56 protein-coding genes and 2 tRNA genes (1 of these 58 running past the window's edge) are annotated in these 57,671 nt (G+C 51.5%); 47 read left to right on the plus strand and 11 right to left on the minus strand.

All coding sequences use genetic code 11. The features are described from left to right. Window positions 1-108: 108 nt before the first annotated feature. The 22 genes from H7A51_00005 (at window position 109) to truA (ending at window position 26,084) form a co-directional block, all read left to right on the plus strand. Window positions 109-1,158, plus strand: coding sequence for an N-acetylneuraminate synthase family protein (locus H7A51_00005; GenBank protein ID MCP5534599.1), 1,050 nt, complete (start codon window positions 109-111; stop codon window positions 1,156-1,158). A 12-nt stretch (window positions 1,159-1,170) separates the two neighbouring features. Next, complete coding sequence (gene neuC / locus H7A51_00010; GenBank protein MCP5534600.1) at window positions 1,171-2,283, plus strand: UDP-N-acetylglucosamine 2-epimerase (hydrolyzing); 1,113 nt, start codon at window positions 1,171-1,173, stop codon at window positions 2,281-2,283. Next, entirely contained in the window at window positions 2,276-3,037 is a 762-nt protein-coding gene (locus H7A51_00015; protein ID MCP5534601.1) for an AAC(3) family N-acetyltransferase, read from the plus strand. The genes neuC and H7A51_00015 overlap by 8 nt, the downstream gene beginning before the upstream one ends. 18 nt (window positions 3,038-3,055) lie before the next feature. Continuing rightward, a complete protein-coding gene (locus tag H7A51_00020) occupies window positions 3,056-4,303 on the plus strand; it encodes a hypothetical protein (protein ID MCP5534602.1) in 1,248 nt (415 codons plus the stop codon). Beyond that, window positions 4,300-5,406, plus strand: coding sequence for a glycosyltransferase family 4 protein (locus tag H7A51_00025; GenBank protein ID MCP5534603.1), 1,107 nt, complete (start codon window positions 4,300-4,302; stop codon window positions 5,404-5,406). Before H7A51_00020 ends, H7A51_00025 begins: the two co-directional genes overlap by 4 nt. A 175-nt stretch (window positions 5,407-5,581) precedes the next feature. Then, window positions 5,582-6,298, plus strand: coding sequence for an SGNH/GDSL hydrolase family protein (locus H7A51_00030; protein MCP5534604.1), 717 nt, complete (start codon window positions 5,582-5,584; stop codon window positions 6,296-6,298). Between the two features lie 65 nt (window positions 6,299-6,363). Continuing rightward, window positions 6,364-7,872, plus strand: coding sequence for an oligosaccharide flippase family protein (locus tag H7A51_00035; GenBank protein ID MCP5534605.1), 1,509 nt, complete (start codon window positions 6,364-6,366; stop codon window positions 7,870-7,872). 18 nt (window positions 7,873-7,890) lie between these two features. Beyond that, window positions 7,891-8,562: a sulfotransferase family 2 domain-containing protein gene (locus H7A51_00040; GenBank protein MCP5534606.1), complete on the plus strand. Its 672-nt coding sequence runs from the start codon at window positions 7,891-7,893 to the stop codon at window positions 8,560-8,562. 470 nt (window positions 8,563-9,032) lie between these two features. Further along, window positions 9,033-9,941, plus strand: a complete 909-nt coding sequence (locus H7A51_00045; protein ID MCP5534607.1) for a polysaccharide deacetylase family protein — start codon at window positions 9,033-9,035, stop codon at window positions 9,939-9,941. Next, window positions 9,938-11,116 (plus strand): glycosyltransferase, encoded by a 1,179-nt coding sequence (locus H7A51_00050; GenBank protein ID MCP5534608.1) that lies wholly within the window; start codon window positions 9,938-9,940, stop codon window positions 11,114-11,116. The genes H7A51_00045 and H7A51_00050 overlap by 4 nt, the downstream gene beginning before the upstream one ends. A 70-nt stretch (window positions 11,117-11,186) precedes the next feature. Beyond that, entirely contained in the window at window positions 11,187-12,215 is a 1,029-nt protein-coding gene (locus tag H7A51_00055; GenBank protein MCP5534609.1) for a hypothetical protein, read from the plus strand. Beyond that, a complete protein-coding gene (locus tag H7A51_00060; protein ID MCP5534610.1) occupies window positions 12,212-13,264 on the plus strand; it encodes a glycosyltransferase family 4 protein in 1,053 nt (350 codons plus the stop codon). Before H7A51_00055 ends, H7A51_00060 begins: the two co-directional genes overlap by 4 nt. 97 nt (window positions 13,265-13,361) lie before the next feature. Then, window positions 13,362-14,462: a glycosyltransferase gene (locus H7A51_00065; protein ID MCP5534611.1), complete on the plus strand. Its 1,101-nt coding sequence runs from the start codon at window positions 13,362-13,364 to the stop codon at window positions 14,460-14,462. Beyond that, complete coding sequence (locus tag H7A51_00070) at window positions 14,459-15,970, plus strand: O-antigen ligase family protein (protein ID MCP5534612.1); 1,512 nt, start codon at window positions 14,459-14,461, stop codon at window positions 15,968-15,970. Before H7A51_00065 ends, H7A51_00070 begins: the two co-directional genes overlap by 4 nt. Window position 15,971: 1 nt before the next feature. Continuing rightward, the gene (locus tag H7A51_00075) at window positions 15,972-16,529 is read left to right on the plus strand and encodes a putative colanic acid biosynthesis acetyltransferase (protein ID MCP5534613.1); all 558 of its coding nucleotides are present in this window, start codon (window positions 15,972-15,974) and stop codon (window positions 16,527-16,529) included. 12 nt (window positions 16,530-16,541) lie between these two features. Further along, entirely contained in the window at window positions 16,542-17,354 is an 813-nt protein-coding gene (locus tag H7A51_00080; GenBank protein MCP5534614.1) for a glycosyltransferase family 2 protein, read from the plus strand. A gap of 114 nt (window positions 17,355-17,468) precedes the next feature. Beyond that, window positions 17,469-18,380 (plus strand): glycosyltransferase, encoded by a 912-nt coding sequence (locus H7A51_00085; GenBank protein ID MCP5534615.1) that lies wholly within the window; start codon window positions 17,469-17,471, stop codon window positions 18,378-18,380. Window positions 18,381-18,449: 69 nt separating this feature from the next. Continuing rightward, the gene (locus tag H7A51_00090) at window positions 18,450-19,979 is read left to right on the plus strand and encodes a hypothetical protein (protein MCP5534616.1); all 1,530 of its coding nucleotides are present in this window, start codon (window positions 18,450-18,452) and stop codon (window positions 19,977-19,979) included. A gap of 38 nt (window positions 19,980-20,017) precedes the next feature. Beyond that, window positions 20,018-21,691, plus strand: a complete 1,674-nt coding sequence (gene xrtU / locus H7A51_00095) for an exosortase U (protein ID MCP5534617.1) — start codon at window positions 20,018-20,020, stop codon at window positions 21,689-21,691. Between the two features lie 135 nt (window positions 21,692-21,826). Then, the gene (locus H7A51_00100; protein MCP5534618.1) at window positions 21,827-23,521 is read left to right on the plus strand and encodes a hypothetical protein; all 1,695 of its coding nucleotides are present in this window, start codon (window positions 21,827-21,829) and stop codon (window positions 23,519-23,521) included. A gap of 107 nt (window positions 23,522-23,628) precedes the next feature. After that, the gene (locus H7A51_00105; GenBank protein ID MCP5534619.1) at window positions 23,629-25,158 is read left to right on the plus strand and encodes a sugar transferase; all 1,530 of its coding nucleotides are present in this window, start codon (window positions 23,629-23,631) and stop codon (window positions 25,156-25,158) included. 167 nt (window positions 25,159-25,325) lie between these two features. Beyond that, window positions 25,326-26,084 carry a tRNA pseudouridine(38-40) synthase TruA gene (gene truA, locus H7A51_00110; protein MCP5534620.1) on the plus strand — a complete coding sequence of 253 codons (759 nt, stop codon included), beginning with the start codon at window positions 25,326-25,328 and terminating at the stop codon, window positions 26,082-26,084. 110 nt (window positions 26,085-26,194) lie between these two features. Here the strand turns inward: truA and H7A51_00115 are convergent, their stop codons facing one another. The 3 genes from H7A51_00115 to H7A51_00125 all read right to left on the minus strand — a co-directional run bounded on the left by H7A51_00115 (window position 26,195) and on the right by H7A51_00125 (window position 29,300). Further along, window positions 26,195-27,361: a pyridoxal phosphate-dependent aminotransferase gene (locus tag H7A51_00115; protein MCP5534621.1), complete on the minus strand. Its 1,167-nt coding sequence runs from the start codon at window positions 27,359-27,361 to the stop codon at window positions 26,195-26,197. 188 nt (window positions 27,362-27,549) lie between these two features. Then, window positions 27,550-28,401: a 50S ribosomal protein L11 methyltransferase gene (locus H7A51_00120; protein ID MCP5534622.1), complete on the minus strand. Its 852-nt coding sequence runs from the start codon at window positions 28,399-28,401 to the stop codon at window positions 27,550-27,552. An 80-nt stretch (window positions 28,402-28,481) separates the two neighbouring features. Next, the gene (locus H7A51_00125; GenBank protein ID MCP5534623.1) at window positions 28,482-29,300 is read right to left on the minus strand and encodes an ion transporter; all 819 of its coding nucleotides are present in this window, start codon (window positions 29,298-29,300) and stop codon (window positions 28,482-28,484) included. Window positions 29,301-29,579: 279 nt separating this feature from the next. Here H7A51_00125 and rplM point away from each other — a divergent pair, with 279 nt between their 5' ends. From rplM to H7A51_00180, 11 genes are all read left to right on the plus strand, one after another. Next, window positions 29,580-30,011: a 50S ribosomal protein L13 gene (gene rplM, locus H7A51_00130; protein MCP5534624.1), complete on the plus strand. Its 432-nt coding sequence runs from the start codon at window positions 29,580-29,582 to the stop codon at window positions 30,009-30,011. 38 nt (window positions 30,012-30,049) lie between these two features. Continuing rightward, window positions 30,050-30,445 carry a 30S ribosomal protein S9 gene (rpsI, locus tag H7A51_00135; GenBank protein ID MCP5534625.1) on the plus strand — a complete coding sequence of 132 codons (396 nt, stop codon included), beginning with the start codon at window positions 30,050-30,052 and terminating at the stop codon, window positions 30,443-30,445. A gap of 36 nt (window positions 30,446-30,481) precedes the next feature. After that, window positions 30,482-30,637: a small basic protein gene (locus H7A51_00140; GenBank protein ID MCP5534626.1), complete on the plus strand. Its 156-nt coding sequence runs from the start codon at window positions 30,482-30,484 to the stop codon at window positions 30,635-30,637. A 264-nt stretch (window positions 30,638-30,901) separates the two neighbouring features. Next, the gene (locus H7A51_00145) at window positions 30,902-31,786 is read left to right on the plus strand and encodes an rRNA pseudouridine synthase (protein MCP5534627.1); all 885 of its coding nucleotides are present in this window, start codon (window positions 30,902-30,904) and stop codon (window positions 31,784-31,786) included. Between the two features lie 63 nt (window positions 31,787-31,849). Continuing rightward, window positions 31,850-33,802 carry an acetate--CoA ligase gene (gene acs / locus H7A51_00150; GenBank protein MCP5534628.1) on the plus strand — a complete coding sequence of 651 codons (1,953 nt, stop codon included), beginning with the start codon at window positions 31,850-31,852 and terminating at the stop codon, window positions 33,800-33,802. Window positions 33,803-33,848: 46 nt separating this feature from the next. Continuing rightward, the gene (locus H7A51_00155) at window positions 33,849-34,724 is read left to right on the plus strand and encodes a hypothetical protein (GenBank protein MCP5534629.1); all 876 of its coding nucleotides are present in this window, start codon (window positions 33,849-33,851) and stop codon (window positions 34,722-34,724) included. 58 nt (window positions 34,725-34,782) lie between these two features. Then, window positions 34,783-36,276 (plus strand): NAD(P)H-hydrate dehydratase, encoded by a 1,494-nt coding sequence (locus H7A51_00160; GenBank protein ID MCP5534630.1) that lies wholly within the window; start codon window positions 34,783-34,785, stop codon window positions 36,274-36,276. A gap of 50 nt (window positions 36,277-36,326) precedes the next feature. Beyond that, window positions 36,327-36,614, plus strand: coding sequence for an ATP-dependent Clp protease adapter ClpS (gene clpS, locus H7A51_00165; protein ID MCP5534631.1), 288 nt, complete (start codon window positions 36,327-36,329; stop codon window positions 36,612-36,614). Further along, the gene (locus H7A51_00170) at window positions 36,611-37,078 is read left to right on the plus strand and encodes a hypothetical protein (GenBank protein MCP5534632.1); all 468 of its coding nucleotides are present in this window, start codon (window positions 36,611-36,613) and stop codon (window positions 37,076-37,078) included. The genes clpS and H7A51_00170 overlap by 4 nt, the downstream gene beginning before the upstream one ends. A 225-nt stretch (window positions 37,079-37,303) precedes the next feature. Continuing rightward, window positions 37,304-37,483: a hypothetical protein gene (locus tag H7A51_00175; protein ID MCP5534633.1), complete on the plus strand. Its 180-nt coding sequence runs from the start codon at window positions 37,304-37,306 to the stop codon at window positions 37,481-37,483. Beyond that, on the plus strand, window positions 37,443-37,916 hold the full coding sequence (locus H7A51_00180) for a hypothetical protein (GenBank protein MCP5534634.1): 474 nt from the start codon (window positions 37,443-37,445) through the stop codon (window positions 37,914-37,916). The genes H7A51_00175 and H7A51_00180 overlap by 41 nt, the downstream gene beginning before the upstream one ends. 52 nt (window positions 37,917-37,968) lie before the next feature. Here H7A51_00180 and H7A51_00185 read toward each other — a convergent pair whose 3' ends face one another. Continuing rightward, window positions 37,969-39,324: a Gfo/Idh/MocA family oxidoreductase gene (locus H7A51_00185; protein MCP5534635.1), complete on the minus strand. Its 1,356-nt coding sequence runs from the start codon at window positions 39,322-39,324 to the stop codon at window positions 37,969-37,971. A 145-nt stretch (window positions 39,325-39,469) separates the two neighbouring features. On the opposite strand from H7A51_00185, the gene H7A51_00190 reads away from it, so the two are divergent. Then, entirely contained in the window at window positions 39,470-39,748 is a 279-nt protein-coding gene (locus H7A51_00190; protein ID MCP5534636.1) for a hypothetical protein, read from the plus strand. A 30-nt stretch (window positions 39,749-39,778) separates the two neighbouring features. Here the strand turns inward: H7A51_00190 and H7A51_00195 are convergent, their stop codons facing one another. From H7A51_00195 to H7A51_00215, 5 genes are all read right to left on the minus strand, one after another. Further along, the gene (locus tag H7A51_00195) at window positions 39,779-40,297 is read right to left on the minus strand and encodes a hypothetical protein (GenBank protein MCP5534637.1); all 519 of its coding nucleotides are present in this window, start codon (window positions 40,295-40,297) and stop codon (window positions 39,779-39,781) included. Beyond that, window positions 40,294-41,097, minus strand: a complete 804-nt coding sequence (locus H7A51_00200) for an archaeosortase/exosortase family protein (GenBank protein ID MCP5534638.1) — start codon at window positions 41,095-41,097, stop codon at window positions 40,294-40,296. The genes H7A51_00195 and H7A51_00200 overlap by 4 nt, the downstream gene beginning before the upstream one ends. Window positions 41,098-41,136: 39 nt before the next feature. Then, window positions 41,137-43,143: a VWA domain-containing protein gene (locus H7A51_00205; protein MCP5534639.1), complete on the minus strand. Its 2,007-nt coding sequence runs from the start codon at window positions 43,141-43,143 to the stop codon at window positions 41,137-41,139. Between the two features lie 142 nt (window positions 43,144-43,285). Next, window positions 43,286-43,558, minus strand: coding sequence for a hypothetical protein (locus tag H7A51_00210; protein MCP5534640.1), 273 nt, complete (start codon window positions 43,556-43,558; stop codon window positions 43,286-43,288). A 30-nt stretch (window positions 43,559-43,588) separates the two neighbouring features. After that, window positions 43,589-43,987, minus strand: a complete 399-nt coding sequence (locus H7A51_00215; protein ID MCP5534641.1) for a hypothetical protein — start codon at window positions 43,985-43,987, stop codon at window positions 43,589-43,591. A gap of 114 nt (window positions 43,988-44,101) precedes the next feature. Between H7A51_00215 and hemL the strand changes: the two genes are divergently transcribed. The 11 genes from hemL (at window position 44,102) to H7A51_00270 (ending at window position 53,538) form a co-directional block, all read left to right on the plus strand. Continuing rightward, window positions 44,102-45,385, plus strand: coding sequence for a glutamate-1-semialdehyde 2,1-aminomutase (gene hemL, locus H7A51_00220; GenBank protein MCP5534642.1), 1,284 nt, complete (start codon window positions 44,102-44,104; stop codon window positions 45,383-45,385). A gap of 115 nt (window positions 45,386-45,500) precedes the next feature. After that, window positions 45,501-45,583, plus strand: a tRNA-Leu gene (locus H7A51_00225). A 35-nt stretch (window positions 45,584-45,618) separates the two neighbouring features. Continuing rightward, complete coding sequence (locus H7A51_00230; GenBank protein ID MCP5534643.1) at window positions 45,619-45,819, plus strand: DUF2267 domain-containing protein; 201 nt, start codon at window positions 45,619-45,621, stop codon at window positions 45,817-45,819. A gap of 161 nt (window positions 45,820-45,980) precedes the next feature. Beyond that, window positions 45,981-46,268: a hypothetical protein gene (locus H7A51_00235; protein ID MCP5534644.1), complete on the plus strand. Its 288-nt coding sequence runs from the start codon at window positions 45,981-45,983 to the stop codon at window positions 46,266-46,268. Window positions 46,269-46,322: 54 nt separating this feature from the next. After that, a complete protein-coding gene (locus H7A51_00240; protein MCP5534645.1) occupies window positions 46,323-47,516 on the plus strand; it encodes a thioredoxin domain-containing protein in 1,194 nt (397 codons plus the stop codon). Between the two features lie 92 nt (window positions 47,517-47,608). Next, window positions 47,609-48,364 (plus strand): Nif3-like dinuclear metal center hexameric protein, encoded by a 756-nt coding sequence (locus H7A51_00245; GenBank protein MCP5534646.1) that lies wholly within the window; start codon window positions 47,609-47,611, stop codon window positions 48,362-48,364. Window positions 48,365-48,572: 208 nt separating this feature from the next. Further along, window positions 48,573-48,643 (plus strand) — tRNA-Gly (locus H7A51_00250). A gap of 45 nt (window positions 48,644-48,688) precedes the next feature. After that, entirely contained in the window at window positions 48,689-49,285 is a 597-nt protein-coding gene (locus H7A51_00255) for a hypothetical protein (GenBank protein MCP5534647.1), read from the plus strand. A gap of 44 nt (window positions 49,286-49,329) precedes the next feature. Further along, window positions 49,330-50,526 carry an outer membrane beta-barrel protein gene (locus H7A51_00260; protein ID MCP5534648.1) on the plus strand — a complete coding sequence of 399 codons (1,197 nt, stop codon included), beginning with the start codon at window positions 49,330-49,332 and terminating at the stop codon, window positions 50,524-50,526. Window positions 50,527-50,691: 165 nt separating this feature from the next. Continuing rightward, complete coding sequence (locus H7A51_00265) at window positions 50,692-52,848, plus strand: polysaccharide biosynthesis tyrosine autokinase (GenBank protein MCP5534649.1); 2,157 nt, start codon at window positions 50,692-50,694, stop codon at window positions 52,846-52,848. 105 nt (window positions 52,849-52,953) lie between these two features. Further along, on the plus strand, window positions 52,954-53,538 hold the full coding sequence (locus H7A51_00270; GenBank protein MCP5534650.1) for a polysaccharide biosynthesis/export family protein: 585 nt from the start codon (window positions 52,954-52,956) through the stop codon (window positions 53,536-53,538). Between the two features lie 632 nt (window positions 53,539-54,170). Here the strand turns inward: H7A51_00270 and H7A51_00275 are convergent. Then, complete coding sequence (locus tag H7A51_00275) at window positions 54,171-55,343, minus strand: IS256 family transposase (GenBank protein ID MCP5534651.1); 1,173 nt, start codon at window positions 55,341-55,343, stop codon at window positions 54,171-54,173. Between the two features lie 196 nt (window positions 55,344-55,539). Between H7A51_00275 and H7A51_00280 the strand changes: the two genes are divergently transcribed. Together H7A51_00280 and H7A51_00285 are read left to right on the plus strand one after the other, a co-directional pair. Continuing rightward, window positions 55,540-55,959, plus strand: a complete 420-nt coding sequence (locus H7A51_00280) for a septal ring lytic transglycosylase RlpA family protein (protein MCP5534652.1) — start codon at window positions 55,540-55,542, stop codon at window positions 55,957-55,959. A 57-nt stretch (window positions 55,960-56,016) separates the two neighbouring features. Beyond that, the gene (locus H7A51_00285; protein ID MCP5534653.1) at window positions 56,017-57,204 is read left to right on the plus strand and encodes an aminotransferase class V-fold PLP-dependent enzyme; all 1,188 of its coding nucleotides are present in this window, start codon (window positions 56,017-56,019) and stop codon (window positions 57,202-57,204) included. A 74-nt stretch (window positions 57,205-57,278) separates the two neighbouring features. Here H7A51_00285 and H7A51_00290 read toward each other — a convergent pair whose 3' ends face one another. Beyond that, window positions 57,279-57,671, minus strand: partial view of a homoserine dehydrogenase gene (locus H7A51_00290; protein ID MCP5534654.1) — the final stretch only. 915 nt of this gene lie beyond the right edge of the window; only the last 393 of its 1,308 coding nucleotides appear in the window; its start codon lies beyond the right edge, outside the window — the gene reads right to left on this strand; the stop codon is at window positions 57,279-57,281.

Below are 57,671 nucleotides of genomic sequence, written 5' to 3' on the forward strand. Positions count from 1 at the left end.
GAAATGCCGTCTGAACAGAGTTTGGATATCGATACGCAAGAGGATTTTGATCGGTGTGAGCAACTTTTGCGTGAAATGAGCGGGAAGTGAATTTTTAAATAGTAAAAGATGATTATTGGAAATAGAACAATAGGTTTGTTAGAGCCGCCACTTATCATAGCAGAAATAGGTATAAACCATGGAGGGGATCTGAAAGTTGCCAAATCTATGGTGCTTCACGCTGCTAAATCTGGCTGCGAGGTAATAAAGCATCAGACACATTTTGTGGAAGATGAAATGACAGATGAGGCCAAAACTGTATTTCCTCCCAATTCTGATAAATCAATTTGGGATGTAATGGCGGAGTGTGCATTAACACCTGATGAAGAGGTTCAACTGAAAGAATATACTGAGAGGATGGGGATGATCTATTTATCTACACCGTTCTCGCGATCTGCTGCTGATTTTCTAAATGAAATTGGTGTAACAGCCTTCAAGATAGGTTCCGGAGAATGCAATCATTTGCCATTGGTCCGTCATATTGCCGGTTTTGGAAAGCCGGTGATATTAAGTACTGGTATGCAAAATTTAGAAGACATTAGGCCATCTGTCGCAATCCTAGAAAGTGCAGGAGTCGATTATGCATTGATGGAATGCACAAACCTATACCCCTCTCCACCAGAGATTGTTAGTCTCCAAGGAGTCACTGAACTACGGAAGGCTTTTCCTAAGGCTGTTGTTGGGTTTTCTGATCATAGTATTGGACCGGAGATTGCTTTGGCATCAGTGGCTTTGGGTGCATCTATAATTGAAAGACACTACACGGATACTCGATACCGAACGGGACCTGACATCATTTGTTCTATGGATCCCGCAGAACTTCGACATCTTATCGATCGCTCTAAGGAGATACATACAGCCTTGATGAATCCTAAGCAGCGCACAGAGCCGGAAGGAGATGTGTATAACTTCGCTAGAGGCTCTGTTGTGGCGGATTGTAATTTGAGTGCGGGGCAAGAAATAGGGGAAATGGACATATGGGCTCGGCGACCAGGAAACGGTGAAATATCCGTAGAACACTTTGATAGATTGGTTGGGGCACGGATATTACGTGACGTTAGGCGCAACGAACAATTGAAGTGGGCAGATATTGATCTGAATTTCCGTGACGTGGAGTAAGACACGATGAATATGAAAAGGCTACTGTTCATAACAGGCACCAGAGCTGATTACGGTAAGCTAGAGCCATTAGCCATGGCTGCGCAGGTTGCTGGCTTTAAGATTAGTTTTTTTATAACGGGGATGCATATGATGTGCCGTTATGGAGAAACAAGGGTTGAGGTTCGCCGCTTCCCCGAGGCTGAATTTTTTGAATTTGTTAATCAACGTGAGGGAGATCCCTTGGATTTTGTGCTGGCTAAGACTGTAATGGGGTTTTCTGATTTTGTGCATGAGCACAAGCCTGATCTTGTTATCGTACATGGAGATCGTGTCGAAGCTCTGGCTACCTCGATTGTTTGTGCAATGAAGTATATTCCAAGTGCTCATATTGAAGGTGGTGAAGTTTCAGGAACTATAGATGAAAGCTTAAGGCATTGTAATACTAAATTATGTACAACTCATTTTGTATGTTCGGAAGCGGCTTACCATAGAGTAATTAATTTAGGTGAGGCGGAAGACCGGGTGTTTTGCATAGGTTCTCCAGAACTGGATACTCATGCTAAACCATCGGGAGTTAGTATTGAGGAAGTGGCACAGCGGTATGAAGTGCCAACTCAAAACTACGGAGTAGTCATATTTCATCCCGTAACATCTGAGGTCAAAATGATAGGCAAACAAGCTGAGGCGTTATTTGATCGTTTGGTCACTTGTGGTAGGAATTTTGTCGTAATTATGCCTAACAATGACCCGGGTACTGAGAAAATTATTGAGGTGCTGGACAAATTACCTAAAGATCGCTTTCGAATTATTGCCTCAATGCGCTTCAACTATTTTTCAGAGTTGCTTAGGAATGCTTCAGCAATGATTGGTAATAGTAGTGTGGGCGTAAGAGAAGCCCCGTTTTTGGGTGTTCCAAGTCTTGATATTGGAACACGGCAAAATGAACGGGCGACTTCGCCTTCCATAGTATCGGCATCTGCTTATGATTCATCTATTATAGATGATTTTCTTTCAACTCGGTGGGGAGAACGCTGTGAACGGTCTCTTGAGTTTGGTGTGGGGCAAGCTGCCGCAAAGTTTGTAGAAGTCTTGATGAGGCCGGACTATTGGTCTTTTTCGCAACAAAAAAAGTTCAATGGGTAAGATAAATGCAATTACTAACAAGCAAGTTTTCGACTGCTTGGATTCGTTGTTGGTTGAGGGTGATGACGTATTTGTGCACTCATCATTGAGCGGTGTTGGTGATTTGGAAGATGGGGCAGAGGGAATAATAGAATCCATGTTAGATATAGTGTCGCCTAACGAGGGTACCTTGGTTTTTCCTACTGCGACCACAACGTTTGCCAAGACGGGGTTCTTTGATGTGAGCCTGACTCCCAGTGAAACGGGTGCGATGACAGAACTATTTAGGTTAAAATATGCGCAAAAACGCTCTTGCGTTCCAATGTATAGTTTCGCGGCTACAGGTAAGAATTATCTGGATTACACATCAGTTTACGACGGGTTTTTAGAGGAATATTCGCCATTGTTGAGTTTGATAAAAAACAGAGGAAAAATTTTGCTTTTTGGTGTAGATTATAACAAGTGCAGTATATATCATCTATCAGAGGAGCGGAAGATGGTAGATTACAACTTCTACAAAACCTTTTCAGGGATTGTCGTGGACGAACAAGGGGAGAGCAGAGAAGGCTCTCAAAGATACTATGTTAGAAAAAGGTTAAACACTATCAAGGAAGTAAATTGGGTGGGCGGTATACTTGAGAGTCGAGGAAAAGTCCAGGTTGGTCGTCTGGGAGCGAAAGTAATCAAATCATTCCTAGCCAAAGATTTTGATGACCTATGTATGGAAGTGCTGAGCGATAATGCCAAAGCATTCATTAAGTGCAGTGAAGGTTGATTAATTAAGACTAATGTAATGCTTGAAAAAGTCCTAAAAGAAATGCCTGATAGCTACAGGTGGATCTTCGCGGGGACAGACCTTCTGAAGGATATATATCTGGCAGAAAGAACACCGATTTTTGGTCCTCGCGGACGTCTAGTTCGTAGAATTGTCAGCTGCTTACCTTTTCATTGGTTACGCTTTCTGTTTATTGTTAGTATAGCCAGTATTGATGTAACATGTCTTCGGATCAAAGCGGGGAGACAAAAGGAGGAATTACCCAGGGGATGCCGGATATTTGTAGGCTTTGGAGCAGGCCCAGAAAAAGGCATGTGGAAAGCGTATGAGACTGAATCTGAAACAGTAGCAATACGCCTTGACGAGACTGAATTTAGCAGTTGGGGTAAGTATAAAAATTTATCAATAGTTAAGCTCTGGTCGAGCGTATGGGCATTGGCTAGTGCAGAGTTTAGGGCACTGAGCAGTGCAAACGAAAAAGCCTTAAGAGACAGGTGGCTTGATACATTCACGTGTCTTGGGTTGGGGTTATCGAGGTATGTATTCTATCGTGAGTGGTGGTTGTCTCTTCGTGACAGCGAGCTTTCAGAGGTTGTTTTCATCTCTGCGGATAAGGCTGCACACGCCTGCATAGACGCTGGTATACGTAGAGTAAAATACAGGCAGCATGGCCTACTAAGAAAGAGTATTGTGATGCCTAAGTTTGAACATGCACGGTTTTTAACAGCTATCGAAGCTGCTTGGTTCGCAAATTTTCTACCTCGAAGCCAGATTGAGGTGTTGGAGGGGCAAACAGGACAGATGCATCACGACAAGGTAATGCTCTTTACCTCGGTGTTCGATACCGATACATTTTCGCGGGAATGCGACTTGCCGAGGGTGCGAGCTATTGTGGAATGGGCACAAACGATGGGCCTTCGAATTCTAGTACGAAAGCATCCGCGTGAGGAGGGAGGATTCTGGGAAACACATTTTCCTCAGTTGGAAGTGGATGCTTCTCCAGACAACTTTGAACAGGTAGTTAGACGGGTGTGTCCAATGTTCGTTGTTTCATGGTTTTCGACCTGTTTAGTGGATGCACTGAAAATGAACGTTGTTCCTGTCAGTGTGATGTCGCCGGGGCATGAATTGTTACAGGATATTGTTTTCAATGTGGAAACTAATTGTTTGCTTTGGCCTAAGGCGCGTGAGGTGATGGAGATACTGACAGAGGGCAGAGTGAGCGTGGAGTCGGTGGTGTTGAGTCTGAGTGCAGATAGACAATGATAAACAAGAGGACTATTTATGTTTCTCGGTTGGTGGATGCTGAGAACACAAATGCCCAGGTGCTGAATACACGGGCTATGCTTTCGCGTTTCAGTTCAGATAGAATCACATGGTGCGCTCCTCACTATCACGTTGCTGACGAGGAGGTATCACGGCGGGGTAATGTTAGGCTCCACAAGTTGGTAAACAATGGCTTTTGGCGCTGCCATTCAGCGTTACTATACCAAGGTTCCTATGATGCAGTGTTCTATCCAGGAGGGGAGTGGTTTGATAGCTTGGGGCTTCTTCTGAGGAAGTTATTGAGGCGTCGTATACCAGTTATCGCGACTCTTGAGGGGCTTGTGGGTAACTTTGCCCGAGAGTATGAGTATTCAGACTGGGCGGGACACCATGTTTATTGTCAACGCGTGGGTAGAAAGACACTTGCCCGTCTTGACAGGCTCTATCATCAAGCGGATCATGTCATAGCAATTAGCCCCTTTCTGGCCGAGATGGGTCGACGTCGTTACGGCAATAAATTTAGCGTGTTACCGCTAGGCATCGACACAAGTGTTTTTCACGCTGAAGACAAGTGCGGGAAGAATAGGCGTTCAATTGTAGTCTCTGCGGGCAACCTTGGTGCTGGGAAACGACCAGAAATTTTCATTGAGCTCGCGAGGCGGCATCCCACTACTGATTTTGTTTGGTACGGTGGCGGGGACCCTGAATTATCTGCATTTCGTGAGAAAACCGTTATGGAAGGATTGAGTAACCTTAGCTTTCCAGGTAGTGTGCAGCCTTTGGAATTAGCCAAGGCTTTTCGTGCTGCCGATCTTTTTGTAATGCCCTCAATGACGGAAGGTGTTCCCAAGGTTACACAGGAAGCAGCAGCCTGTGGTTTGGCGATTGTAATGTTCGGACACTTTGAGGCACCGTCTGTCGCGAACGGGGTAAACGGGTTTGTCGTGTGGGATGACGAGGAGTTTTACAGTCATGTAAGTCAACTCATACAGGATAGCCGTCTCAGGCTCAAAATGGGGTCGAAGGCTATCGAGATGAGCAAGGATTATTCATGGGATGAGATAGCACCCAGATGGGAAAAGTGTATCCTTAGCTCACTATGAGCTGATGTCTCCACGGTATAAGTTTGAAGTGGTCTCGTTTTTCTTGCCAGAAAAAAAATGAGTTTTGTTGATGTTTTGCTGGTTCTGTTGGGGGCTTGGTTTCGGGTTTGTTCTCCGTAGCAGGAGAGGTGGAATCGAGGGGCTGGTGCGAAAATGTCGAGCAATTGATAGATTGATGAAGCAACTTTTACTCAGGTTTATTCGCGCGTGCAATCGGCGTTTTGCTGGTAGGACTGTGGTCGTGATTGGGGATTCACATTGTGAGGTCTTTGGTCATGATTATTTTCGCATTAAGTTTCCGTTCACTCGGTTTGATGTGCGTGCTATTCATGGGGCCACCGCTTCGGGTTTGGAAAACCCAAATTCAAAGACTCGTGCAGGCAACTATTTTGAAGAAGCCGCTTTATCAGCGGCCTTTCGCGGCACGCCTGTCATACTGATGCTGGGCGAAGTTGATACTGGTTTCGTGATTTGGTATAGAGCTAATAAATATGCTGCAAGCGTTGATCTTATGATGGAAACTGCAGTGAAAAATTATACCAAGTTAATTAAACATGTATCCGAAAGATGCAGCGCTATAGTAATTAGCACGCCTTTGCCAACTATATCAGATGATAATGATTGGGGAGATATATCCAATCAGCGCAAAGCTGTTACTGCAAGCCAAGTGGACAGAACGGCCTTGACCATCCGGTTTAATTCAGAGATCGAGAAGCATTGTAGTATTCTCAATGTGCCATATATTAATCTTGACCGTGAAAGTATTGGAGTTGATGGCCTCATATCAAAGGCATTGACACACTCAGACCCCAGCAATCACCACTATAATCCTTTGGCTCATGCCAAGGTTATCACGCCTCACCTGAGACGAGCTCTAAGACGATATCAATAGCATATAGTCATGGTGCATCCAAATCCAAAGCGGAGTGTGTATTGGCGAATGCTCCTAGCCAAATCATGAGTATTGCAAAGAAAGTGGCGGGACAGTCAAGCTGGTTCCTAATAGGAAATGTGTTTACATTGCTTGTCGGTTTTTTGTTCCAGGTATATCTCGCCCGGCAGTTGCAGGCTGATGGTCTTGGGGTGTTCGGGCTTCTAGAGGTAGGTGCAGCGGCACTAACAGGGCTTCTTGGTTTCGGTATAGCACAGGTAATGCTGCGCTTTGTACCGGAGCACGTTAGTCTGGGGCAATACGTGGAGCTACATGCACTAATCCGAGGTGGCTTCCTGATACTCCTCGTGACCGGCATGGTCGCGGTAGTTCTCATATTTTTAGCCCTACCAATGCTTCTTCAGCAGTGGCCCCAGTTGGCGGGACATGAATCCGAGGTAATGGTAGCTTCTTTCATTATCCCGCTGGGTCTACTGCTCTTTGCAAGTACCCAGGCATTGAGAGGCTTTCATGATGTACGCTTTATCGTAATAGGATCCAGTATCATTCAGCTCATAGTGAAAATTGTTTTGGCCGTGGCGGCGTTATCACTAGGTATGCTGGTATTGGGTTATGTGTGGGCGGTTGTGGTCTCGATGGGTGTGGCCCTTCTTTGGATGCAGGTAGGTGTTTGGCGTCACCTGAAACTACATCCCGCTGATGGACCAGGAAGGCTCCGACTGATCCCCGCTTGGCGAAGTTATGGCAGAGTTATGTATGGCAACAGCCTGCTCGGATTCTGGACCGATCCTCTGGACCGGACTCTGCTCGTTGTTTTTGCCGGGCCTGCGTCTGTCGGAGTTTTAATGGTCGCTCAGCGGCTATACATGTTGCCAGGTGTTTTTTTTCAAATGTTTCTCTCCATCGTCGCCCCCATGATGGCATCTGCTGGCTCTAGCAAGGAGCACGATGAAATCCAGAGAATCTACCATCTCACCACAGACTGGGTTGTTAGGTTGTCATTCCCGTTGATTTCTTTCCTGGCGGTGTATGCAGAACCTGTACTAGGCCTATTCGGCTCGCAATTTGCTGAGCAAGGCACCCTGCTACTGAGGATACTACTACTCGCACAACTCATAAATCTGGTATCGGGACCCATCGGGACTGTGTTGAATATGTGCGGAGAAGAACGGAGAATGCTCAAGATCAATGCCGCAGCGCTTTTTCTCAAAGCGGCCCTCATTTGTGCATTGGTACCGATAATTGCCTTGCCGGGGCTTGGGATTGCCGTTCTGGGAATCATGTTAGTTTCAAATGTATCAGCTCTTCTCGTCGCACATAAAGCATTCGGAGTCCCCTGGTGGAATAGTCGATGTAAACATTGGCTCATACCAGCATTAGTGACAGTGGTAACGACCTGGGCTGGATGCCCACATTTGAGGTTTACCCAATGGGGGCTGGCTGGGGGGCTCCTATTATCGTATCTTGTTTTTCATGGGAGCCATCTTCTCGTCCATGGGTTCAACGAAGATGACCAAGAAGTAATCTCAGTAATCCGTAGCAAGCTGGGTAGCATTTTTGCTTCCAGAGGATAAAACCTTTATCAATCAGAAATGAATTCAGAATACAGTCTAACCAAGGTTTTACGCATGCGCCTCGCCGACTTCCGACACCGTGGAGTTTTCAGTGGTTACCCTGACCAGAACAGGTGTATTTTTATCCATATTCCAAAGGCTGCGGGGACGAGTGTTACTCGAACACTCTTTCGCGCCGATTCACGTCATCTCAATTATATGGATTATCAGCGAGCTAACCCCCGGAAGTTTAAAAAATACTTTAAATTTACATTCGTACGCAATCCATGGGACCGCCTATTCTCCGCCTATTCGTTCCTGGCCAGGGGCGGAATGAACGATTTGGACCATGCATGGGCTGGGAAGAACCTGTCTAATTACCCTGACTTCGAGAGCTTCGTCCACGGGTGGGTGAACGAGAAAAATATCTGGTCATGGGTTCATTTTAAGCCTCAACACTGGTGGCTCTGCGATGGGCGACATAGGATACAGGTGGACTTTGTGGGACGGTTTGAGCAAATGGATAAGGATGTATCGTTTGTGCAGCAACGCCTTGGATTGCCAATACAACCTTTGCCTAAAATCAATGTGACCGAGAAAGCAAAACACGCTACTAATCACTATACTCCAGAAACGCAGCAAATTGTGGCCCAAGTATATCAAACGGACATAAAACTATTTGGATATAGTGAGACAGACTGTTTATATTAGCCAGTAAGTGATGACAGACATTTACAAAAGCGATAATGAAAGCATCTTCAAGCGCGTTGTTGGTCAGTTAGGGCAACCAATTGCCTTTTGATCACAAATTTGAGGCTATTCGTGGGTAGCTGTTTCGATGGGCACGGCTCCTATTTGAAAATGGACATCAGGATGGGATGTCCTCATGCCGAATCCCGGATTACCATTGGAAATGAATTGTGCACTAGCCCCTTGGCGCGTATTGTAAACTGTCAATCATGGATTGTGTTTCGAGCCGGGAAGGGTAGAGGCACGTTCACCAAGCAGATTACTCTGGAGGACGAGCTTGGCTCGGAGCCGATGTGATTGTATTTTAGGGGGGCAGTATTAGTGTAGGTCGCGTCATTGCTGCGGACACCGTGGTCACGAGAGCCGACCTAGCTAGGGTATTGGCTGGAGGAATACAGTGCAAAATTATCAGAGAAATAAACAGTAGGGGGATGCAAATGATATGTAACTATAGTGAAGTTAGAGAGCGAAAACCTCCAACTCTACGTGAGGTAGCACGTGGTCTTGCGTTGGCTGCCTTGGGTTGTAAAGAGAGAATCTTGTATGGGGGGCGGTCATTAGCCCGCCCACGCGTACAATTTCTTTACATTCACCATATCTTTGACGATGAGGTTGAACATTTTGACAAACTACTGGCTGAGTTGGCCAAGACACACGTATTCATTTCGCATGCCGAGGCTGTGCGGCGTGTGATTTGCGGTTGTAATGATGAGCCATGTATCGCATTTAGCTCGGATGATGGATTGAAAAATAACCTGCAGGCAGCCAATATCTTAAACCGTTACGGGGCAAAGGCTTGTTTCTATATCAACCCGCATTCGATAGGTATGAAGGAGCCTGCCTCAGTTGCCAGATTTTGTCGTGATCGACTCGAGATGCCGCCTATAGAATTTATGCAGTGGTCAGATGTAGAGCATCTTTTGAGCCAAGGTCATGAAATAGGTTCGCATACTATGAGTCATACTAATGTAGCTGAGATGCCACTATCCGCTTTTATGGAAGACCTCTGCACATCTCGCGATATCTTACTTTACCGCTGTGGAAAGGCAACCCATTTTGCATATCCTTACGGTCAATTTCACCATTTCAACAAGGATGCCATGCATCTGGTTTTTCAGGCCGGTTACGGGTCTTGTGCATCGGCAGAGCGGGGGTGTCATTTTTGTGAGGTGCCCGTGGCAGAAGACAAGCTTCTGATACGGCGTGATCACGTGGTGGCGGCATGGCCCCTTGCCCATACGATGTATTTCATTCGGAGGAACTCGCGATGTATGGATAGCGGAGAGGATCACTCTGGTGGCGATTTGTTTCCTAATTATCTCAAGTCACATAGAATGTGAATTTACTTATTGTTAGTGGCTATTGGCCAACGCAGTCGAACCCGATCAGCGGTCTATTTGTGGTTCAGCAGTTATCCGCGCTAGTTCGTCAAAATTGTGAGGCGACCGTGATTATAGCGACGACCAAGGGCAAGAGGGAATCACCTCACCTGTCCCTGAAGCAACTAAGGCTGCCATCAGAGAGTATTCAATTGGTGGAGGTTTCTCTTTTACGTCTTCCTGAAATATTATCGAGTTGGCCAGGAGGCATCTGGCTGAACACATTAAGTGTAGGTATGAAGCTTAATAGGACAATACGTCAATTGGCAGCTGAAGGAAAGGTGTTTAAAGGGTGTCTTCTCCATGGGATCCGTTATATGGGGTTGTCCGTGCCATTATGGGGACGGTGGATTAAAGGGAAAACCGTGATGGTGCTTCATGGGGTCGATCCATTCATTGAGAAAGCTGGGAACTTGCCGCGAATTACCTCAATGATGAAACCTGTGGCCTGTGTCTGCCACCGGTTTGTGTTGGTAGGGCAGCCTTTGTTAAGGCACGCTCATTTATTGGGCTTGTCTGAAAATCAATTGAAGATTGTTGCAAATGGCACGGATTTACCAGAACTGGAGAAAATTTTTGACCACCAGCGTAGTCTCAATGAGACACGAAGGGTTGTGAGCATTTCTAATCTTGTGGCCTTAAAAGGAATCGATCTTAATTTAAAAGCGTTGGCTCGTCTGAGCGAAAAACATCCTGAGCTAAAGTGGGAATATCGTGTCATTGGTGATGGCGAAGAACGACAAAAGCTCGAGTTGCTGGCGCGTGAGTTGGGCGTTGCGTCTCAGGTCACTTTCTTAGGGCGCATTTCCTATCAAGACACGATGCATGAGCTGGCACGTTCAGATGTATTTTCATTGCCGAGCTGGGGGGAGGCATTCGGAATTGTATATTTGGAAGCGATGGCTCGTGCCCGCCCAGTAGTTGGGTGCTTTGACAACGGGGCAGCAGATATCATTTGTACAGGAAATGATGGCCTACTAATCCCACCACATAATGAATTTCAGTTAACATGCGCACTAGAAACACTACTCTATAATCCAGAGTTATGCCGTCGTATAGGTCGTGAGGGAAGAAAAACTGCGGAAAAATTCAGTTGGGAGGTAAATGCTCATGAAATACTAGCACTACTGGATTGACCTGACCACGGCAGCATTCATTTCCGCTCACCAATTTTCAATTATTTCATCCTAAAAAGGACAGCACTTAATGGCGCATCAAATAATACTCAAGAATTCTGTCGATCTATCCAAGTATAGAGACGTTTGGAATGATCTTTACACATCTGTAGCACAGAAAGTTACTATTTTTCAATCATACGAATTCATATGCAGCGCAGTTGATGGCACTAGCGAATTGTTTGTTATCGTTGGTGTAGAAAGAAATGCGATAGAATACATATTTCCATTCGAACTAAACAAGGGCACTCTTAGATTCATTGGTGACAACCACTCTGACTATTGCATGCCACTCATATCAAATTGCATCGCTAACAAATACGCTCTCTTTAAAAGGATATTCAAGATCATCCTGGCTGAGGGACATATTCGGAGACTGGCTCTGTATAATCTCCCTCATGATGCCGACATTCTTAATTATTCAAAAACCATATTAGGTAATAAAGCATACGTGTACTCCTACACCGAGGTTTCGCACCTCCTCCTTGAAGGCAAAGATGCTCTGAGCGCAATTAGGCATTTGAATAGCTCTTCAAAAAGTGAGTTGAAAAGGGTTATCAAGTACCATCAAAAAACTGAGCACAGGGTAGTAACCAACTCCGCAGCCTTCCCAAGAACTGAAATTATATCTCTGAAAGAAGCCATGATAAAAAATGGGTTAAGAGACAAAAGATTTTTTGATGGCTCTTTAGAGAAAACTTGCAAAACAATGTTTGATGGGGGGCACTTGGTTGTCAGCCTCCTAGAAAAGGACTGCGAGGTACAAAGTGCCAGCCTAGTCCTCAAGTATGGTAACACCCGGTTGATGTGGGTAGATCTCTACAATGATATTAAAATGATCAACTTGTACAACTATGTGAAATACATCGACTATGAATTAGCCTTGAATCAAGGTGTCAATATCGATTTTGGTAGGGGGGGCTATGATTACAAGGTGAAGAACTTCCAGCCGAATATGCTTAATCTTTACAATTTGGAATTTAGCAAGCGATTTATGGACAGCCCTAGAAATTACTACATGACTACGAGAAGATTCATCAAATCCATAATAAAAAAATGAAGCTGTTAATCTATTTTGTCGAGCCTGCTAAATATAGTCTTAGAATTCTAGAAGAAGCCTTCACAAAAACTGATTCTGTGGAGTTCTATTTTAGGAAAAACACTTCAGAGGCTGCCTTAAATAAAAGTGGAAATGTGCATTTGCCCACAGCTCGCTTCAGAAAATCGTTGAGGGCGCATTTTCTGTCGGATGTAATCATTAGCAACGGATTTATGGATAGGTTTTTTCTAACGCACTTTTTTTTATCGCTGCTCTGCTTTAAGAAAGTTCCAATTTGCATCGACTCTGATGGCTTTTATAACGCTGCGCACGAATCGCAGAGTGCGATTAAAAGAACACTGGTAAAGTTTATATTTTCTAGAGAGTTTGTTTTTGGATTTGCGGCTGGGTATAAAAAGCACAGAGAGTATTTTACCAAACGAGGAATGATGGCTGACCGGGTGTACACACTGCCTATACAAAGTCTTGATTACTCTCATGCATGCTCTAAAGACGAATCCATTTTTACTATTGCCTATGTTGGTCGGTTGATAGCCCGGAAAAGAACTGAGGATGTTATTGAAGCGTTTAAGAATAATTTTAATGATGGAAGAAAGTGCCGATTGCTGATCATTGGGGATGGTCCGGAAAAACAAAACTTGCTACAAAAGTCAAGGGGCTCCGAGAATATTCGATTTACGGGGAAGGTGGATCATGAAGAGGTTAAAAAAATCTATAGTAGAATTAATGTTTTGGTCTTAGCCTCGCATGCAGAACCGTGGGGATTAGTAGTCAATGAAGCGATGTCGGCGGCCATACCAGTGATAGCTTCTGATGAAGTAGGGGCAGCTTTTGACCTCATCGAAAACAGGAACACAGGAATGATATACCCCGTTGGAAATGTAAAGGCACTTGGATTGTGTATGTTGGAATACTATACAAACAACGAGCTCTACCGGAAACATTCAGATAACGCACAAACGTTGTTACAGACGGATTGGAGTATTGACACTTACCGTGAGCGGTTTCTTGGTGCGATTGAATCCATTAGGCGTCAAATGTCTTCTTGATTTAATCTGATAGACCTGACGGAGGGAGGCTGGCACTAGGGGCACTTTGTCTTATGAGGGTAATTTTTTTGATGCCGGTAGTATCTCATATTCATCTATGCATATAGTACACACAATAGCTACATTGGGTAAATCTGCTGGCGGGCCTTCATACATGGTCGCACAGATGTGCAATTATCTAGCGAGTCTAGGGCACCGTGTTACGATACTGACAAACGATGCAGAGCGAGGCGTAGATGACATGTGTGACCTTGATGGCAGGGTTGTCAGGATAAATGCACGAGGTAGTCAAATTGACGTGGCATTGGCGAAACTCGTATTGGAGCAACATGTAGACATTTTGCATACGCATGGTTTATGGCTTCCTGTAAATCGAGCCACAACTAGAGCGGCTAGGCGTGTACGCTGTAATCTTATTTGGTCGCTACATGGTATGCTCAGACCGTGGGCAATGAATCATAAATGCTGGAAAAAAAAATTAGCATGGTGGCTTTTCCAGCGTAGACATCTCACATCGGCATCAATGATACACACAACATCTGAGGATGAAGCGGAAGAATTTAGAAAATTACATCTGCAGGTTCCACAAACAACAATTCCGATAGGCATAGGGTTGCCGTCTTTGAGAGACTACGAAATCAAAGAGTGTGATAAGAACTATATTTTGTTTCTTGGCCGTCTGCACCCTGTAAAAGGGTTGATGAACCTTGTGGAAGCGATTAGCGAGTTAAGACCGGAAGGGTGGCACTGCTTGATAGCAGGTCCGGATGAGGGAGGGTATCGGGCTGTCCTTGAGGCTAGGATCAGGGATTTGGGTTTGGGTGAGTGGTTCAGCTTCCTTGGGAGGGTCTCAGGGATAAATAAGGAGAAGCTTATCCTCAAAAGTACATTCGTTATTCTTCCTAGCTTTACAGAAAATTTCGGCGTCGTCGTGCCAGAGGCTCTTTCCTATCACAGGCCTGTGTTAGCAACTAGAGCAACCCCTTGGTCTACCCTGCCAAAGCTAGGTTGTGGGTGGTCGATTGATGTCGGAGCGAAGCCACTGGCTATGCAACTGAAAGCCATTTTTGAAATGGATCGTGAAACATTCGAGACTATGGGGAAGAAAGGGCGGCTTTATGTTGAAACGGCGTTTTGCTGGAAAGCAATAGCGAAACGATTTGCAGAAATTTATCAAATAGAATTAGCCAATAAATGACTTTAAATAGACCTATAGCCAGTAAACTCAACGTTACTAGGCGTAAGCCCGGAGAGCGCCATAACAAGGCTGGATTTACCCTTGCAGACTTAGCAAGAAACTGCCTTCTGATTTTAGGATTGATGATGCTAAACCGTTTGGGGTCGGCAGGGACCATTGTTTTTTTAGTAGTCCTAATGATATGGATGAGCAAAGGGCCATTAGCCGTGTTGCAGGTATTAAGCATATTTTTTCTAGCTATGATAGCCAATAAGGCTTTTGTTCCTAATAACAGTGTATTAACGCAAGGCAGATTTTTGTTATTAGTTGTCGCAATCTGGCAAGTATTTGTAGCGATGCAGAACCGAGGTTACGCTATGTTTACCCGCAAGCATGTTGTCGCGCTAGTTTGGTTTTGCCTAGCATGCGCCGTATTAACTACTATCAGTCGTTACTATGTCGTAATCTCGCTGTTGAAAATTATTTCATTCTTGCTTTTCACCACTGTCTTGCTGATTCTGGCAGATATATTGAAAAATCGTAAAGGAGAGGTGACTTTGTGGTTCTTTTCTATCATTGCGACGAGTGTCTTTTTGGGTATAGTTTCCATGGGAACAGGAGTGAGCATGAATATGGATAGGCTGGCAAAGACGAAGTCTGCAGAGAGCTTTTTTAACGGGCCATTTGATCACTCACAGACTTTGGGCACAACGGCCGCATTGATGATTGTGTATCTTCTAGGGCTTACGCTATTTACACGCCATGCGATACGATGGCTAAGCATCCCGTTGATTCTGGTTTTGGGTTATTTTATGTATCTGGCTACTTCTAGGACATCCCTTCTTGCGTTGGGGATTGGGATTCTTGTTATGCTGCTCATGGTTATGAGATATCGCCCATCTGGCGGGATTAAGCTAAAACTGAACTTTTCAAAATCTCAGATAATCACCACGAGCGTGGTTATTTGTTGTCTGGTATTTGTAATGGATTTTACGTCAGGTGGAGGGGTTTCCGCGACGGCTATGGAGTTCCTTGTGAAGTATGACCCCAACGTGTCTGGGAAACATGATACAATTACTAAGGAGTTATTTAAATCCCGTGAAGGGCAGATAGAAATGATGATGTTGAATATCAGAAAACAGCCGATAGTGGGACTGGGCTTTGGCACTTCAACGAGTGAGGAATTTATTTCAGAAGCTACGTTACTTAGTGCTCCGACGGAAAAAGGTTTCCTATTCCTTGCAATTGTCGAGGAAACAGGAATTATAGGAACTATTTTTTTCGCAGTGTTCTTGATTTCCATAGTACGCTTCTACCATGCGCGCAAAAATCTTATTGCCCTTGGAATGTTTGCAACATTTCTCGGCGTAAATATGGGGGAGATGTTGTTTTTCTCATTCGGTGGTCAGGGTGGGTTCCTATGGGTGTTTATCGTAGGATCAATTCTCATGGGCAAGGAGTGCACCTTTCTTCGACGGGCTTCAGAAAAACCAAATGTAAGGAGAAGCAAAACCCTTGTAAGAGTGTGATATGCTCAAATTGGATATTCATGCAAACAGGCAAGAGCAAAAGTACTCTTCTCGAGTGCTATTGTTGCGAGTATGCTGGTCATTAGGGAGATGCATATTTAGGCTAACTCCACGACCTTGTTTCGGGATCCGGCGTATGATCCTTCGAGTATTTGGTGCGAAAGTGGGTAAGAACACACACATCTATCCTTCTGTTTACATTTACTTTCCGTGGAATTTTGAGATTGGAGATGATTCTGCTGTCGGGGAGTGGGCATTCATATATAGCTTAGGACAAATCACCATTGGTGAACGCGTAACCATTTCGCAACGTGCGCATCTCTGTGCTGGAAGCCATGATTTTACTAGTCCTAGCTTGCCGCTGCTAAAGCCGCCTATTGTAATTGGAGATGAGGTTTGGGTGTGCGCCGACGCGTATATTGGCCCTGGTGTGACTATTGGTAGAGGAGTTGTGATTGGGGCACGCTCCGTAGTTATCAGAGACGTCGGGCCTGATTTGGTCGTTGCAGGGAATCCTGCCGTAATCATAAAGAGGCGTGTAATAATAGACACTAAATAATATTCGAGTTCCATGAATATTTCAGTGCTTATACTCACTTACAATGAATCGGCCAACCTAGAGGATTGCCTCCGATCCGTGTGTTTTTCCGATGATGTAGTAGTTCTCGATTCAGGTAGCTGTGATACAACGGTAGGGATAGCCACAGCTGCCGGGGTTACGGTGTTGACACGGCCGTTTGATAACTACGCAGCACAACGTAATTTTGGATTAGCCTATGATTTTAAATATGACTGGATCCTAATGTTGGATGCTGATGAAAGAATTCCGAAAGATTTTCTTTCTGAACTTCGCAAAGTTACTGAAAATAAACATAACCCAATAACACTCTATCGAATGCGACGAAAAGACATGTTTATGGGTAGATGGTTGAAGCATTCAAGCGGGTATCCGACTTGGTTCGGGCGACTTTTTCGTAAAGGTGAAGTGTGGGTTGAGAGAGAAATTAACGAGGAGTATTATACCGAGGGTGAAGTTGGTTTGTTGGAGGGCCATTTAATTCATTATCCATTCAACAAGGGGGTGACATATTGGTTTGAGCGACACAATCGCTATTCAACTATGGAGGGGATTAAGCTATCCTTGGAAAAAAACGACGCGATTAATTGGGGGCATTTTTTAAATTCTGATCCCATGTTGCGCCGTAAGGTATTTAAAGGGGTCGCTTATCGTATGCCCTTTCGTCCTTTGTTGACGTTCTGCTTCCTATATTTTTTAAAACTTGGTTTTTTGGATGGCAAAGCTGGATTTCATTTTAGCTGTATGCGAGCGATCTATGAGTATATGATAAATTTGAAGATGAAGGAAATATTGCGTGATGAGTGATGGGAGCTCTACGGGCAGAATGAAGATCGCGGATGGAAAGCGGTTACAACCCGTTTCTACGTCAACGGCTAATTGCGATCAGCCATCATTCCTTCGCCAACCGCCATCTTTTCCATGAAATTCTCGATCATCACCATCTGCTACAATCCGGGGGAAGTGGTTGCATCGGCTGTGGAGTCGGTTTTGGGGCAGGGTTATCTGGACGTTGAATATATCATTGTCGATGGTGGTTCGACCGATGGGTCGTTGGATTATCTGACTAAGATCAGTCGGGAGGATGCACGGGTGACCTTGGTGTCGGAGCCGGACGAGGGGTTGTATGATGCTTTGAACAAGGGGGTGCGTCTGGCGACGGGAGATGTGATTGGTTTTGTGCACGCCGATGATTTTTTGGCACACGCCGACGTTATTAAACATGTGGCGGAGCGGTTTGAAGACGAGGCTACGGAGGCGGTTTATGGTGACCTTCAGTATGTCGCGCAGGGGAGCCCTTCGGGCGATAGCGGATGGCGGATGGCGGATGGTGGAAGTTCAGATAGCAGAGTTTCGAGCGAAGCGGATTCGCCATCCGAGCGCAACGAATCCGCTATCCACCATCAATCACTTGTGATTAGGCATTGGCGATCGGGCGAGTATTCGCGCGGCAAGCTAAAGTGGGGGTGGATGCCTCCGCATCCGACGCTGTATTTGAAAAGAAGTGTCTATGACCGGGCGGTTTTACCCAATGGAGAGTATTTTGATACCTCGTTTACCTGTGCCGCCGATTACGATTTTATGATGCGCGTGTTTTCGACGTTGCATGTTTCCCCGGTTTATTTATCCGAAGTGATGGTCAAAATGCGGGTGGGCGGGGTCAGTAACCGCAGCCTGAAACACATCCTACGCAAATCCGCCGAAGACTGGCGGGCGATCAGACGTAATAAAATCGGCCATCTGCACACATTGGTGTGGAAAAACCTTTGTAAAGTGCCGCAGTTTTTTCGGCGATGGCGGAGGAATGATGGCGGATGGCGGTTAAGAAAATGAAGCTATAAGTCGATAGGAGGGTAGGAATTTGGTATTTGTAATTTGTATTTTGAAACTTAGAAATGATCCATGCCACGACTCAAACGACAACTAAGACAACACTGGGAGCGTAAAAAGTACGTTTACTTTCGTGTAATTATTATCGTGGTGGCCTTGGTGGCTGTTATCTGGGGGGCAACTGTGATGGTGGAGCAGGAAGGCGAGCATAAGGACGTCGTTAAGGCCTTGTCCGGAACTCCGGAGGAAAAATACCAGCAGGCTCTTGATGTCGCCCATGGCGGTGATTTGGAACAGGCACGGGTGATGATGTTGAGGTTGGCCCGACTCAGTGACTCGGCGGATGAGCCACTTGGCTACGGCAAGGCCCATCTGTGGGTGGCTAAGGATATACTGCCTCAATTCAAACCGGATTTTTTGTGGGCCTTCCCTGGAATTGGTGGTGGTGACAACGTCAGGTTGGGTAAGGACGACAAGGTAAACATGGCCCAGCGGCATCTTGAGCATGCGGTGGCACTTCTTCCGGATTCAGAAGAAGCGGTGGTCTTGTTGGCTGGCGCCATGCTGGCGCAGGGGCGACGGAATCAGTCTCTGGATGTGCTGATGCATGCGATTGGCCATCCTGTGAGTCCCCATCCTGGTCTGCATGCTCCCCTGGCCCATGTCTTGACCAAGCAGGGCGATGATTTAGCCCTCAAAGAGAGAGCGTGGCATTTGTTTTCAAGCCTGGGCCAGGATGCCGGACTGGGCAGGCGCAGTGATCTTGCGGAGAGGGTGCAGTATGTGCTTAGCGCGCTTATTCTTAAGAAGTATGAAAATGCTGATATTGCGATCCGGCGGCTCGAGGCCAGGTTTCCACTTCGTAAGATGGCGGATGGCGGATTACGGATGGCGGATGGCGGCGAGTCGGGAGTGAGTGAAGCGGGGCAGGTGATGGCGTTGCGTATGGCTTATCACTATCACAGGGCGGTTTCCCTGTTTGCTGAAGTACGGTCGGATCCATCCATGGGCTATCAAAAAGTGGTTGATGAGTTGGAGCAAGTCCTGCTCATCCAGCCGGAACTTGGACCGGCGATTGACGCCATGTCATTTATTGCCATTCAAGAGCCAGGCCAACAACAGAGGGTGCAAAGGATACTGCAGCAGCTATCCTCAAAGCAAGCGGTGCTAAGTCACCAGGCGAAATCGAAGATAGCCTTGGCCCTGGCAAGGCTGGCCCCGGAGTCAGCGGGTTCGGGTCGGGTTCACCTGGAGGCTGCCATTGCCGAGGACCCTGACAATGCGGAGGCGATGTTGCAGTTGATTGAATTGCTGGTCAGGGAAAATGAACCGGATTATCAATATATCGGAAAGCTGGCTGAAAAGGTTCTGCGGGGCTGCCAACCAAGCCAGAGAGCCCAGGCCAACCTGATGTTGGGTTTATCACAAGCCCGCTTGAAACGGTGGACAGATGCAATCGTTTCACTGGAAAAGGCATTGCCAGGGCAGGTGGATAAAAACAGGGTGCATCGTTTGTTGGCGGAAGCGTATGGAGCTTTGGGTAAAACGGGGATTGCCGCGGAACATATGAAGTTGAGCCAGGGAGCGGGCTCCGCGCGATAACGGATGAATGATAGCGGATGGCGGATCAAAGAAGAGTGATGTTACGGAAAGAAATATTTCATAAGCATTGGAGAGCATGGGCGATAGCGGGCTTGATGGCTCTGCTGTGTTTGCCCATGTTGGTGGAGTATTTTTCCGTATTACAGGTAAAGGACTATTACAAGCTCTGGCCTTTGCTGGTGGCCGTTATCGCTGTTTTATTGGTCCAGCGTTGGCGGCGGGCTCCCGTGGCGGATTGTTATGCTCCCCGGTGGAGCGGGAGGATACTCCTTTTGGTGGCGCTGCCACTCATGCTGTTTTCTTTACTCTACTACACACCTTGGGTGGCTGCGGTGGCCTCGATTGTTTTCCTTGCAGTAGGGGCTCTCCATATTTCCAATTTTAGAAAAGTGGAGAACCTGTTTGGCATGTGGTTGCTTTTACTATTATTCTTGAGACCTCCCTATCAAATGATGTTGCGGGTGATGGTGTGGATGGAAAATATCAGCAGTAAAACAGCATCCCAGATACTCGACTACGCCAGTGTGATTCACACCGTGCAGGGCAACGTGATCGCCCTGCCAGTACATGATTTTCAAATCGATGAAATTTGTAGTGGCTGGGTGTCTGTCGTGAGCACCCTTGCTACAGCGGCAGTAATTGCAGTCGTCAGAAACCGTGCGCTGTTGCACAGTGTTTCCTTGTTGATGTTGGCGGTCGTATCATCATGGATCATGAATATTTTCCGTATTCTGATTCTTCTCAGTGTGAAGGTTTGGTACGACGTTGATTTACTGTCCGGTGTCTATGTTGTGTTTTACCAGTTGTTTTCTATGTTGGTTGCATTGGTCCTTGTGCTGTGTGCTGACTCCTTGGTTTCGTTTTTTCTATCCAAGCGACAAAGCGAGGTGCGTGACCGTGATACCAGCACGCGTGCCGCTGGCGGGTTGCCGAGGCTGTGGGAATATGCTGCTGCACTTGAGGTGTCGCGTGTGTTAAGGCGTTTTGCATCGACTCGTGTCCACCGTGTGGGTGGGATTCTATTTGGGATGTTGTCCATGTTGTTATTGGTTTTTATAGCTGTTGAAGTTGCCGTGATCTATTACCGCCCATTGGTTACCAGTAGAGAATTCATGTATGGTGAAGACCAGTTGACGAAAATCGGCAAAGACTCGGTGGTTTTCGACAGGCCGGGATGGGAAGTTATCCAATACAACGAAGAAAAACGTGATTTTGCCAGTATCTGGGGAGCTCTGTCCAGCACCTGGAGGCTCAAGTATCATGGGCTGACGGTGATTATGTCGTTAGATTATCCGTTTGATGACTGGCACGATGTCAAAGCCTGCTACAGTAATATTGGTTGGAAAATTTCCAAGGAGCACATCGTCGACAATGCCCCCGCTTTTCAGTGGCCGGCTTCAGAAACTGAAATGGTGTTACCCAATGGGGATGCGGGGTTTATTTTATGTAGCCACTCAGATCATCTAGGCAATACCGTAGAGCCAAAACCAACCGAGCATAATTGGACGATGACGCTTTATAGGCTTCATCCGGATCGGATGACCCCTCCTTTTGGTGGCACGACGGACAGGGCAAAACGCACCTTCTACCAAACCCAGTGCATGGTGGCAACGCCTGTTCCCCTCGATGAATCCACCAAGGAGGAGGTCAGGTTGATGTATGCCCAGTTCCGCGAGCAGACAAGGCAGGCCATTGCACTTCGTGGAAGGTAGGAGTGTGGGAGTTGAAGGTCGAAAGTCAGCAAGTTAAGCCCGGGGAAAGTTTCAAGTTTCAAGCTTTCAGTTTTTAGTCTAGGAGTCAGCCATCCGCCATCAATCATCCGCCATCGTACCAAGGGCTCGCAGATAATGAACAACCCCTATAGTCATCCCAGGTTAACAAGGCTCAAACGTATTTCCAAACTACGTTACGCTTTGGCTCTACTGAGCCAGTTTCCGAAGTATGTTGGCTGGCAATTATCCCGGCTCGTACCTGATGAACTGGGTCTGTTGATCCGCCGCAGATTCGGATTTTTAGCGGTACCATTCAAACAATTGGCGGATTTCCTTCGTTACTGGATATCCACCAGGCCATGGAAGAAGCTGTTGATCGGATCCCCGTTGTTGTTAGTGTTGATCTGGATCTTTTCGACACTTTTTCTCGCCAAAAGCCAGACGGATGAAGAGCTTTACGGTGACTATCGGAAAAGTCTCCTGAACGCAACCGGTCAGGGGAATTATAAAGTAGCCGATTTCCTGGCGGGTAAGCTGCTGATGAACCCAGCCTATGAACGGGACGAGCCGTTGCTCTTTGCATCAATGATCGCAGCTCACGAAAATGGCAATATACCACGTCGGGATTTGTTGTTGGCCAGGTTGACCGGGGAATTGAACTCCCCGAGGGCGCACATGTGGCAGGCATCACGACTGCTGTCGATCAGAGCCTCTGGCGAGGCCAATATTACCCAGGCGGTCGAGCATATAAAAAAGGCCATCCTGTTAAGTGACAATCCTGATCCGATGAAGGTGCAGTTGGTGAATATCTATTTCCAACAAGGCCGTTACCAGCAGGCCATATCAATTCTCGACGAGCTTAAGTCAAATGACTACGGTATTGGAACTCTCAAGGCCAGTCTCTACTTGGCGGATGGGGATAAAGACAAGGCTTATTCATTGGCTACTGATGTATTGCATCGGATGGATGAAGAGAATCCTGAAAAGGACAAGTATTTCAAAGACCGGTTGGATGCTCTCACTGTGCTTTCTGATCTAGGGGGCAGTTTGAGTGGGGTGAAGAAAGAGTTGTTAGGACTGTCTGTGCAGCTGGAGGATAAAATGCGGGTGAGCCCTGACGATGAAATACTCAAGCCCTTGTTAGTAGGCTGCTATATGGTGGTGGGGAAAATATTGCTCCAGGACAGTGACGAAATTGAACGTCGCAAAGCGTTGATCTACCTGGAGAAGGCAATTTCTGTGGATGAGGTGCCCTATCGTATGGGGGGCTTGGTGCTGTCTGCCAGTAATCTGGACTCAAGCGGCGGCTTGACGGAACAACAAATGCGGGATGCGCTGGTCAATGGCGATGGTGTGGCGATCGCTCACGTCTTTCTGGGTTTGGATGCTTGGAAAAAGGACCTGATGGATGAGGCGGATTTTCATTTCCGTATTGCTTTTGCATTGGAGCCAAACTCGATGAGGGTGGTAGAGTTTGTGGCCATCAATGTTGCCCAGGCTCCAAAAGAGGGGGCCCTGAACCCGTTTCGACTGTCGCTTGAGAATGAGGCTCTTTGGCGACGGGCGCTACGCTTGCTGAAGATGGCCTCGATGATTGATGCATCAATGTTTGATCGCAACCTTTACACGCAAAGCATTATTTTATCCAATAGGCAACGATGGGCGGAAATTCCCATTTTGGTCGAACCTCACCTCGATAAAATATCCGGCTCATACCGTGCGAGGTTTTTACAGTTGCTGGTGCGCGCCTATAGTGAAATTGGAGATAGGGTCAAGGTGGCGCAATACACGAAACTGCTGAAGGCCGCAGTGTCCGATGATCAGGAATAAGCCGGATCATGATCTGGTGGAAGCTGGGTATAATCCATTTGACGTTTGATGAAAAGTAGTGGTAATGACGCTCCCGCTTGGCATCGGGATTCAACAACAACACACACATGCCCCCACAGTCCGACCATCCAGAGCATACGGATCGTATGAAAGACACGATGCCGCAAACTGCTCCGAGAGACGTTTCCGTTGGCTCCTTATTTGAGGCCGACATGGAAGGAGTTCAGGGGGTGGTTCATTGGAAGCGAGCTTTTGTCCGGCACGAGTATCCGCTGGTTCTGCTCATGACCGACGTGCTGTTGATCGCCGCCATTTTCAGCATCGTGGTTGCTTTAAGATACGATGTGGAAATTGCCCAGGCTGTCAGTAGAAGGGTGTTGGCTGTGATCGAGTTCGCTAGCATTACTGGCGTTGCGATGATCGGGGGGTATTCTTACTTCACCGATAGCAGTCGATTCAGGTTTATCAGCGAACATATCATCGTGTCGATAGGCGTGTTTGTTGGTGTCTTCTTTGCGATCTATTCGTTTGTGTCATATGGATACAAAATGAACTCCGGACGAAGCGTCGTGGCAGCGACGTTGATTGTCTTTCCCGTCATATCGATCGCCTACCGTTATTGCCTGGCAAAAATTAAACTGGCCTACCAAAAAGGCAATGCCCTCTGTATCATCGGGGCTGGTTGGGCGGCAGTGGACCTCTATAGGCGCTTGAAGGAGAGGCGATCGACGTATGAGGTGATCGTGGTTGACCCGTTCGGGAAGGATGTCGGCAACAATCTGGTCGAAGGTGATTCGGGCTCCCCATTGGTGGAACCCATCGAGGAGATCGCTTTCAACTCATCAATGCATGGGCGCTACGTGGAAAACTACGTGGTGGCGAGCCCGCTCAGCGATCTCCCGGAAGACCTTGTCAAGCGCCTGGCCGTGGCCCAGTTCAGTGGTAATAACGTATGCTCGTATGAAGCCTATCTGCGGGAGAAGTTGATGATTATACCACCGAGTGAGGTAACGATGGCCTGGGCACTGGAGGAGGGGTTTTTGCTCAACAAGAATGTCACCTATGACCGGGTTAAGCGCTTTGGCGATATCATCTTCGGCCTGACGGGTTTGATTGTCTTCGCCCCCGTTTTTGTCATCATCGGCATCCTGGTTTGGGCAACGAGTAAGGGGCCCATTATTTTCAAACAAGAGCGTGTCGGCAAAAGGGAGGTGCCATTTACTCTCTACAAATTCCGTAGTATGAAAGTGAGGTCCGAGAAGGGCTCGATGTATACGGAGAAAAACGACTCACGCCTGACTCCGGTTGGAAAATTTCTGCGTAAGACCCGACTCGACGAGCTCCCCCAGTTCTGGAATGTGCTCAAGGGGGACTTGAGCTTGATCGGGCCACGGGCCGAATGGACGGAGCTGGTCAGAGGCTATGAACAAAAGTTCCCCTACTATCATTTTCGCCATGCGGTGAAGCCTGGGATTACCGGCTGGGCACAGGTCAATTATTCCTACGGTGCCAGTGACAAAGATACGGTGGAAAAATTGAACTATGACCTCTACTACGTCAGAAAACATTCGATGGTGTTGGATGCCATCATCATTGTGAAAACAATCTACATCGTGCTTTTTGGACGGGGGCAGTAAGCGCGCTCCACACGCGATGGCGGATGGAGCCCTTCGGGCGATAGCGGATGGCTCATTTCGGATGGTGGATGATTCAGGATGTGATTCGCTATCCGCCATCAAAAGAAGCAACCTCGTCTTGAATAAGGCGGGGTTGTTTCTTTTTTGAGATATGCCTAAGCTCGTGCGTGCGATTGAAATTGACCATAGCCTATGATGGCAGGCCCTTTGAAGGCTGGGCGACCCAGCCGGGTGGCAACACCGTGCAGGATTTGATCGAAAAGGCAGTATCCGGAGTCGCCAAGGAAAGGGTCCGTATCCATGGGTCGGGTCGGACCGATACGGGGGTGCACGCTGCCGGACAGGTGGCTCATTTTGATGTGCCTGCCGGGTTGACGATGAACCCGTTTAACTGGGTGCCGGCATTGAATACCAAGCTGCCGTCGACAATCCGGGTGATGGACTGTGAAGAGGTTGCCGCCGATTTCCATGCGCGTTTTTCAGCCAGCGAAAAGACATACACCTATGACCTTTGTCTGGCTCCGGTTTTACCCCCACTCATGGCTGGGCTGGCATGGCATTTGCCCCGGCAGTTGGACCCGGTGTCGCTGGAGCAGGCTCTGGAGATTTTACAAGGAGAGCACGACTTCATGGCCTTTGCCGCGAAACGTGGCAATGAAACAGAGTCAACCAGTTACCAGCGAAACTTGCGGGTTTGCAAACTGGCGACCACTGAGAACGGCTACCGGCTGAGCTACACGGGAAGCGGGTTTCTCTACAAGATGGCGCGTCTCCTGACAGGCGCTGCCGTGTATGCCGCCCAAGGTCGATTGCGTCTCGACGATCTTCAATCGTTACTCGATCAACCACCCGGCCTTCCCCATGGTCGATCTCCTTTCTGTGCCCCTGCCGATGGCCTCGTATTGGCTCACGTTTCCTACCCCTAAAAAAACACGGTAAGCCGTAAGGCCTACCGTGCTGAAAATTTGAAATTCTTGACCTCCATAGCCTTGGCGACGGAGGTTGGAGTTTAAAGCTTGGAGTTTCCGCGCAGCGGTCAGTGCGCCTTGCAGAACTCCTCGAAACGGGTCAGACCCTCGTTCAGCACGTCAAGTGTGGTGCAGTAGCTCAAGCGGACGCTGTTGTCGTTTCCGAAGGCAATACCAGGAACGGCGGCGACACGGTAGCGGGTCAGTAATTTATCACAGAGGTTGACCGACTGGAGACCGAGTTCAGTGGTATCAATGAGGCAGTAAAATGCGCCCTGGGGCTCGGTGACCTTGATGTTGGGGATGGCACTGAGCCGACCATAGACAAACTGCCGGCGCACATCATACTCGGCATTGAGGTCCGTGATGAAATCCTTGCCGCCTTGAAGGGCCGCCAGGGCACCATACTGGGCGAAAGTCGTGGCATTCGAGCTGGTGTGTCCTTGAATCATGGAGATGGCCTCCGCAAGGGGTTTGGGGGCGGCGGAATAACCAACGCGCCATCCGGTCATCGAGTAGGCCTTGGAAAATCCGTTGACGGTGATCGTCAGGTCGTAGAGGTCTTTTCCCAGGGAGGCAATGCTGGTGTGCTTGGCTTCACCGTAGACGAGGTGCTCGTAAATTTCATCGGCCAGGATAATGATGTCCTCATACAGGGCGACTTCACCGAGGGCGCGGAGTTCGTCTGCGGTGTACACGGAACCGGTCGGGTTTCCGGGTGTGTTGAGGATGATCATCTTGGTGAGGCCGGTCATGTTTGCCTCGAACTGCTCGGGTGTGATCTTCCAGTTGTTCTCGGCGGTGGTTTCCACGAAAACGGGAACGGCCCCCGCGAGGCGGACCATCTCAGGGTAGCTGACCCAGTAGGGTGACGGGATGATGACTTCGTCACCTTCTTCACAGACGGCGAGGATGGCATTGAAACAGGCTTGTTTGGCTCCGCAGCTGACGACCACCTGGCGCGGGTCGTAGTCGATGCCGTTGTCCTCCTTGAGTTTGTTGGCAATACCCTCGCGCAGCTCGGGGATACCTGCGGCAGGGGTGTATTTTGTCTTTCCTGCGCTCAGTGCCTCGACGGCGGCCTGTTTGATGAAATCAGGTGTGTCCTGATCAGGCTCGCCACCGGCCAGGCCGTAGATTTCTTCGCCCCGGGCCTTCATGGCCTTGGCTTGATTGGTGACTGAAAGGGTGAGAGAAGGGGTGACCTCGTTAACGCGTGATGAGATGGATTCCATGGTGCTTTGTGGTTGAAAACAGTTAAAAACAGTTGGGTATGTTAGCTCCCGCAACAGGGGCAACAGTGGTTTTCACAAGCACCCCCCTACGAGATGGTGAGGACTAGTTATCTGATGATTTCGCCGATGCAAGCTAAAACCCTTATGATGGCGGATGAATGATGGCGAATCCAATCATCCGCCATCCACTATCCGCCATCACCCGCACGGCGCGCCCGGGCTGTGGTCCACTTGCCCTTGCGGATCACTTTGGAGAATCTGAGTCCGTATTTTTCAGCGACTGCACGGGTTTCGTCCCATTGGTCGTGAAGGATGCCGGAGATGACGAGGTCGCCCATCTGCTCCATGCTCCTTACGATCATAGGGAATGCTTGTTGGAGGATGGTCGAAAACATGTTGGCGACGACTACGGGCCAGCTGCGGTCCGGTTGCCACTTGAGCACATCAGCCTCAGTCATTTTGACCAGGCTGACCCCGTTGCGGCGGACATTGCGGCGGGCGACCTTGATTGCCTGGGGGTCGAAGTCCATCCCGTGGCAGTGGTGGGCACCCAGCATCCGGGCGGCAATGGCGATGACTCCACTGCCGGTGCCGAGGTCAAGCATATCCCAGTCGGTGTTGGCTCGCTCCTTGGCTATATCCACAAGCAATCGCATGCAGGTCGAGGTGGTGGCGTGGTCGCCGGTGCCGAATGCCATGTCGGCGGGAATCTGGATGATGTGTCGGCCTGGAAATTCCGCCGCGAGTTTTCCGCGTGCATCGTCGTCGCGCGAGCCTGTGATGATCACAGAGCTGCGGATGCGGATGGGCGCTCGTAGAGGTTCGGTGACGGCGGCCCAATTTTTGTGAACCAGTTTACGGATGCTGCCACCGAACTGTTTTTTGATTTTCTGCGCCTCCTGCTCCGTTTTGGTATAGACCTCGACCCGGATCGTCTTATGGGCCTTCAGTTTGGTGATCACCGTGTTCGGATTGCCGTAAAAACGGTCCTCCCACGCATCCATCCACTGGGCACCAGAGAGTTTTGACCATATCCACATGAACCCACTCAATCATATAACATGGGCTGATTGGAACTAAAATATATGAAACCGACCCGGGAAATCTGGAAATGGGGCGGTTATTTGAGTTTTTCCCCGCATTTCCGACAGTAAACGGCGTCAAGCAGGTGCCCGTGGACACCACACCCCGGGCATGCATCGGTGGTTGCGTCCTGTTTCATGGCCTCACGCACCATATCCCCCGCAACAATTCCCGTTGGCACCGCGATGATGGCGTAACCTGCCAGAACCATGAATGAGGTGATCAGCTGGCCCAGGGGCGTTTGTACGGTCAAGTCACCATACCCCACGGTTGTGATGGATACGACCGCATAATAAATACTCACCGGGATGCTGGTAAACTGGGAGCCCTCGACACCCGATTCAACCAAGAAGATCAAGGTGCCGGCGATCATGGCAAAAATCAGCATGGCAAAGAAAAACACGGTGATTTTTGCACGCGAGGCCGCCAGTCCCCGTAATATGGTGTCTGCACCACGGACGTGATGCACCATTTTGAGAACCCGGAACATCCGCAGCAACCTGAGCAGCCGGATCACAGCAAAGTGGCTCCCACCCGCGAATATCAGGGCCAGATAGCTGGGGAGGCAGGAGAAGAGGTCGACGATGCCATAGAAACTGAAGATATAGCCGGCGGGACGGCGAACCAACCAGATCCGCAGCAGGTATTCCAAGGTGAAGATAACTGTAAACACCCATTCCGCGACGATGAGCAGATGGTGATACTTCGCTGCAATAGGATCGACACTCTCGAGCATGACCGCCAGGACACTCAGTCCGATGACACAAAGCAGGGCGATATCGAAAAATTTGCCACTTGGGGTCTCGGCTTCGAAAACCACCTTCCAGAGTCGCTGGCGGAATGAATCAGGGTCGATGGCCCGTGTGTTGGCATCGTTTTCTTCTGGCTGCTTGTTCTCCACGGCCCCGAACTTGCGCAATCTTGGCCAGCTTGTCAAATATCCGCTCCCGCCCGGACCGGTGGCAAGGTGGAATTTTTAAAACTCCCCTAGATTTGGGTTGACATGTCATTGCCTCACTCCTAGTTTGCGCGCCCCTCGACATGAGGTGGGTGGACGTTTCCGCCCTGGGAAGCCGACTGGATTGCGTGTCAATCAGGCAGTTCAGTCACCAACTAACAACCAAAAAAAAGAACAATGAAAACTTTTTCAGCCAAAGCTCAGGATGTTGAGCGCAAATGGTATGTGATCGACGCCGAAAACAAGGTGCTTGGTCGTGTCGCTGTTGAAGCCGCCAATCTCCTGCGCGGTAAAAACAAAACCATCTTCACCCCGCACGTTGATACCGGTGACTACGTCATCATCACCAACGCTGAAAAAGTTGTCCTGACCGGCAACAAGGAGAGTGAGAAAATCTACACGCGCTACACCGGTTACGTAGGTAATCAGAAAGTCGAGACTCCCAGGAAAGTCCGCGTCCGCCGCCCCGAGCTCCTGCTTGAGCGTGCTGTCCGCGGTATGATCCCCCACAACAAGCTGGGTGACGCCATTTACAAAAAGCTCAAGGTCGTTGTTGGTGCCGAGCACAACCACGAGGCGCAGCAGCCGGAAGTCTACGAAATCGCTTAATTACACGGTCAATCATCAATCTTTAACTACATCATCTCATGAGCGAAGCCACTACATACTGCGCCACAGGTCGCCGCAAAACATCCGTTGCCCGTGTTTGGGTCACCCCGGGAACCGGACGGATCACTGTCAACAACTCCCCTTTCGAGGATTACGTTCCTACCGTCACCCTCCAGAACTCGGTTCTCGAGCCATTCCAAAAGTGCAATCTCGTCAATAAATACAACGTCAAAGTCGTCGTCAAAGGTGGCGGGATCGCAGGCCAGGTCGGTGCCATCCGCCTCGGAATTTCCCGTGCTCTTGTTGCTCAGGATGAGGAACTCCGCCCCGCACTCAAGGAAGCCGGCCTGATGCGCCGCGACCCTCGCCAGAAGGAGCGTAAGAAATACGGCCAGCCCGGCGCCCGCAAGAAGTTCCAGTTCTCCAAACGTTAATCCCCGACTTATTCAACACAGCCAACCTAAAAAGCTATGTCCAAACATTCATCACTCAAGTTGTCCGGCGGTGCCGGTGGAAAACGTTCCGTGCTCAAGCGATTCGAGCGTATCAAACTGCTTAAGGAGCGCGGCCAGTGGAAAAAAGGCAAGAGTCCGATCGGCCTGCCGAAAACCAAGCCCGAGGCCTAAGCCGCAACCCACCATATTCCTTCAAACCCGCCCCATGAAAATCATCGGGCGGGTTTTTTATGGAAGGGAGCGTGGGCGTCCCGCCCGCCTCTCCCCGTCGAGATCCCCCCCACGTAAAACAGCTTCGCTGCACGTGCTTACACCCAAAAATCCCACTGAACACACCCGCCGCGTGAGCCAAAGGCTCTGTACGCGACAACCCAAGTCTCCAAATTTGGTATTTGAAAATTGGAGTTTGGAATTTAAAACTTAAAACACAACATCATGTCATCAGAAACTCAAGGCATCCGACTCAATAAATACCTCGCCTCCTGTGGCGTGGGTTCCCGCAGGGCATGTGATACCATGATTCTGGAAGGCGGGGTTTCAGTGAACAACAGTCGCTGCATCAATCCCGCAACCCGCATCGGACCCGATGACGTGGTGCGCGTCGGGCGGAAAAACGTCAGCCCCAAAACGACCGAGGTCATTCTGCTCAACAAACCCCCCGGCCTTGTTTGCACCGCCAGCGATGAACTGGGCCGTCAGACGATCTACGACATCCTCCCACCCAAGATGAGGCACCTGAAAAATGTCGGCCGGCTGGATAAGGAGTCCGAAGGCATGCTCATCCTCACGAACGACGGCGAGCTGGCCTTGAAGCTGACCCATCCTCGTCAGAAGGTGGAGAAGGAATACCTTGTCACGGTCAACCAGGCGTTTTCCAACGAGGTGATCGACCACTTGATCAACGGTGTCCATACACCCGAGGGCCGCGCCAAGGCGAAGTCGGTGCGCCGCGTTTCCCCACGCCGTGTCCGCGTCGTCTTGGAAACCGGGCTGAAACGCCAGATCCGCTACATGTTCGAGGCGGTGCACCTGAAGGTGACCAAGCTGGTGCGCACCCGCATCGGAATGCTCGAAGGCGGCGGCCTCGAGCTCGGCCGCTGGCGCACGCTCGAGGCAGCGGAAATCGAGGCCATCCAGCAGAATCCCAAAGCCCGGAAAGTTCCCGAGGATGTCATCCGCGCTGCGCGCAAACGCCCGGCAGGTAAAAAAACAGCCCGCAAAACAGCCAAAAAGGCAGTCCGGAAATTCTCTCCCAGCAAGCCATCCGGCACGCTGGCTGGGAAGTCGGCGAAAAAAGTATTCCGTCGGCGAAAAAAGTAGTTTGTCCTTCCGCTGCCCACTGTTTAGTTTCTCCAAAGAATATCCCATTAACCTCGACCATTCATGAGCAACAACATCGAAAGCCACCTCAGCGAAGACCGCGAATTCAAACCTTCCAAGGAATTTTCCCAAAAAGCCCGCATCTCCAGCATGGCGCAGTATAAAAAACTGCACAAGGAGTCGGTGGAGAATCCCGAGGTCTTCTGGGCGCGCGAGGCCAAGGAACTCCAGTGGGATAAAAATTGGACCAAGGTGCTCGATTGGAAAGCCCCCTACGCCAAGTGGTTTGTCGGAGGTAAAACCAACATCTGCGTCAACTGTGTCGACCGCCATGTCAACGAAGGCCGGGGTAACAAGGCCGCCATCATCTGGGAAGGTGAGCCGGGCGACAAACGCACCCTGACCTATAGCCAGATGCTGCGCGAGGTCTGCCGCTTTGCCAACGTGTTGGAAGCCCATGGTGTCAAGGCCAGGGACCGTGTGCTGATCTATATGCCGATGGTTGCCGAGGCCAGTATCGCGATGCTCGCCTGCGCCCGCATCGGCGCAGTCCACTCCATCGTCTTCGGTGGTTTTTCCGCTGAATCGATCAAGGACCGCCTCGAGGACTCCCAGGCGAGCTGTGTCATCACCGCCGACGGTGGTTGGCGTCGTGGCGGTGTCATCGACCTCAAGGCCAACGTGGACGAGGCCTTGGAAAAAGACAAGACGGTCAAAAAAGTCATCGTTCTCAAGCGCACCGGCAATGAGGTGAAGATGAAAAAGGGCCGCGATGTCTGGCTTCACGAAGAAGCCGCCAAGGTTGCCGGCACCCACAAGGCAAAATCCTTCGACAGCGAGCATCCCCTTTTCATTCTCTACACCTCCGGCTCCACCGGCAAGCCCAAGGGGATTCTCCACACCACAGGCGGCTATATGGTCAATACCTACTCGACCTGCAAGTACATCTTCGACATGCGCGATGATGACGTTTACTGGTGTACAGCCGACGTCGGCTGGATCACCGGCCACTCCTACATCACCTACGGGCCGATGCTCAACGGGGTCACCCAGGTCATGTATGAAGGTGCCCCGAACTTCCCCGATTTCTCCCGCTTCTGGCAGATTGTCGAGGAATACGGCGTCACCATTTTCTACACCGCCCCGACCGCCATCCGCGCCTTCATCAAGGCCGGTGATGCGCTGGTGGAAAAACACGACCTGTCATCACTCCGTTTGTTAGGAACCGTCGGGGAGCCAATCAATCCGGAGGCCTGGATGTGGTACTACAACAAGATCGGCGGCGGACGCTGCCCGATCGTCGACACCTGGTGGCAGACCGAGACCGGCGCCATCATGATTTCCCCCATGCCCGGCTGCACACCGATCAAGCCGGGCACCGCAACGCTGCCGTTCTTCGGCGTCGATGCCGCCATCCTTGATGAAACCGGTGGGGAATGCAAAGCCAACGAAGGCGGCCGCCTCGTCATCCGCAAGCCATGGCCCGGTATGCTGCGCACCATCTATGGCGATAAACAACGCTACAAGGACACCTACTGGGGCGACTACCCGGGTATGTACACCGCCGGCGACGGAGCACGCCGCGATAAAAAAGGGAACTTCTGGATTGTCGGCCGACTCGATGACGTCCTCAACGTTTCCGGCCACCGCCTCGGCACCGCCGAAGTCGAAAGTGCACTCGTCGCACACAAGGCCGTCGCCGAGGCCGCCGTGGTCGGCCGACCCCACGAGATCAAAGGCCAGGCTGTCTGCGCCTTTGTCACCTTGAAGTCAGGCATCAAGGAAAGCGACGCCTTGCTCAAGGAGGTGCGTGACCACGTCGGCAAAGTGATTGGAGCCATCGCCAAACCGGATGATATTTATTTCACCCCAGCCTTGCCAAAAACAAGATCTGGTAAGATTATGCGCCGCCTTCTCAAGGAACTCGTTGCCACCGGCACAGCCACCGGCAACATGACCACCCTCGAGGACATCAGCGTGGTCCAGAGTCTCCAGAAAATGGTCAACAAAAAGTAGCCTGAATGTGACTAGCCCGCTCCCCGATCCGTCACTCTAATTACCGATGAACAGCACACGCTACATGATAGCCCGCCTGTTGCTGTCGTTTGGCCTTCACCGGAAGAACAAGCGGCTCTCCGAGGCCGCCGACGAGATGCATCTGCTACGTATGGCCGAGGAAATCCTCGGTGAGGACGTCTGGGAGCAGGCCGAGGAAATCGAGGCTCTCAGTGTGGAATACTGGAACCTGCGCAAGCTGACGATCCAGAGGGATAAACTGCAGGAATTGGCGGCCCAGGCCGGTGCCGTTCTGGATACCTCCCATGAAGAGCGCAATGCCATTCTAAATCAAACCAACCAGGCGTGCCTCGCCCTGGAGAAAAAACGCGACGCCCTGATATCCAACTCCGAGTCGCTCATTGCTGAACGCGATAAAATCATCGCCCAGGCGCAGCAGATCAGACGTAAGTTCGATGCCTCCCGCACCAAGGTCCAGGTCCTGAGTGGTGAGGCGGGTACTGCGGAGATCATCAAGCTCGAACGCAGTAAACTGGCCGGGTATAAAGTCGATTTTGCCGCCCTGAAAGCCCAACGCGATGAGGTGGGTGAGCGCATCCATGTTCTTGACGAAAAGATAAGGCGTATCGAGGAGGCCATTGCCGAAGATCGTAAAAAATTGCGTGTGGAGGCATCCAGCGCCTACCAGAGTATTGGCAAAGCCAACCGCGATATGTCCAAGCTCACAGCGGATATCGGTTTGATAGACCTGGAAATGAAGGAGCACCACTGCGAAATCGGGCGTTATGTTAGTAATCACGCCGGCAGTGATCCGGTTTGCACAAAAATTTGCAAAGACCACGCCCATCTGGTGGCACAGATGCAAAGTCTGCGTAGTTCGATTGCGCTGAACCACAAGCTGGCCGCCATGGCCGGTGTTTGACCGGTGGCAAAGTTCGTGATCGTATTTTGATCCGCCCTGTGGTTTGATTGGCAACGGTATGGGAAGTATCACATGTGCGGAAATGCGGCGCTTGGAGGAGGATGCTTTTAAACAAGGCTCCACCCCCGAAGGGCTGATGGAAAAAGCCGGTTGTGGTATCGCCGCCGCCATTCTGCGGAGATACCACGTTCCAGGTACGGCTGTCGCCTGCATAGGCTCGGGAAATAACGGCGGTGATGCGCTGGTGGCGCTCCGCTATCTCGCAGAGGCAGGGTGGAAAATAGGAATCCGCTGCCTGCACGCCCCTACCGAACTCGGTGTACTGCCGCGCAAAAAATGGCGCCAGCTACCCGACTGCCCGGTGAACTCCCTCTTGCCTGACACCGGCACGGGTGGTGCATTGGTTTTGCTGGATGGTTTGTTAGGTATCGGTGCCAAGGGGCCGCTACGTCCACCCCTGGCCGAGCTGGCAGCATGGATGAACCGCACCAGGGAATCCCACCACGCCCAAACCATCGCCATGGACATTCCCTCGGGGCTCAATGGAGATACCGGAGAGGTGACCGATGGAGCGGTAATCGCGGACCTAACATTAACCATTGGCGTGCCCAAAGCCGGGTTGTTTTTTACCCCGGCAGTCAATCATACCGGTTCGATTGAAACGGTGCCGATTGCGGAATTGCCAATCCCCGATGATCAATCACCCACGCTCAATGACGTGCATAGCCTGCAAGGTGTCTTGCCGCGTCGACCCCATGGTTTTCACAAAGGCGATGCAGGCAGGGTAGGTATCGTCGCTGGCGCAAAGGGGATGTTAGGTGCTGCCGTATTGTGCGCCACGGGCGCACTGCGTGGAGGGGCCGGGCTGGTGACCCTGTTTACCGATCCGTCCCTCTATCCGGTGATGGCCCCGATGCTGCCACCGGAGGTGATGTTGACTCCCATTGATTCGCTCAACGCCATGGATCCTTCCCGGTTTGATGCCCTCGCCGTCGGACCAGGTCTCGGCGCAGCAGCCGATGCCGGCGACGGTGAGCTTTTGTCACTGCTCCAAAGAACGGCCATCCCGCTGGTCATCGATGCCGATGGCTTGAATCGCATCGCGCACGCAGGGGCCGGTCCGTATATCAAAGCCAACACCATCCTGACGCCTCACCCAGGGGAATGGGCACGGCTGTTTCCGGGGTGGGCTATGATGGACCGACTCGATGCATGTGAGAAATTCACCAACACGTATGAAGGGTCGGTTTTGTTACTCAAGGGCGCACGCAGCCTGATAGCGAGGTCCGGTAAAGCCATCTACCTCAACGGCACGGGTAATTCCGGCATGGCATCCGGAGGACAAGGCGATGTGCTCACGGGGGTGATTGCGGCGTTGCTGGCCCAAGGTCTCGACAGCGTGGATGCCGCCCGCATGGGGGCATGGTTGTGCGGTCGTGCGGCCGAGCTTGCCATCAGCCATGGGAATGCGTCAGCCCAGTCGCTGACGGCCGGGGATGTTTCTGATTGGTTAGGCAGGGCTTTTCGTGACTTATCCTGTTGGACGATGTGATTTCCCTTGATTCCTAGCTCTTCCAGCTTACCTCTTCCAAAGTATCGCCGATGCCCAGCTCAAACCCCACCACCAAGAAAAAACAAAAAACCAGGAAGCAGCAAGACCTGCCTTGGAATGTCGTTGTTCTGGATGATCCGGTGAATTTGCAGAGCTACGTAACCATGGTTTTCAAACGTGTCTTCGGATACCCCCAGGCCCGTGCCGAATCCCTGATGATGGAGGTGCATACCCTGGGGAGATCAGTCGTCTGGACCGGCACCCGTGAAAAAGCCGAATTCTACGTGCAACAGCTCCATAGTTGGCAACTTCAAACCACCATGGAAAAAGCAATATGAAAGTCCTTCCCACACTCGAAGGCGGGTTGTGTATCATCCCTGAATCCGAATCCGACTGGATGGAGTTGGAGATTATCTGCTCGGATGCTGTCAGGCCTGCCCACCTCGCGGAGTCGCTGGCGGATTTGATGGATGCGGACAGTGACTGGGAGGAATATGTCGTGCCGGATCTTGAGGAAAACTTCAACAGCCAGTGCCGCTACGTCGGCGCCGCGATCACACACGCGCGGGACCACAACGAGCGAGCGGTATTCATCACCCGGCCCCAGGCCGAAAAATGGTATGGTGCCATCAACCAGGCCCGCCTCTCACTCGAGGCAAGGTACAAGCTGGCAGCCATTGACGGGATCGAGGGACCCGGCCCCGAAGCCGCCCCCGAACTCCGCAGTGCCTATTTCAGGGACCGGTTCTACCTTTTTCTCCAGAGCATGCTGCTGGAGTATGTCATGGATGTGATAGAATGAGTGGGCGTGAAAGGGTGGATGAAACGTTTGTCCAATCTTTGGTTTGTAGCAGAATACGCGCAACAAAAAGCGTTAGATGTCTAGCGCATCTACATGGCAGAGTGCAGTGGAAATGCCCCATGGGTCGTTAAAATAGCTGTTGGCTGGTTGTCAGGTGCCGCAATAGTGTCGCCTTGATTAAACAACAAACCTTGCGCCGTAGGGGAATGAGACTATACTCAAACCATGGAATCGGAGCTTCGTGAACGAACCAAGAAAGTGGTCGGAGGATCGCTCTCCGAACTGCCTCCGTTGCAGCGTCTTGAGATTTTACGCCGCAATGCGGCTCTTCTCAGAGGCGGCCCGGCCAAACTCCCCACCGACGATGGAACCTACGTTCGAAAAATTGTTGGCGCGCCTAGCTGAGGCAAATGTGCGTTTCATCCTCGTAGGAGGAATTGCGGTTACCTTGCATGGTTATGTTAGGCTTACGGAAGATGTGGACATCCTCATCGATAACACACCTGAAAACATCCAGGCGTTTCTAGACACCATGTCAGGCTACGGGGAGGGTTTCGCCCGTGGCTTGGGGATAGCGGATTTCGATGACGAGGAAGGTGCTATCCGCATTGTTGAAACCGTTGAAGCATCGCAAATTGATGTTTTTACGGTGATGTCTGAACGCAAATATGAGGATTTGAAGAAAAATGCCGATGTGTTTAAGCTCAAGGAGTATCATATTCTCTATGCGTCGAAACAGGACCTCATCAGCTTGAAAAGTAAATCACTGCGCGAGAAAGACCGCCTGGATGTCATGGCACTTCAAAAACTTCAGGAGGATCCAAGGGCATTCGACTGATGTATCTCTGGGTTCTGAGTTGGCTGAGTTGGTATTGGTCAGGGCATTTCCATCAGCCGTCGATGGTCCAGCCGTCGCGGTATTTTTTCGAGAGTAAAGCCGTTGCTGCCGCGGTGTCGCATTTGCCGGTGGCTCCGTTGTATTTGATTTGATCACCGGCCCGGTAGGCGACTAGGCCGAGAAGCATGGTCTCGATCATTTTGGACGAGTAATCAAAGTCACAGGCGGTTTTCATGTTGCCGGTTTTAGCCGCATCGACCCACTGTTTTTGGAAATGCCCCATGGTGGGGATCATATCCTTGGTGGCGCGGCGGTCATAGTAACCCATATTCGCATTACGTCCGTAGGGAATGAGGATGCGTCGACCGAAGTCGGCGATCAGGAAACCCTTGTCGCCCTTGAACATCACGCCGTGGCCGATTTTCCTGAGGTCGATGACATCGGCGGGCGATTGGGGCATCGCCCCTCCTTGGTACCAACTGAGCCGGATCTCCTTCCGCCAGTCGTTGGCGGGGATTCCGAAAGATGAGGTCATGTTGACGGGAGTGACCTCCGGGTTGTACTTGTCACCGGTCGCCTTGGCCCAGGTGGGCAAATCGGCATCCAGTGCATTCCAGGCCAGGTCCATGGTGTGGCTGCCCATATCGCCGATTTGTCCGGCACCGAAGTCCCAGTACATATTCCAGCTGAGGCAGCCGGAGCCGGGGCCCAGTTTTGAGACAAAGTATCCCGGGTTATACGGGTGGTGGGGAGAGGGGCCGAGCCACAGGTCGTAGTTCAGGTTCTTGGGAGGCGTGCCTGCGGCGGGGAGGTATCCGGGTTTGGGGATCTGCCGGTTGCCCCAGGCGTGGACGTCCTTCAATTCTCCAATGGCACCGTCTTGGATCAGCTCGCGGACGCGGTTGAAATTTTCTCCCGCATGACGCTGCATACCAACCTGGGTAGCGACCTTGTCCCTGCGTTTGAGGTAATTGGCCCGGACGATCCTGGCTTCCTCACAGGTGATCGCCAGTGGTTTCTCCAAGTAGATGTGGAGATTACGGTTCAGCGCCCAGTTGGCGATAAAGGCATGGGTGTGGTCGGGTGTGCAGATCACCACTGCGTCGAGCGTCTTTTCCTCGTCGAGCAGTTTGCGCCAGTCGTGGTAGCGTTTGGCCTTGGGAAACTGCTTGGCGGCCAGGGCGATGTGGTTGTCGTCGACATCGCAAATGGCGATGACATGTTCCTTGCCGATACTCGACCAGTGGGCCTTGCCCCTGCCGTACGAGCCGATCAGTGCGATGTTGAGCTTGCCATTGGCGCCTTGGCCAAAGAGTGCTCCGCTTGGAAGGATCGTCAGGCCCCCGCCAATGGTAGCCGCCTTTTTCAGGAAATTGCGTCGATGCATTGAATCCGTGGTATCGTCCATAACCCTATAACGTATCCGGCGACGGGATCATTTCATGGATTTGTGGTTTTGGCTGCGAACCGAGGGGTGTGGCGGGATAGGGTGGGCAGCAGGTCTCGCATGACCCTGGCAAAAAAATGCGGAGGATAACCACTTGTCCTTGGTTTTGATCTGGAGAAAATTTTTACCCAACTCACTGGTCTGCCAGGAAAAACAAAGTTCCACGGATTGCATTATTGGCCACGGCACTTCCCACGTGACGCTGAGTCCTGATGGGGCCGCCAATCTGGTCGGGAGTAATACCGTCAACCCCGGAGGACTTCAAAATTTCCGTTTGGGCGTGAACCGGAATACCGACAGCTTGTTTGCGATGGATATGGGCAATGTCAAAATCTATACCGACAGCACTGTCAGCATCGACGATTTACTCGCCGCCGCCGATTGACATCGTTTTTTATTCGTTTAGAAAACTTGATCAGATTGGCGGTGTTGCTTGGATGACCGTTTGGGCTAACCAAGGTGCACGGTCGGGATGGATGAGGGCGTGCCAATACCACGATGAGACATCGGTCCAGGTGTTGCCACGGGTGTCGATGATACGTTCTAACACGATGTAGGTGTTGTCTGGGTTTATTGCCGTGTAGCCAGCCCACTGCCGGTTTTTGTCATCGGTTTGGATGCGCATGGCACCGATGTGATAGCCTGAAGCACGCAAGCAATCGGACGACGGATGCAGTTTTCTACTGGCCGTGGTGATGTGACGCAGGATGACTTGTTTACCCCCACAACGGAAGGTGGCGATACTTCCCGGGAAGTCGCGTTGGAAACTTTTTTCAAATGCAGTCTGATCGAGCCGGATTAGCGGTTCGCCGTCGAATTCAGCGGGCCAGTTGACGGGTGTGGGTTGTGATTGGATCGTTGAGCCAGGCGGGTGGGTCAGTTGGATGCCGCCGAGGATGATGCCTGACAAACAGAGCAAGAGGGATGGTTTCATGGCGTGGAAACAAGGCGTGATTGGCTGGATGATGTTTTCCATGTGGCCAGCTTGATGAGTAGAACGGCTGCCAGCAGGTAACAAAGGATACCGACACCTTCGTGTGCCCATGCCGGGATATCAAACATACCGCTTTCTGGCGCATAGAGCAGGGTGGCGCGCAGGCTGTTGCAGAGGATGATCATGCCAACTGCGGTGATGTTGAAAATGATCATCCGCGGCCACGCCATCCGGGTGAGGGAGGCGATGATATTGGTGATCACCTGTCCGAACCACAGCATACGGATGCCGCTGCACGGCGGGTCGACGCCGACGATTTTGCCGTGGGCGGAAAGTGTGGTGCCTTCCCGGACCAAGCCATCGACCCATGGCGTGAGTAGCCAATGGGTGACTTCGGCCGCGACCAGGCGCATCGGATAGCCGAGGTAAAACTGCATGGAGGCGACCACCGGCAGGGAGAGAAAGAGCAGGGCCATCCATCCGGGACGCCGCTGCCAGCCATAATAAAATACCAGGGTCAGCAGGGCGGGGATGCAGCGAAGCATGGGCGGAATCTGCGGGAGAAAAATGATGATCAGGCCGTATGTTAGAAACAGACTGGAGGCAAGGAGGGGTCGACTGTGTAGCGGCTGTTTGTTTTTCCAGATCATACATGCCGTGAGCAGCAGGACGGCAAGTCCCATCGGCTCGTCGCCGCCGTCTACCAGTCGCCGGAAATACCACATGGCCAGTGGCCAGAACGCGGCGGTAAATCCGATGACTGGTAGTGCCGTTTTCAGGCAGTTCCTCACACACAACATGGGGGAAGTTAGAAGTGATAAGTGATTAGTTTTCAGGGGCTATTCCGGGCAGCGGCGTGTGCGTAGGAATAGGATGACAAGGGTGCTGACAAAGAAGAGGGCGACACCGCCTGGCTCCGGGACACTGCCACCTGACACCACCGGTGAACCACTGGAGACGGCCTGGGTGGAGACACCCTTGGGCAGTGGGCTGGGCTGTTTGACGGTCTCAAGTGGCATGCCGGGTGTGCGCGGGGATTCATCGACAGCGACGAAAGATGTGTAGGGTGTGAGGAGATCGTAAGTAAGGCCGAGGTTGGTGACTTCCTTGACGGCTTCATCCGTTTCGTTGAGTTTGGCATAATCGGCAAGTTCTCTAACACGTTCACGTGCCCAGAGGCTGCGTAGGGCCGGGTTATGACTTCCCTGTTGGACAGACTCGGCGACATCGATGATGTGTTCGTATTTTTTTCCACCTCCCGTGAGTCCGGTGATGACGATTTGGCCTTGAGGTGAACCACTCCATTTTCCACAGAGGCTGACCGGGCGATTTGCAAAAATATCCGGCATGCTGGATGGTTGCAATGCGCCCGTATCAAAACCCTGCGTGGTGACTTTGACATGGGTCAGGACCGGCGACTCGATGTATTCCTTGAAACGACGTGCCGTGTCCCTGGCTTCGCCGGGGTGGGTGACCACAAACGGCTCCCCGGCGCCGATGCGGGCGATGCCTTCGACCAGGTGGCGGTTTACCGACGAGCCGATACCGAAACAGAACAGGTTGGCGTTGCCGCGGTTCTTGCGGATGAGATCGAAAGCCTCGGCTTCAAAGTCGATATAGCCATCGGTGATGACGACGATCGAGCGGGATTTTTCTGCGCTGCCCGGCATTTCGACGGCACGTTGCAGCGCCTTGACCAGCTGGGTGCCGCCGCCGTGCCTGCGGGTGTCTGTCATGAAGCGGATGGCGTCTTGGACCGTATTGGCCGTGGCTTGCACCGGGTGGTTAGCGAAGGTCTGGCTGCCTCCGGCGAACAGGAGCACGTTAAAGGTGTCAGTGCTGCGAAGCCCCTTGGCGAGATGGCTGAACAACTCACCGGCTGTTTGGAGCGGGAAGCCGTTCATGGAGCCAGAGACATCGACTACAAACAGGTAATCGCGCGCAGGGATGTTCGCGGGGGTAACGCGGGCGGGCGGCTGGACGTTGATGAGGAAGAAGTTCTCATCCTCCTCGTCCTGATGGAGGAGGAGGCCTGTTTCGATCGCATCTCCAGCCAGGCGGTAGCGGACGATGATATCGCGGTTCATGCAGGTGGAGTCGGTTTTTGAATCGATCACCAGCGCCGCATGCTGTCTGCCGTGGTACTTGACCTCGTTGTTGTGACTGGTGCAGTAGACTTGTTTCAGAGGCAAACCGGTGCGCAGGTCCATGGTGAACTCAAAGGCAGTCCGGGGTGCGGCGGCGGAGGATGTTTCCGGCTTGAGGTAGGGGTTGGCTACCCAGTTGTTTTCAGAATCCTGAGCTTTGTTGGAAAAGCGGGGTCCGGCCACGGTGGGCATGACAAACTCGTAATGCCCGTCGGTGGGGACAAGCTGTTCGGTGTAGCGCAGCAGCACTTCGACTTCATCGCCGGGCAGGATGTTGGCGACATTCATCTGGAACACATTGGGTCGATGTTGTTCTAACAGTGAAGTGGTTTTGTGTTCCGCTTTGGCCTTTTCGTAGGTGGTGCGGGCCTGTTGCTTCTCCTGGATTTTGGCGCGGATGACCTTTTCGCCGATTTTCATTTCCATGCCGTGCACAGCACTGCGTGTGGAGCCGGGGAAGACATAGATGGCTTCCATCGGATGGCCTCCGGCATTGGCATAGGTCTGGCGAAGCTCGACCTGGGCGATGGTGCCGGAGATGGATACCGTGGCTTTACTCGCCTTGAGCGGGAAGCTGTCGGTGGCTGAATCGGCACTGATGATCTGGAAGTAGGGGGCGAGCGTATGATCTTCTGCGCGCACCCCGAGTGCGGTCAGGGATGCGGTGATGAGGAGGTAGACGAGTTTTTGGATAATCATGGTGATGTGGGATGGTTGACGGTGTGGAATGTGTCAGCCCGACGTGAAACCATGATGAACCTTGCGTGAAAATTGCATGAATTTTGGCACAAAAAACCCGGCAGCCCGTGGCGGGGTGCCGGGTGATTGGGAGAGTTGTGGATTATTTGGTGAGCTCTGCGATTTTAGCAAATGCCGCCCCCTCGCCGGTAGCCAGGAGCTGGCCATCCTTATCGATGAGGTAGTATTGGGGCACGCCCTCGCCTTGGGCGAATTTCATCATGCCGGCACTTCGTGCATTGGAGCTGAGGACGTGCAGCCAGGGTAATCTGGCCTTCACTGCCCAGTCGAGGGCATCCTTCTTGCTGTTGTCCATACTGACGTGGATGAACTCTACCTTGTCGTTGTTGGCGATGCGTTGGTTGTAGGCTGCCACTAACTGTGGAGCGTGTGAACGACAGGGGCCTCACCAGCTGGCGGTGAAATAGAGCAGGTAATACTGCGGGACTTTTCCGGTGTCTTCGTTGACAAATTTGCCATTCACGGCACGGACTGTTTTTCCTTTGAGCTTTTTACCGATTTTCTGGTCGTCGATGTTGCCCATTGCGGCCTTTTCCCTCGTTTCCCTGGCGATACGCTCCTTGTTTTCCGCGATCCATTTTTTGTCGTCCTCGGAGAGGAGGTCGATTTTGAACGTACGCGGGATGCCGTTTTTTTTAACGGTGACCGAGGTTCCGGTGCTGCTTACGTATTCGCCGTCGAACTGGCTTTTTCCGTCGGCACTGGTCCAGGTCCGCGCGTGGATGAGGGGCACTAGTGCCAAACCAGCGATACCAGCCAGTGTGAGAATGATTTTTTGCTTCATGTCGTTGGAATAAAAGCGTCGCCGGGGAGGTGAATTTTGCAAGCAATTTGGAGTCTTGCAAATTGAGGACTTCCGCCGCAGGGTGGCGGTGCCCGCGAGTCGGCATGATTCAAGATGAAACAAGATATTTCCAACAAGTTGTTCAAAGCCGCCAAGGAACTGATCCCGGGTGGTGTCAATTCTCCAGTCCGTGCGTTCCGGAACGTCGATGGCGAGCCGTTTTTTGTCCGCCGGGCGAAGGGTTGCCGGATTGAGGATGTCGATGGCAACAAGATGATCGATTATGTGGGCACCTGGGGACCGGCGATCCTGGGGCACGCCCCCGTGTGCGTGATCGAAGCCGTACACAATGCCGCGAAAGACGGGGTGTCCTTTGGCATTCCCAATCCGTATGAAGTTGAGATGGCCCGGTTGATTGTCGACTGGGTGCCCTCGGTGGAAAAAGTAAGGATGGTGAACTCGGGGACCGAGGCTACGATGAGTGCGGTGCGCCTGGCCCGTGGCTATACCGGGCGTGACAAGATCATTAAGTTTGAGGGCTGTTACCACGGTCACGTCGACAGCTTGTTGGTGGCCGCCGGTTCAGGGGCCCTAACCCACGGGAAGCCTGATTCCGCTGGCGTGCCCTCGGCTTTTGCAGCGGAAACCATTATCTTGCCCTACAACGACATTGACCAAGTGCGGGCGGTTTTTGCGGAAATGGGCGACCGGATTGCGGCGGTGATCGTCGAGAGCTATCCTGCCAATGCGGGGCTCATTTTTCCGAAGGAGGGCTACTTGCAGGGCCTGCGTGATGTGACCGCCGAGTATGGGGCGGTGTTTATCTTTGACGAAGTGATGACCGGCTTCCGGGTTGCCAAAGGCGGGGTCCAGGAGTTGGAGGGCATCATGCCCGACCTGACGGCCATGGGCAAGGTGATCGGCGGGGGGCTTCCCGTAGGTGCATTTGGTGGCAAGGCCGAGATCATGGACTGCCTGGCACCAGACGGCCCAGTCTATCAGGCGGGGACATTGAGCGGGAATCCACTGGCGATGGCGGCGGGTATCGCCCAACTGCGGGAAATGGAGAAGCAGGATGGTTATACCCGGTTAGACCAGCTGGGTGCCCGGTTTGAAGCCGGCGTGAGAGGGTTGCTCCAAACCAAGGGCCTCGACTACAGGTTTAACCGGGTGGGCTCGATGTTCTGCCTCTTCTTCACGGGTGAGGAGATTGTCAACCTGGATTCGGTGATGACGGCGGATACGGCGGCATTCAGGAGGTTCTTCACCTCCATGCTTGAGCAGGGGGTCTACATGGCGCCCAGCCCATACGAAACCGGTTTCATCAGCATGGCGCACAGTCATGACGAGATTGACACCACCCTCGAAGCGATGGCCCTGGCTTTGGATGTGGTTTGATTTGTTTGTGACTTTTCCTCCCTTTCGACGATCTACAACTTCCGGAAAGAAACGGGTTGCCATAATCCGGCGTTTCACTATATTCCGCCCGTCTTACAAAGAAACATAGCTTCAAGCCGGGATGGTGGAATTGGTAGACACGCTAGATTTAGGATCTAGTGCCCTTTGGGCGTGCAGGTTCGACCCCTGTTCCCGGTACTTTCTTTCTCAACCAACAAACTACCAATAAAAAAATGGACGAACTCAAACAACAACTGAAGGAAAAGCTGGGCCTCGACGAAGCGATCAGCCAACAAGCCATCGACATGGTGCTCGGCTTTGTCAAAGACAAGCTGCCCGAAAACATGCAAGGACTGGTTGATTCCGTGGCATCCGGCGAAATGCCTGACACGGGCGGTCTTCTCGACAAGGCCAAGGGTCTCTTCGGCGGCTAGGCCACAGCGCTTACCCGTCATAAATTTTCCATGTGCATTTGCCTTCCCAGGGTGGATGCGCATTTTTTTTGGACTTGAAAAGAGCCGCCGGGGGTGCGACCAGAGGCACCGGCGCTACGCTTGCTGCGCACCAAGTGCGTGGGCGAGGGCTTTATGATCCGATGGAAGAAAGTAAAAAACACATTCTCATAGGCTCCGGGTTGATTATTTTTTTCTTCCTCTGCCTCGGTGCTGTTGCCGCCTCGGCTTATCTTCCGGGGTTTTCCGGTGAGTTCGGGCGGATGTGCCTGGCCCTGATCACCAGCCCGTTTCTGATGGAGACGGCCATCTTCTTTCTGGCATTGACCCTGTTGTTTGCCATCAACGGGTGGAGACGTAATCGTGAGGGGGATGATTACGTGACGCTCGATGAAAACGGTATCCCGGAACGCCCCGATAGGGAGAAGTGACCCGGCCATGGCTTTTGACTCGCCATGCCTGTGTGAATCGTTGACATTTTCCCCATGAGCAAACCAGCACATAGCAATCTGGTGGTGAAGCGGGCCGTTGCCATGCTGCTGATTGTCGCATTTTCCCTGAGTTTGTGGCTAACCATCCGGAAACTCACCGGGGAGATTGACTCGCTGGCAGGCTGTGGTGCCGGTAGCGGATGTGCCAATGTGTTAGGGAGTAGGTGGTCGATGGTTTTCGGGACGATCCCTGTGAGTGTTTTCTCGTGTCTGCTCTACGCAGCTGTTTTTGTTAGTCTATGGCTGGCGGGTGCCAAGGCGCGGTGGTTGAGGATGTTCGCCGCCTGGATACTTATCGGCGCCGCCGTCTGGTTCACCGCGTTACAGGTGTTTGTCTTGCATGCCATCTGCCCCTACTGCATGACGATGCATGGCTTGGGTGTGCTGATAGGTTCGCTGGTTCTTTTTTTAGAATTCAAGGCAAGTGGGGTGGCCCGCATGGCGCTGGGCTCGCTGGGGGGGGCGGCCGTGTCAGTGATGGGACTGGTGGCAGTCCAGTATTTTGGCCCGGTGCCCGAAACCCATCGCGTGGACGATGTGACAGTGGATATCCCGGAAACAGGAGGAGCCGTTGTCGACAGTATACACACCGCTGGAGAAGGCCGCCTGGTATCATTTTTTGACGGCAGGAAATCCTACCGCGTCGATGCATTGCCGCATCTTGGAAGCGGCGATGCCGAGCATGTCATCGTAAAGTATTTCGACTACACCTGTGAGGCGTGCAGGGATGTGCATGTTAGTCTGGAAAAAATCATGGCCAAGTACCCGGGTAGGCTGGCCGTGGTTGTCCTGGCCGTGCCGCTGGACAACAAGTGCAACCCGAATTTGCCACTCGGAGTGGAGAGTCATCGGAATGCGTGTGAATTTGCCAGGCTTTCCTTGAGGGTTTGGCGGGCGGATCCATCGAAATTCGCGGAGTTCCACGCATGGCTCTTCGAATACCACACCCAACCCTACGAGGCAGCGGAAGCCATGGCCTACAGCCTCGTGGGAGCAGAGAAAATGGAAGCGGTGGATACGGGTTGGGTCGATGCCGTGCTCAAGGAAAATATGGCTGACTACAAAATATTTGTTAGAGAAACACCGGTGATGCCCAAGGTCTTGATAGGTGGCTCCAAAATCATGCAGGGGGTGGCGAAAGACACAGGGACTTTCGAGTTATTGTTGAAACAGAACCTGGGGTTGTAAAGTAGCGACAGTGACAGGGAAATCGGATTTTCTAAAAAATACCGGGGTGTTTTTTGAATGGGATTGTTTTTCCAGTTTGCTAACCTCCGCGCATGGCCAATTTGAGTGAACTCACCCATTACCTCGACAGCAAACTGGAAATCTCAGAAATCCCGGATTACCCCGGAGCCCTCAATGGCCTGCAGATTGAAAACGACGGAGAAGTCTGCAAAGTAGTTGCCGCAGTGGATGCCTCGTTACCAGTGTTTGAGAAGGCTGTGGAAATGGGGGCCGACCTGCTCCTCGTGCATCATGGTATGTTCTGGCAAGGCGCTCAGCGGCTAACGGGCGCGCTTTATCAAAAAATCAAGTTGGCTACCGGGTCGAATCTGGCCGTTTACAGTGCACACATTCCCCTCGATGTCCATCCACTGTGGGGAAACAACATCCAACTGGCATCCAGATTGGGGATGCATGAGCCAGAGCCCTTTTTTGATTGGAAAGGGATCAAGCTGGGTCTCCGGCAGGAGATGGGACTGAGCTTGTCCGAGCTGAAGCCATTGGTCGAAGCCGCAGTGCATGCAGAAGTTCACCTTTGTCGGGGCGGGCCTGAACAGGTCGGGATGGTTGGTATCATTACAGGGGGGGCGGGATCGGAAGTGGCCGCCATGGCGGACTGTGGTATCCATACCTTCATCACCGGGGAGGGGCCCCATTGGAGTTACCCGCTGGCGGAGGAACTTGGTGTAAACGTCATTTATGCAGGGCATTATGCGACGGAAACTTTTGGCGTCAGGGCACTGGCCGAGCACTTGGGGCGGGTGTTCAATATGGATAACGCGTTTGTCCACCACCCCACCGGCTTGTAGTGCTGCGGCAAGGGTGTTTTCCGCTATAATTACCTGTCTAATTTCGCCTTCTGCGATATCCCCGGGCAGGGACGGAGCCGCTAAAAGTCTCTACTTACAAAGGAAACAAGCGGAAAAGTGCTGTTTTCAAAGGTTTAAAAAAATAACGAAAAAAACCAATTTAGTGCTTGCTAGACTACAGGGAGTCGGATTAAATGCTCTCACCCTTGCGGGTATAGCTTAATGGTAAAGCTCCAGCCTTCCAAGCTGATCATGCGGGTTCGATTCCCGCTACCCGCTTATCTATGACAGGATCATCCATTCACCCAGAAAGGATAACAAACTATGAAAAATACTATGAAATACGCGCTGTTCGGTGCTGTGCTAGCCCTGGTTACTCCAGCCTACGCAGAGGCGCCCGATTGTTATAAAGTGTCCACAGCTGTGAAAGCTGCTGTCGCCGCTCATCCGGAAAAAGTACTTGAACTGGTTGCTGCCCAGGTAGCCCAGAACGAGTCTTGTGCTTGTGAAGTTGTCAAGGCTGCCATCGTGGCATCCGATGCCGACAGGAAACTTGTCGCAGGAATTGTTGAGGCTGCCATCGAGGCGGCTCCAAGCAAGGTTCGCATCATCGGCCAGTGCGCTGTTGCTGTTGCTCCAGACGCTCTCGCTGAGGTTCAGGCTGTTGTCACCAAATACGGTGCGGTTGCTGGTGACTCCGGTGCCGATGCCAAAGGTGGCGACGAAAAAGGCGGCAAGGTGGTGGTCGATCCTCCCAAGGTGCCTTCCAACCCGCTTGACTTCCCAGGACAAGGCCCCGTCGGACCTACCCTCGGTGGACCTGGCGGATTCCCGCTTTTCCCTCCTGGCCTTCAACCACCTACGGTGACTCCTCCTTCTTCAACCAACGAGGATAAGCCTAACTACACAAAGCCAACCTAGATTTCTAAACGAACCATCAATCTGAATTTAACTAGAAAATCATTATGAAAAAACATTTTATCGCTGGAACCGTGATGCTCGCATCACTGGGTGCTGCATCCGCCCAAGGTCTTTATGACATTGCTCCTAACGACGACGCCCAGGAAAGCTCTCCCATCAAGTGGAGTGCAGGCCTTAGCGGCGGTTGGGATGACAACGTGACTCCCACACTTGGCAATGGAGATGAGGTTACTTACATTGACGCCTATGTTGGCGCAGCTCTTGTAAGCATCACCCCACAGACCACTTGGGACGTGTTTGGTCGCGTTGGTGGCCACTACTACATCGATGCGCCGGTAGCCACCGGTGACGACCTGATTGGACAGGGCCGCCTCGGTATCAACTGGGCGCACCGTGTCAGTGAGAGGCTCCGCTTTAGTAGCCGCAACTACGCCGCTTACGAGCTGGAGCCGGATTACAGCTACGGCTTCGCATCAGATCGTCAGCTCGAAGAGTATTTCCACTATCAGTCTGACAATGCCGTTGGTTACCGCTGGTCCGAGCGTTTTGCCACCTACACCGGTGTCACTGTAACAGGCGTCGATTACGGGACGAGTGCCCAAGCGAATGACCGCCTGACATACTCCTTCTACAACCAGTTCCGTTACAGCACCAGCGAACAGACAATCTGGACATTGGATTACCGTTACGGTGAGACCAACGCAAGTGGTACTGCTGGTGATTCCACCAACCATTACGTCTTGCTCGGAGTGGAGCATCGCTTCAGCCCGAACTCTGTGATCGCTGTCAAGGCTGGTATGCAGATGCGTGACGTTAACGGTGGTGCAAGCTCTGACAGCCCATTTGCTGAGGCTGCCATCCGCACCCGCGTCAATGAGCAGTTCAGCGTCCGTGCTTTCGCTCGTTACAGCGTTGAGGATTATGGAACAAGCTTCCCTGGCGGAACTTACGATACCAACAACACACTGCGTGTGGGTGTGTCCGCTGACTACGTTGTTTCGCCCGATCTCACACTGCACGGTGGCCTCAACTACATCATGACTGACATGGAAGACGGTCGTGGTGCAGTAGCACCAACAGCTGATACGGATCTGCTTAACCTCTACCTCGGCTTCTCCTACAAGGTGAACGACGGTGTCTATGTTACCGGTTCCTACAACTGGACCGACAGTGACTCAGATATTATCGGCCGCACTTACGAGCGTAACCGCGCTTCACTGGGGGTTCGCGTCGAGTTCTAATTTTCCTGTCAAAAAATCCGAACATATAAGCCGTTGCAGTGTCTTACATTGCAACGGCTTTTTTGTTTACAAACCCATAATTCTTGGAGAGAACAACTGCGCTCTGCGCAGAGCTGTTACGGCAGCTACACAAGTTGCGCCACAAACACTGCAATACCCTGTATAATGCAAACCCAGAACACCAATCAAAACGAAGCAGCTCTCCACGCCATCGACTATTGGCAGGTCCTTAAAAACCGCTATGGAGTCATCCTGCTGACGTTTCTTCTCGTCTTTCTAACGGCTGCGGTCATCACCTACGTGATGCCTAAGAAGTACGAGAGTATCGCATTGGTCGAAGTGAAGCCGATTGTTGATGTTGACCCGACCCTGGGCGGAGGACACAGCACCATGGGTACACAAATGACGAGGCAGTTCATGAATACCCAGTTTGAGATTATTGTGGCTCCTGAAACGCTTGGCTTGGCGATCGATAAAATACAGTTGGAAACAAGGTGGGGTGAAGACCGGAGTACGGTCATGAAAAATCTGCGGGGAATTGTCAGGACAAGTCAAAGGAGGGGGACGGACCTCATTGAAATTTCAGTCAGGCACAGAAAGAAGGAAGAGGCGCAAGCAATTGCTAAAGCTGTGTATGAAGCCTATAAAGATCGTCGTTACGATCTGGAGATGAGTGTTAGAAAAGACCAACTGAAGGCCATCAAAATAGAGCTGCAGAATAAAAATGATCGTGTGGCCGAATTGAGAAAGCGTTTGATGGATATAGCGGAAAAGGTTGGCTTGATCTGGGTGGAAACCGAAAAAGGAGGTGAGACGCTCGGTAATACCCTCGGCTTGCGTGAGCAGGCGGAAAAAGAACTCTATGATGCCGAACGTCAGATGGAACAGATTTCATTCCAGATTAACAAGTTGCTATCTGTCGATGACGCTGACTTGATCAGTGTGGCGGCGGAATTGCCCGAAGTCGGATTCAGGGAGGCTTATAATAAATATGAGGAAGCCAAGAGTGAGCTTCAAACGATGAAAGCCTCAGGTCTCGGAGATAAGCACCCGGACATTGAGATGCGTAAGACCCGGATAGAGGAGCTGGAAAAAAGCTTGGAAAAGCGTGCCATCAACGTGAGGGAATCACTCAAGCACCGCCTTGCATTGATTGAAGGGCGGGTCAAGAAAATGAAGGCAGTCGTAAACGAGTTGCAGGACCAGGGAACCGAGAAGGCACGGGCTATTCAGGAGTTCAACGTGGCGCGGAAGGAATACCAGACCGCCCTGAGCATCAAGGACCAGATGGAGGTCAAATATGATATCGAAAAAACCAAAACGGTGTTACCCCCGACCAATATCATCGTTCATGAAGTCCCGGAAATCAACAACAACCCGGTTAGCCCTAATATTCCACTCAACCTCGCCCTTGGAGCCGTGGTAGGATTGATCTTTGGGATAGGTATAGCTTTCTGCCTGGAGTATCTGGATACCTCCGTGAAGAGCCTCGAGGATGTGGAGAGATTTCTGAATGTGCCGGTGCTGGCGGTAATACCAAAGGATGTAGGTGTGCTGCACAAGCAAAGTGGTATGAGTCCGGATGCAGAAGCCTATCGTATCTTACGGACGAACATCGAGTTTAACCGCAAAAACCCTGAGGACAACTCGATCACCGTGGTTTCCGGCGGCGCCGGTGAAGGTAAATCAACCACCTTGGTCAACCTGGCCTACATTTGTGCCCAGGGTGGCTATACCACCTTGATGATTGACGCCGACCTTCGTCGCCCACGTCTTCATACCTTCTTTGATATCAACAACTCCGTGGGCCTGACCAACTATCTGACCACGGATCTGCTTCTTGAGGATGTCATCCTGCAGACACCTGTGGACAACCTCTACTTCATGCCATCAGGTATCCTTCCGGCTGACGCAGCGGGTATCCTGAACTCACGCCGCATGTCCGAGCTGATCCAGGATGTCAAACAGCGTTTTGACCTGGTGCTCGTGGACTCCCCCCCTATCCTGGGTGTGAGTGACGCCTCTGTGTTGGCGAGTGAAGTGGACCTCACCATGATTGTTGTCCAGCACCGTAAATTACCACGCAACATGCTGATCAGGGTCAAGCAGGCGGTGGAAAACGTGGGTGGTCACGTGATCGGTGTCGTCCTCAATAACGTCGATGTCCGCAGTGATAACCAATACCAGTACTACACCAGTTACTACACCTATTACGCGCCGACTTCAGGTGAAGAAGTACCCAAGGAGGTTGCTGGTAAATCGCCGGTAATGGCACCTACTTCAGCTCCGACAAAGGATCATGCGGATGAGGACCTCTACTAAGTGATGATCGGCGCGGGCCATAACCGCCGATTTGACAAAAACCGAAACAGTTGTAGTCTTACTGACCACTACGACTTCTCTACTACCATTTCCCACCTACTATTTATGAAAAAGATACTACGAATGATGACATTGCTTTCGTCCATCCTGGCGTTTGCGACCGTAGCGGCTAGCGCCCAGGAAATTTCCTCTAGAACAACGCTGAATATCGCGATCAAAGGTGTGCCTGCGACAGAGCAGCAGCGTATTAGTGGACAGTACGTTGTCGATGGTTCGGGTTTTGTTTACTTGCCTCTTCTCAAAGGAGGAATCAAAGCGAGCGGTCTTTCCAGTTCATCCCTGGCTCGTAAAATTGAGGATGCCTATCGCTCTGCAGAAATGTATGAGAATCCACGGATTACGGTGATTTCCACAAAGGACGAGGCCTCCAGTGAAATCGACCGCCAGATCGTCAGCATAGGAGGGTTTGTGAAATCTCCCGGACCCAAGCCATACATGCGGGGCATGACTCTCTTCCAAGCTGTGTCGGCAGCCGGTGGGGAAACGGCGTTTGGCTCAATCAAAAGGGTGGAGCTGCACCGTAATGGAAAAAAATACGTCTATAACCTGCAAACAGCAGCGCACATGAGGGTTAAGGTTTATCCCGGTGACAGCATCAACGTGCCCCAGAAAACTGCCTTCGGTAATTAATGGGGGATGTAAACCTGGATTTTACTTTTTCAATTGGCTGCCTCCCTGTATGGGTGGCAGCTGTTTTTTTGTGCATGCATCCCGCTCACTTTCCATCCTGATGGATGCGGGGCGTGTCTTTTGTTACCCCTTGTGAACGACCTGGATGTTCTCAGCGCACACACAAGCGAACCTGCGTTGTGCACACAGACCCAGGGACAATACGGTGGCCTTGCTTTATACCCAACCGATCATATCCGCAACACGATAGGCTGCGTAGATAAACAGGAGAAAGAGAACGACAACAAAGGCTTTGGCGCAGGCTTCGATGGATGTGCGGGTCATGGCGTGATGAGGATAAAGGGTTCTGGTAAAAGGGGATATCGCCCCGAAGGCGTGCAGGGCTTATAGGGTCAGCGGGGGGCGAGGTCAAGAATTCCCCTGCGAAGATTACTTTTCGTTTTTCCTCGGGGTTCAAGTATGAGAAGGTCATCATTATGAAATCGGTATCAGGATGTGTACTTTGTCTTTTACTAACTCTCGGCACAGTGTTTTTGACCTCTTGCGGGGGCGGGGCCGCGCAATATTTTTTCTGTAAAAGTGGCTGATGGCTTTTGTTGAAGATTCGGTTTTTGTTTCTGTTTGTTTTTTGGTTAGTTGAGCTTGAGGTAGGATTTTCCTGTTTCCCAAGTCTCGGAGATTTCGACCAATACAGCGGTCACGAGCCGCAGTAGCGAGTCTTCGTTTGGAAAGAGTCCGACGACCCGAGTGCGGCGTTTGATCTGGCTGTTGAGTGTTTCGCAGGCATTGGATGTGCGCAAGCGCTTGCGATGTGCCTCAGGCAAGGTAAACACGGCAAAACCTTCAGGAATGTTCTCTTCGGCCCAGGCTGCGAGCTTTGGCTGGTCTTTGCGATAAGTGTTGACGAAGTCCTTGAGGCGTTCTTCTGCGTGCTCCCGACTGTCTGCATTGAAAACGGCTCGCAGATCTGCCGCGACCTTGCTTTTGAGGTGCTGTTTGGTGATGTAGTTCTGGGCGTTGTGCTGGAGGTGGAACTGGCAGCGTTGCCAGGGGCTGGCATTAAACGTGGCTTTGAGGGCTGCCCTGAGACCGGTGTGAGCATCGGATGTGATCATGTCTGGAATGCCAATGCCGCGTTCCTTGAGACTGGTCAGAAATTCGCGCCAGTGAACCTCGGCTTCGGAGAGGGCGCAGGAGACGCCGAGGATCATGCGTTTACCGTCGTCACGTCTCACCCCGATGGCTTTCAAGGTGGCGCAATCCCTTACGGTGCCGTCGATGCGGACCTTGTAGTAGGTGGCGTCGAGAATGAGGTAGGCGATCTCGGGGAGCGGGCGTGAACGCCATTTTTTGAACTCGGCATCCAGCTCGGAGGTGAGTTTGGAGACTTGCCCGGATGAAACGTCAAAGCCGCAAAGCTCCTTCATGACCTGGGTGACGCGGCGGGTGCTGACTCCCTGCACATACATGGTGGCGATGGCGGCCTTGAGTGAGCGGTCACTGCGCGAGCCCTTCTCAAGCAGCGAGGTGCGGAATGTCGTGTCACTGTCACGGACCTGGGGAACCTGCAGGTTGATTTTGCCTACGGCAGTCTGGAAGGACCTCGGCTTGAAACCGTTGGCATAGCCGTTGCGCCCGTCGGCCCCCCTTTCGTAGGGATCGGCTCCGATGTGGTGGATGCGTTCAAGCAGCATGGCGGTGTTCATGAGGAGTTCGGCGATCTTTGCGAGGCTGTTTTCGAGTCCGTCGGCGAGAAGGAGGTTGATGATCTCGTCGTTATGGCTAGGATGTGTCTGTTCGTTCATTGCTTTTGTCTGGTTGCGTTAGAACCTTCATTCAAAAGCATTGGGCGGACACTTGCAACCCTGGGGGGATGGCGCGCCGCCGCAACGGCAGCCGATTCCGCTACGCTCCATCGCCTGCCGTTGCGGCGGGGTCAGGGTATAGCAGCTTTTACAGACAAATTTTTACACTACCGGGGGCGGGGGATATAAGGGATATATGACCCGCTCCTACACGGTGCGCGGAGGACATTACCAACCTCTCTCCGTAGACCAGGCTCTTCGATACCGCGAGGAGGGTATAGGCTCGTGGTACAACGAGAGTAAGTTCATGGGCTTGAAACGCGGTAATACATCCTTGGGCGAAAAGGTCATGCCCTGGCACATCTCCGCTGCCCACAAAACCTTGCCGCTCCCCTGCGTCGTCAAGGTGACTAATTTGGCGAATGGCAAAAAACTGAAGATGCGCGTCAACGACCGTGGGCCGTTTATCCCTGGTAGGATTATTGATGTCACTCCACGGGCCGCAGCCAAGCTTGGGTTCAAGGACAAAGGGCTGACCCGGGTCAGGGTAGAGGTGGTCAGTGTGGGGGACGGAAAATACAGACGTAAAGCCAAACGCGGCTGGTTTGGTCGATAAGATGTTTCACACATGATCACGGCTTGCGGAGATCGCGCGCACGGGTTACAAACCGGTATGATCTATCTGGATTCCAATGCCACCACCCGGATTCATCCCGAGGTGCTGGACGCGATGATGCCATTCCTGACCGACCACTGGCATAACCCGTCCAGTGGCTACCGGGCCGCAAAAATCGTGAAAAAAGCCCTCGACCAAGCCCACGAGCAAGTCGCGGCACTCATTCATGCCGAGCCGGAAGACATTGTCTTCACCGGTTGTGGCACGGAATCCAATAACACCGCCCTGTCATTCCTTGCATCTCAGGCGGGGGAAAAAAAGAAAATACTCACCAGCCAAATCGAACACAGCGCCATCTTGAGGTATGCTGAGTTCTTGGAGCATACTGATGGTTTGGCCGTAGAAAAAACAGGGGTCGATTCTGATGGCCGCCTCAATCTCAGGTCGTTTGAAAATGCGATCACTGCTGGTGATGTCGCCATGGTCTCGATCATGTGGGCCAATAACGAAACAGGGGTGATCCAACCCATTGCCGAGGCCTGTAGGATGGCCCATGATGCAGGCATACCGTTTCACAGCGATGCAATTCAGGCTGTTGGCAAAACCGAGGTCAACGTCAATGCTGTCCCGGTCGATTTTCTATCCATTTCCGGTCACAAATTCCACGCGCCCAAGGGCGTGGGTGCCCTTTATATCAGAAAAGGCCTGCGGTTTGAACCACTGCTCCGCGGCGGTGGGCAGGAGCGGGGTAGACGGAGCGGCACAGAAAACGTTGCCTCGATCGTGGGCCTTGGAAAAGCGGCGGAGTTGATGAAAAACCGACTCGATACCGACGCCCACGCCGGCGTCGCTGCGTTGCGTGATCACTTCGAGAGCCGACTGCTCTCGGAGCTCGACGGAGTGCGCGTGAATGGCTCGACCGAGCATCGCACTGCCAATACCAGCCATCTGTCCTTCGAGGGCTGTGAGGCGGCGGGTCTTCTGATTCTGCTCGACGAATACGGGGTGCAATGTTCTGCGGGCAGTGCCTGCATGACAGGTAAACAACAACCATCGCATGTGCAGACGGCCATGGGGATTCCTGCCAGTCAGGCGAAAAGCAGCCTGCGTATTTCCTTTTCCATTCTATCCACGGTGGAGGAGGCGGATAGCGCTGTGGAAGCGATCAAAAAGGCGGTCAACAAGCTACGCAGCGTGCAGGGCGGGCCGGGTGTCGGCCCCGTGCAGGTATTTACCAGCGACTAAGGAGCGCGGGTTTGTGATCCGCATCTGCCTAGCGCTGATCAACCCTGGCCAAAAAAATTCCAACCAGGATTCCACTACCCCAGGTTCTCGATCCGGAACACGACCGGCCTTGAATTCACGCAACTGAGTTTCTCTATTTTTTTCAACGTCTTTTTGAGCAGACCAAAACGGCAGGTATGCAGCTGGAATACCATGTCCACAAAATCCGCATCAGGATTATCCGCATTCACGGGTGAGTGCGTGCCTGAAATGCCAATCTCCGCGTCCGCCAGGGCGTTGGCGATTTTGGCGATCACACCAGGTTCATCGGTTACGTCAAAGCGCACGTAGTACGGCGTTTTTGTGTCCTCGATATCCACCAGTCTACCTTCGGTCTGATAGGGGAGGAATCCCCGGTGACTACCCTCGTGCCCCAAGCCAAGGGCAGCTTCCACGATGTCGGCTACCACGGAGGAGGCTGTGGGATC

This window comes from Akkermansiaceae bacterium (assembly GCA_024233115.1).
Classification (GTDB): domain Bacteria; phylum Verrucomicrobiota; class Verrucomicrobiia; order Verrucomicrobiales; family Akkermansiaceae; genus Oceaniferula.

What these genes read in the sequence shown, in the direction of transcription:
- H7A51_00005 (MCP5534599.1), top strand. Translation starts at nt 109, where the DNA reads ATGATTATTGGAAATAGAACAATAGGTTTGTTAGAGCCGCCACTTATC.
- neuC (MCP5534600.1), top strand. Translation starts at nt 1,171, where the DNA reads ATGAAAAGGCTACTGTTCATAACAGGCACCAGAGCTGATTACGGTAAG.
- H7A51_00015 (MCP5534601.1), top strand. Translation starts at nt 2,276, where the DNA reads ATGGGTAAGATAAATGCAATTACTAACAAGCAAGTTTTCGACTGCTTG.
- H7A51_00020 (MCP5534602.1), top strand. Translation starts at nt 3,056, where the DNA reads ATGCTTGAAAAAGTCCTAAAAGAAATGCCTGATAGCTACAGGTGGATC.
- H7A51_00025 (MCP5534603.1), top strand. Translation starts at nt 4,300, where the DNA reads ATGATAAACAAGAGGACTATTTATGTTTCTCGGTTGGTGGATGCTGAG.
- H7A51_00030 (MCP5534604.1), top strand. Translation starts at nt 5,582, where the DNA reads ATGAAGCAACTTTTACTCAGGTTTATTCGCGCGTGCAATCGGCGTTTT.
- H7A51_00035 (MCP5534605.1), top strand. Translation starts at nt 6,364, where the DNA reads ATGAGTATTGCAAAGAAAGTGGCGGGACAGTCAAGCTGGTTCCTAATA.
- H7A51_00040 (MCP5534606.1), top strand. Translation starts at nt 7,891, where the DNA reads ATGAATTCAGAATACAGTCTAACCAAGGTTTTACGCATGCGCCTCGCC.
- H7A51_00045 (MCP5534607.1), top strand. Translation starts at nt 9,033, where the DNA reads ATGCAAATGATATGTAACTATAGTGAAGTTAGAGAGCGAAAACCTCCA.
- H7A51_00055 (MCP5534609.1), top strand. Translation starts at nt 11,187, where the DNA reads ATGGCGCATCAAATAATACTCAAGAATTCTGTCGATCTATCCAAGTAT.
- H7A51_00060 (MCP5534610.1), top strand. Translation starts at nt 12,212, where the DNA reads ATGAAGCTGTTAATCTATTTTGTCGAGCCTGCTAAATATAGTCTTAGA.
- H7A51_00065 (MCP5534611.1), top strand. Translation starts at nt 13,362, where the DNA reads ATGCATATAGTACACACAATAGCTACATTGGGTAAATCTGCTGGCGGG.
- H7A51_00070 (MCP5534612.1), top strand. Translation starts at nt 14,459, where the DNA reads ATGACTTTAAATAGACCTATAGCCAGTAAACTCAACGTTACTAGGCGT.
- H7A51_00075 (MCP5534613.1), top strand. Translation starts at nt 15,972, where the DNA reads ATGCTCAAATTGGATATTCATGCAAACAGGCAAGAGCAAAAGTACTCT.
- H7A51_00080 (MCP5534614.1), top strand. Translation starts at nt 16,542, where the DNA reads ATGAATATTTCAGTGCTTATACTCACTTACAATGAATCGGCCAACCTA.
- H7A51_00085 (MCP5534615.1), top strand. Translation starts at nt 17,469, where the DNA reads ATGAAATTCTCGATCATCACCATCTGCTACAATCCGGGGGAAGTGGTT.
- H7A51_00090 (MCP5534616.1), top strand. Translation starts at nt 18,450, where the DNA reads ATGCCACGACTCAAACGACAACTAAGACAACACTGGGAGCGTAAAAAG.
- xrtU (MCP5534617.1), top strand. Translation starts at nt 20,018, where the DNA reads ATGTTACGGAAAGAAATATTTCATAAGCATTGGAGAGCATGGGCGATA.
- H7A51_00100 (MCP5534618.1), top strand. Translation starts at nt 21,827, where the DNA reads ATGAACAACCCCTATAGTCATCCCAGGTTAACAAGGCTCAAACGTATT.
- H7A51_00105 (MCP5534619.1), top strand. Translation starts at nt 23,629, where the DNA reads ATGCCCCCACAGTCCGACCATCCAGAGCATACGGATCGTATGAAAGAC.
- H7A51_00115 (MCP5534621.1), bottom strand. Translation starts at nt 27,361, where the DNA reads ATGGAATCCATCTCATCACGCGTTAACGAGGTCACCCCTTCTCTCACC.
- H7A51_00120 (MCP5534622.1), bottom strand. Translation starts at nt 28,401, where the DNA reads ATGTGGATATGGTCAAAACTCTCTGGTGCCCAGTGGATGGATGCGTGG.
- rplM (MCP5534624.1), top strand. Translation starts at nt 29,580, where the DNA reads ATGAAAACTTTTTCAGCCAAAGCTCAGGATGTTGAGCGCAAATGGTAT.
- rpsI (MCP5534625.1), top strand. Translation starts at nt 30,050, where the DNA reads ATGAGCGAAGCCACTACATACTGCGCCACAGGTCGCCGCAAAACATCC.
- H7A51_00140 (MCP5534626.1), top strand. Translation starts at nt 30,482, where the DNA reads ATGTCCAAACATTCATCACTCAAGTTGTCCGGCGGTGCCGGTGGAAAA.
- H7A51_00145 (MCP5534627.1), top strand. Translation starts at nt 30,902, where the DNA reads ATGTCATCAGAAACTCAAGGCATCCGACTCAATAAATACCTCGCCTCC.
- acs (MCP5534628.1), top strand. Translation starts at nt 31,850, where the DNA reads ATGAGCAACAACATCGAAAGCCACCTCAGCGAAGACCGCGAATTCAAA.
- H7A51_00155 (MCP5534629.1), top strand. Translation starts at nt 33,849, where the DNA reads ATGAACAGCACACGCTACATGATAGCCCGCCTGTTGCTGTCGTTTGGC.
- H7A51_00160 (MCP5534630.1), top strand. Translation starts at nt 34,783, where the DNA reads ATGGGAAGTATCACATGTGCGGAAATGCGGCGCTTGGAGGAGGATGCT.
- clpS (MCP5534631.1), top strand. Translation starts at nt 36,327, where the DNA reads ATGCCCAGCTCAAACCCCACCACCAAGAAAAAACAAAAAACCAGGAAG.
- H7A51_00170 (MCP5534632.1), top strand. Translation starts at nt 36,611, where the DNA reads ATGAAAGTCCTTCCCACACTCGAAGGCGGGTTGTGTATCATCCCTGAA.
- H7A51_00175 (MCP5534633.1), top strand. Translation starts at nt 37,304, where the DNA reads ATGGAATCGGAGCTTCGTGAACGAACCAAGAAAGTGGTCGGAGGATCG.
- H7A51_00180 (MCP5534634.1), top strand. Translation starts at nt 37,443, where the DNA reads ATGGAACCTACGTTCGAAAAATTGTTGGCGCGCCTAGCTGAGGCAAAT.
- H7A51_00185 (MCP5534635.1), bottom strand. Translation starts at nt 39,324, where the DNA reads ATGGACGATACCACGGATTCAATGCATCGACGCAATTTCCTGAAAAAG.
- H7A51_00195 (MCP5534637.1), bottom strand. Translation starts at nt 40,297, where the DNA reads ATGAAACCATCCCTCTTGCTCTGTTTGTCAGGCATCATCCTCGGCGGC.
- H7A51_00200 (MCP5534638.1), bottom strand. Translation starts at nt 41,097, where the DNA reads ATGTTGTGTGTGAGGAACTGCCTGAAAACGGCACTACCAGTCATCGGA.
- H7A51_00205 (MCP5534639.1), bottom strand. Translation starts at nt 43,143, where the DNA reads ATGATTATCCAAAAACTCGTCTACCTCCTCATCACCGCATCCCTGACC.
- H7A51_00215 (MCP5534641.1), bottom strand. Translation starts at nt 43,987, where the DNA reads ATGAAGCAAAAAATCATTCTCACACTGGCTGGTATCGCTGGTTTGGCA.
- hemL (MCP5534642.1), top strand. Translation starts at nt 44,102, where the DNA reads ATGAAACAAGATATTTCCAACAAGTTGTTCAAAGCCGCCAAGGAACTG.
- H7A51_00230 (MCP5534643.1), top strand. Translation starts at nt 45,619, where the DNA reads ATGGACGAACTCAAACAACAACTGAAGGAAAAGCTGGGCCTCGACGAA.
- H7A51_00235 (MCP5534644.1), top strand. Translation starts at nt 45,981, where the DNA reads ATGGAAGAAAGTAAAAAACACATTCTCATAGGCTCCGGGTTGATTATT.
- H7A51_00240 (MCP5534645.1), top strand. Translation starts at nt 46,323, where the DNA reads ATGAGCAAACCAGCACATAGCAATCTGGTGGTGAAGCGGGCCGTTGCC.
- H7A51_00245 (MCP5534646.1), top strand. Translation starts at nt 47,609, where the DNA reads ATGGCCAATTTGAGTGAACTCACCCATTACCTCGACAGCAAACTGGAA.
- H7A51_00255 (MCP5534647.1), top strand. Translation starts at nt 48,689, where the DNA reads ATGAAAAATACTATGAAATACGCGCTGTTCGGTGCTGTGCTAGCCCTG.
- H7A51_00260 (MCP5534648.1), top strand. Translation starts at nt 49,330, where the DNA reads ATGAAAAAACATTTTATCGCTGGAACCGTGATGCTCGCATCACTGGGT.
- H7A51_00265 (MCP5534649.1), top strand. Translation starts at nt 50,692, where the DNA reads ATGCAAACCCAGAACACCAATCAAAACGAAGCAGCTCTCCACGCCATC.
- H7A51_00270 (MCP5534650.1), top strand. Translation starts at nt 52,954, where the DNA reads ATGAAAAAGATACTACGAATGATGACATTGCTTTCGTCCATCCTGGCG.
- H7A51_00275 (MCP5534651.1), bottom strand. Translation starts at nt 55,343, where the DNA reads ATGAACGAACAGACACATCCTAGCCATAACGACGAGATCATCAACCTC.
- H7A51_00280 (MCP5534652.1), top strand. Translation starts at nt 55,540, where the DNA reads ATGACCCGCTCCTACACGGTGCGCGGAGGACATTACCAACCTCTCTCC.
- H7A51_00285 (MCP5534653.1), top strand. Translation starts at nt 56,017, where the DNA reads ATGATCTATCTGGATTCCAATGCCACCACCCGGATTCATCCCGAGGTG.